Annotated in this window: 59 protein-coding genes and 2 pseudogenes (1 of these 61 only partly in view); 10 read left to right on the plus strand and 51 right to left on the minus strand. The window is 40.2% G+C overall.

Annotated elements, in window-relative coordinates; translation table 11 throughout:
- Positions 1-73: 73 nt before the first annotated feature.
- The 8 genes and pseudogenes from M1K46_RS15675 to M1K46_RS15710 all read right to left on the minus strand — a co-directional run bounded on the left by M1K46_RS15675 (position 74) and on the right by M1K46_RS15710 (position 7,726).
- Complete coding sequence (locus tag M1K46_RS15675; protein ID WP_053355599.1) at positions 74-1,468, minus strand: nucleoside recognition domain-containing protein; 1,395 nt, start codon at positions 1,466-1,468, stop codon at positions 74-76.
- Positions 1,453-2,160 (minus strand): FeoB small GTPase domain-containing protein, encoded by a 708-nt coding sequence (locus tag M1K46_RS15680; RefSeq protein WP_062236771.1) that lies wholly within the window; start codon positions 2,158-2,160, stop codon positions 1,453-1,455. The genes M1K46_RS15675 and M1K46_RS15680 overlap by 16 nt, the downstream gene beginning before the upstream one ends.
- A complete protein-coding gene (locus M1K46_RS15685) occupies positions 2,153-2,404 on the minus strand; it encodes a FeoA family protein (RefSeq protein WP_053355601.1) in 252 nt (83 codons plus the stop codon). The genes M1K46_RS15680 and M1K46_RS15685 overlap by 8 nt, the downstream gene beginning before the upstream one ends.
- A gap of 440 nt (positions 2,405-2,844) precedes the next feature.
- On the minus strand, positions 2,845-3,420 hold the full coding sequence (locus M1K46_RS15690) for a 5' nucleotidase, NT5C type (RefSeq protein ID WP_256226707.1): 576 nt from the start codon (positions 3,418-3,420) through the stop codon (positions 2,845-2,847).
- A gap of 10 nt (positions 3,421-3,430) precedes the next feature.
- A complete protein-coding gene (gene ribD, locus M1K46_RS15695) occupies positions 3,431-4,531 on the minus strand; it encodes a bifunctional diaminohydroxyphosphoribosylaminopyrimidine deaminase/5-amino-6-(5-phosphoribosylamino)uracil reductase RibD (protein ID WP_256226708.1) in 1,101 nt (366 codons plus the stop codon).
- Positions 4,524-5,282 (minus strand): GTP cyclohydrolase II, encoded by a 759-nt coding sequence (locus tag M1K46_RS15700; protein ID WP_053355604.1) that lies wholly within the window; start codon positions 5,280-5,282, stop codon positions 4,524-4,526. The genes ribD and M1K46_RS15700 overlap by 8 nt, the downstream gene beginning before the upstream one ends.
- Before the next feature lie 203 nt (positions 5,283-5,485).
- Positions 5,486-6,204 (minus strand): annotated as a pseudogene (locus M1K46_RS15705) (sulfite exporter TauE/SafE family protein).
- A 103-nt stretch (positions 6,205-6,307) separates the two neighbouring features.
- Positions 6,308-7,726, minus strand: a complete 1,419-nt coding sequence (locus M1K46_RS15710; protein WP_256226709.1) for a SpoVR family protein — start codon at positions 7,724-7,726, stop codon at positions 6,308-6,310.
- 145 nt (positions 7,727-7,871) lie between these two features.
- Between M1K46_RS15710 and M1K46_RS15715 the strand changes: the two genes are divergently transcribed.
- Positions 7,872-8,579: a DUF421 domain-containing protein gene (locus M1K46_RS15715; protein ID WP_053355606.1), complete on the plus strand. Its 708-nt coding sequence runs from the start codon at positions 7,872-7,874 to the stop codon at positions 8,577-8,579.
- Between the two features lie 46 nt (positions 8,580-8,625).
- Here M1K46_RS15715 and M1K46_RS15720 read toward each other — a convergent pair whose 3' ends face one another.
- The gene (locus tag M1K46_RS15720; RefSeq protein WP_256226711.1) at positions 8,626-8,949 is read right to left on the minus strand and encodes a YnfA family protein; all 324 of its coding nucleotides are present in this window, start codon (positions 8,947-8,949) and stop codon (positions 8,626-8,628) included.
- Positions 8,950-9,125: 176 nt separating this feature from the next.
- Between M1K46_RS15720 and M1K46_RS15725 the strand changes: the two genes are divergently transcribed.
- Entirely contained in the window at positions 9,126-9,257 is a 132-nt protein-coding gene (locus M1K46_RS15725; protein WP_256226712.1) for a hypothetical protein, read from the plus strand.
- Positions 9,258-9,296: 39 nt separating this feature from the next.
- Here the strand turns inward: M1K46_RS15725 and M1K46_RS15730 are convergent, their stop codons facing one another.
- The 6 genes from M1K46_RS15730 to M1K46_RS15755 all read right to left on the minus strand — a co-directional run bounded on the left by M1K46_RS15730 (position 9,297) and on the right by M1K46_RS15755 (position 14,825).
- Entirely contained in the window at positions 9,297-10,367 is a 1,071-nt protein-coding gene (locus M1K46_RS15730; RefSeq protein WP_256226713.1) for a hypothetical protein, read from the minus strand.
- A 471-nt stretch (positions 10,368-10,838) separates the two neighbouring features.
- Complete coding sequence (corA, locus tag M1K46_RS15735; RefSeq protein ID WP_091007008.1) at positions 10,839-11,795, minus strand: magnesium/cobalt transporter CorA; 957 nt, start codon at positions 11,793-11,795, stop codon at positions 10,839-10,841.
- A gap of 30 nt (positions 11,796-11,825) precedes the next feature.
- Positions 11,826-12,953 (minus strand): MGDG synthase family glycosyltransferase, encoded by a 1,128-nt coding sequence (locus M1K46_RS15740; RefSeq protein ID WP_256226714.1) that lies wholly within the window; start codon positions 12,951-12,953, stop codon positions 11,826-11,828.
- 24 nt (positions 12,954-12,977) lie between these two features.
- Positions 12,978-13,556: a DedA family protein gene (locus M1K46_RS15745; protein WP_053355612.1), complete on the minus strand. Its 579-nt coding sequence runs from the start codon at positions 13,554-13,556 to the stop codon at positions 12,978-12,980.
- Position 13,557: 1 nt separating this feature from the next.
- Positions 13,558-14,277, minus strand: a complete 720-nt coding sequence (locus tag M1K46_RS15750) for a polysaccharide deacetylase family protein (protein ID WP_256226716.1) — start codon at positions 14,275-14,277, stop codon at positions 13,558-13,560.
- Positions 14,274-14,825, minus strand: coding sequence for a Chromate resistance protein ChrB (locus M1K46_RS15755; protein ID WP_256226718.1), 552 nt, complete (start codon positions 14,823-14,825; stop codon positions 14,274-14,276). The genes M1K46_RS15750 and M1K46_RS15755 overlap by 4 nt, the downstream gene beginning before the upstream one ends.
- Before the next feature lie 129 nt (positions 14,826-14,954).
- Here M1K46_RS15755 and M1K46_RS15760 point away from each other — a divergent pair, with 129 nt between their 5' ends.
- On the plus strand, positions 14,955-15,347 hold the full coding sequence (locus M1K46_RS15760) for a YkvA family protein (protein WP_254781561.1): 393 nt from the start codon (positions 14,955-14,957) through the stop codon (positions 15,345-15,347).
- A gap of 283 nt (positions 15,348-15,630) precedes the next feature.
- Here M1K46_RS15760 and M1K46_RS15765 read toward each other — a convergent pair whose 3' ends face one another.
- From M1K46_RS15765 to M1K46_RS15780, 4 genes are all read right to left on the minus strand, one after another.
- Entirely contained in the window at positions 15,631-16,998 is a 1,368-nt protein-coding gene (locus tag M1K46_RS15765) for a TrkH family potassium uptake protein (protein ID WP_256226719.1), read from the minus strand.
- Positions 16,999-17,069: 71 nt separating this feature from the next.
- Positions 17,070-17,954: a YitT family protein gene (locus M1K46_RS15770; RefSeq protein ID WP_305585545.1), complete on the minus strand. Its 885-nt coding sequence runs from the start codon at positions 17,952-17,954 to the stop codon at positions 17,070-17,072.
- Between the two features lie 129 nt (positions 17,955-18,083).
- On the minus strand, positions 18,084-19,349 hold the full coding sequence (locus tag M1K46_RS15775; RefSeq protein WP_091007014.1) for a cation:dicarboxylate symporter family transporter: 1,266 nt from the start codon (positions 19,347-19,349) through the stop codon (positions 18,084-18,086).
- Positions 19,350-19,548: 199 nt separating this feature from the next.
- Positions 19,549-19,785 carry a DUF2642 domain-containing protein gene (locus M1K46_RS15780; protein WP_091007016.1) on the minus strand — a complete coding sequence of 79 codons (237 nt, stop codon included), beginning with the start codon at positions 19,783-19,785 and terminating at the stop codon, positions 19,549-19,551.
- A 186-nt stretch (positions 19,786-19,971) separates the two neighbouring features.
- Here M1K46_RS15780 and M1K46_RS15785 point away from each other — a divergent pair, with 186 nt between their 5' ends.
- Together M1K46_RS15785 and M1K46_RS15790 are read left to right on the plus strand one after the other, a co-directional pair.
- Positions 19,972-20,295 carry a hypothetical protein gene (locus M1K46_RS15785; RefSeq protein WP_062236814.1) on the plus strand — a complete coding sequence of 108 codons (324 nt, stop codon included), beginning with the start codon at positions 19,972-19,974 and terminating at the stop codon, positions 20,293-20,295.
- Between the two features lie 78 nt (positions 20,296-20,373).
- Entirely contained in the window at positions 20,374-20,967 is a 594-nt protein-coding gene (locus tag M1K46_RS15790; RefSeq protein ID WP_053355619.1) for a YitT family protein, read from the plus strand.
- Between the two features lie 49 nt (positions 20,968-21,016).
- On the opposite strand, the gene M1K46_RS15795 is transcribed toward M1K46_RS15790, so the two are convergent.
- From M1K46_RS15795 to queG, 20 genes and pseudogenes are all read right to left on the minus strand, one after another.
- Complete coding sequence (locus M1K46_RS15795) at positions 21,017-22,360, minus strand: hemolysin family protein (RefSeq protein WP_053355620.1); 1,344 nt, start codon at positions 22,358-22,360, stop codon at positions 21,017-21,019.
- A gap of 83 nt (positions 22,361-22,443) precedes the next feature.
- Entirely contained in the window at positions 22,444-22,662 is a 219-nt protein-coding gene (locus tag M1K46_RS15800) for a hypothetical protein (RefSeq protein WP_053355621.1), read from the minus strand.
- A 6-nt stretch (positions 22,663-22,668) separates the two neighbouring features.
- Positions 22,669-22,851, minus strand: a pseudogene (locus M1K46_RS25860) (MerR family transcriptional regulator); the annotation flags it as partial.
- Positions 22,852-22,938: 87 nt separating this feature from the next.
- On the minus strand, positions 22,939-23,322 hold the full coding sequence (locus tag M1K46_RS15805) for a YidH family protein (RefSeq protein ID WP_062236822.1): 384 nt from the start codon (positions 23,320-23,322) through the stop codon (positions 22,939-22,941).
- A 72-nt stretch (positions 23,323-23,394) separates the two neighbouring features.
- Complete coding sequence (locus M1K46_RS15810; RefSeq protein ID WP_256226721.1) at positions 23,395-25,140, minus strand: phospho-sugar mutase; 1,746 nt, start codon at positions 25,138-25,140, stop codon at positions 23,395-23,397.
- 247 nt (positions 25,141-25,387) lie between these two features.
- Entirely contained in the window at positions 25,388-26,941 is a 1,554-nt protein-coding gene (locus M1K46_RS15815) for a bifunctional GNAT family N-acetyltransferase/carbon-nitrogen hydrolase family protein (protein WP_062236828.1), read from the minus strand.
- A 28-nt stretch (positions 26,942-26,969) separates the two neighbouring features.
- Positions 26,970-27,362 (minus strand): VOC family protein, encoded by a 393-nt coding sequence (locus tag M1K46_RS15820; RefSeq protein ID WP_256226783.1) that lies wholly within the window; start codon positions 27,360-27,362, stop codon positions 26,970-26,972.
- Positions 27,363-27,364: 2 nt separating this feature from the next.
- A complete protein-coding gene (locus tag M1K46_RS15825; protein WP_256226722.1) occupies positions 27,365-28,015 on the minus strand; it encodes an HAD family hydrolase in 651 nt (216 codons plus the stop codon).
- A 205-nt stretch (positions 28,016-28,220) separates the two neighbouring features.
- Entirely contained in the window at positions 28,221-29,087 is an 867-nt protein-coding gene (locus tag M1K46_RS15830; protein ID WP_256226723.1) for a ComEC/Rec2 family competence protein, read from the minus strand.
- Between the two features lie 102 nt (positions 29,088-29,189).
- Positions 29,190-30,356, minus strand: coding sequence for a sporulation protein YhbH (gene yhbH, locus M1K46_RS15835; protein WP_053355627.1), 1,167 nt, complete (start codon positions 30,354-30,356; stop codon positions 29,190-29,192).
- A gap of 412 nt (positions 30,357-30,768) precedes the next feature.
- Entirely contained in the window at positions 30,769-30,948 is a 180-nt protein-coding gene (locus M1K46_RS15840; protein ID WP_053355628.1) for a FeoB-associated Cys-rich membrane protein, read from the minus strand.
- A 26-nt stretch (positions 30,949-30,974) separates the two neighbouring features.
- A complete protein-coding gene (gene feoB, locus M1K46_RS15845) occupies positions 30,975-32,981 on the minus strand; it encodes a ferrous iron transport protein B (protein WP_256226724.1) in 2,007 nt (668 codons plus the stop codon).
- A complete protein-coding gene (locus M1K46_RS15850; RefSeq protein WP_053355630.1) occupies positions 32,978-33,205 on the minus strand; it encodes a FeoA family protein in 228 nt (75 codons plus the stop codon). Before M1K46_RS15850 ends, feoB begins: the two co-directional genes overlap by 4 nt.
- Before the next feature lie 131 nt (positions 33,206-33,336).
- Positions 33,337-33,522: a hypothetical protein gene (locus tag M1K46_RS15855; protein WP_053355631.1), complete on the minus strand. Its 186-nt coding sequence runs from the start codon at positions 33,520-33,522 to the stop codon at positions 33,337-33,339.
- Between the two features lie 50 nt (positions 33,523-33,572).
- A complete protein-coding gene (lepB, locus tag M1K46_RS15860; RefSeq protein WP_053355632.1) occupies positions 33,573-34,130 on the minus strand; it encodes a signal peptidase I in 558 nt (185 codons plus the stop codon).
- A 193-nt stretch (positions 34,131-34,323) separates the two neighbouring features.
- Complete coding sequence (locus tag M1K46_RS15865; protein ID WP_256226731.1) at positions 34,324-36,219, minus strand: PrkA family serine protein kinase; 1,896 nt, start codon at positions 36,217-36,219, stop codon at positions 34,324-34,326.
- Between the two features lie 425 nt (positions 36,220-36,644).
- Positions 36,645-37,118 carry a tRNA (uridine(34)/cytosine(34)/5-carboxymethylaminomethyluridine(34)-2'-O)-methyltransferase TrmL gene (gene trmL, locus M1K46_RS15870; RefSeq protein ID WP_053355634.1) on the minus strand — a complete coding sequence of 158 codons (474 nt, stop codon included), beginning with the start codon at positions 37,116-37,118 and terminating at the stop codon, positions 36,645-36,647.
- A 74-nt stretch (positions 37,119-37,192) separates the two neighbouring features.
- The gene (locus M1K46_RS15875; RefSeq protein WP_053355635.1) at positions 37,193-38,080 is read right to left on the minus strand and encodes an amidase domain-containing protein; all 888 of its coding nucleotides are present in this window, start codon (positions 38,078-38,080) and stop codon (positions 37,193-37,195) included.
- 80 nt (positions 38,081-38,160) lie between these two features.
- A complete protein-coding gene (locus M1K46_RS15880) occupies positions 38,161-38,700 on the minus strand; it encodes a methylated-DNA--[protein]-cysteine S-methyltransferase (RefSeq protein WP_256226733.1) in 540 nt (179 codons plus the stop codon).
- Between the two features lie 63 nt (positions 38,701-38,763).
- Complete coding sequence (gene queG, locus M1K46_RS15885) at positions 38,764-39,909, minus strand: tRNA epoxyqueuosine(34) reductase QueG (RefSeq protein WP_256226735.1); 1,146 nt, start codon at positions 39,907-39,909, stop codon at positions 38,764-38,766.
- An 84-nt stretch (positions 39,910-39,993) separates the two neighbouring features.
- On the opposite strand from queG, the gene M1K46_RS15890 reads away from it, so the two are divergent.
- Positions 39,994-40,656: a B3/B4 domain-containing protein gene (locus tag M1K46_RS15890; protein ID WP_309144591.1), complete on the plus strand. Its 663-nt coding sequence runs from the start codon at positions 39,994-39,996 to the stop codon at positions 40,654-40,656.
- Between the two features lie 111 nt (positions 40,657-40,767).
- Here M1K46_RS15890 and M1K46_RS15895 read toward each other — a convergent pair whose 3' ends face one another.
- Both M1K46_RS15895 and M1K46_RS15900 read right to left on the minus strand, forming a co-directional pair.
- Positions 40,768-43,563, minus strand: coding sequence for a YhgE/Pip domain-containing protein (locus M1K46_RS15895; RefSeq protein ID WP_256226737.1), 2,796 nt, complete (start codon positions 43,561-43,563; stop codon positions 40,768-40,770).
- A 380-nt stretch (positions 43,564-43,943) separates the two neighbouring features.
- On the minus strand, positions 43,944-44,342 hold the full coding sequence (locus M1K46_RS15900) for a hypothetical protein (protein ID WP_256226738.1): 399 nt from the start codon (positions 44,340-44,342) through the stop codon (positions 43,944-43,946).
- Positions 44,343-44,457: 115 nt separating this feature from the next.
- On the opposite strand from M1K46_RS15900, the gene M1K46_RS15905 reads away from it, so the two are divergent.
- Both M1K46_RS15905 and M1K46_RS15910 read left to right on the plus strand, forming a co-directional pair.
- Positions 44,458-45,303 carry an abortive infection system antitoxin AbiGi family protein gene (locus M1K46_RS15905; RefSeq protein ID WP_256226739.1) on the plus strand — a complete coding sequence of 282 codons (846 nt, stop codon included), beginning with the start codon at positions 44,458-44,460 and terminating at the stop codon, positions 45,301-45,303.
- 5 nt (positions 45,304-45,308) lie between these two features.
- The gene (locus M1K46_RS15910) at positions 45,309-46,520 is read left to right on the plus strand and encodes an abortive infection system toxin AbiGii family protein (protein ID WP_256226740.1); all 1,212 of its coding nucleotides are present in this window, start codon (positions 45,309-45,311) and stop codon (positions 46,518-46,520) included.
- Between the two features lie 54 nt (positions 46,521-46,574).
- On the opposite strand, the gene M1K46_RS15915 is transcribed toward M1K46_RS15910, so the two are convergent.
- From M1K46_RS15915 to M1K46_RS15935, 5 genes are all read right to left on the minus strand, one after another.
- A complete protein-coding gene (locus M1K46_RS15915) occupies positions 46,575-46,934 on the minus strand; it encodes a P27 family phage terminase small subunit (RefSeq protein ID WP_256226744.1) in 360 nt (119 codons plus the stop codon).
- Between the two features lie 165 nt (positions 46,935-47,099).
- Positions 47,100-47,321: a hypothetical protein gene (locus M1K46_RS15920; protein ID WP_256226745.1), complete on the minus strand. Its 222-nt coding sequence runs from the start codon at positions 47,319-47,321 to the stop codon at positions 47,100-47,102.
- A gap of 88 nt (positions 47,322-47,409) precedes the next feature.
- Positions 47,410-47,760, minus strand: coding sequence for a phage major tail protein, TP901-1 family (locus tag M1K46_RS15925; RefSeq protein WP_256226752.1), 351 nt, complete (start codon positions 47,758-47,760; stop codon positions 47,410-47,412).
- A gap of 98 nt (positions 47,761-47,858) precedes the next feature.
- On the minus strand, positions 47,859-49,442 hold the full coding sequence (locus M1K46_RS15930) for a phage major capsid protein (RefSeq protein ID WP_425590818.1): 1,584 nt from the start codon (positions 49,440-49,442) through the stop codon (positions 47,859-47,861).
- A 1,231-nt stretch (positions 49,443-50,673) separates the two neighbouring features.
- The gene (locus tag M1K46_RS15935; protein ID WP_256226755.1) at positions 50,674-52,050 is read right to left on the minus strand and encodes a DEAD/DEAH box helicase family protein; all 1,377 of its coding nucleotides are present in this window, start codon (positions 52,048-52,050) and stop codon (positions 50,674-50,676) included.
- A gap of 357 nt (positions 52,051-52,407) precedes the next feature.
- Here M1K46_RS15935 and M1K46_RS15940 point away from each other — a divergent pair, with 357 nt between their 5' ends.
- Both M1K46_RS15940 and M1K46_RS15945 read left to right on the plus strand, forming a co-directional pair.
- A complete protein-coding gene (locus M1K46_RS15940; protein WP_256226756.1) occupies positions 52,408-53,721 on the plus strand; it encodes a metallophosphoesterase family protein in 1,314 nt (437 codons plus the stop codon).
- A gap of 18 nt (positions 53,722-53,739) precedes the next feature.
- Positions 53,740-54,159 carry a hypothetical protein gene (locus M1K46_RS15945; RefSeq protein ID WP_256226758.1) on the plus strand — a complete coding sequence of 140 codons (420 nt, stop codon included), beginning with the start codon at positions 53,740-53,742 and terminating at the stop codon, positions 54,157-54,159.
- A gap of 387 nt (positions 54,160-54,546) precedes the next feature.
- Here M1K46_RS15945 and M1K46_RS15950 read toward each other — a convergent pair whose 3' ends face one another.
- The 5 genes from M1K46_RS15950 to M1K46_RS15970 form a co-directional block, all read right to left on the minus strand.
- A complete protein-coding gene (locus M1K46_RS15950; RefSeq protein ID WP_256226759.1) occupies positions 54,547-55,311 on the minus strand; it encodes a phospholipase D-like domain-containing protein in 765 nt (254 codons plus the stop codon).
- 72 nt (positions 55,312-55,383) lie between these two features.
- The gene (locus M1K46_RS15955; RefSeq protein ID WP_256226760.1) at positions 55,384-55,734 is read right to left on the minus strand and encodes a hypothetical protein; all 351 of its coding nucleotides are present in this window, start codon (positions 55,732-55,734) and stop codon (positions 55,384-55,386) included.
- A gap of 441 nt (positions 55,735-56,175) precedes the next feature.
- On the minus strand, positions 56,176-56,544 hold the full coding sequence (locus tag M1K46_RS15960; protein WP_256226763.1) for a MerR family transcriptional regulator: 369 nt from the start codon (positions 56,542-56,544) through the stop codon (positions 56,176-56,178).
- 31 nt (positions 56,545-56,575) lie between these two features.
- Entirely contained in the window at positions 56,576-57,439 is an 864-nt protein-coding gene (locus tag M1K46_RS15965) for a hypothetical protein (protein WP_256226764.1), read from the minus strand.
- A 157-nt stretch (positions 57,440-57,596) separates the two neighbouring features.
- Positions 57,597-57,671: the end of a tyrosine-type recombinase/integrase gene (locus M1K46_RS15970; RefSeq protein WP_256226765.1), read on the minus strand. Its footprint extends 852 nt past the window's final position; only the last 75 of its 927 coding nucleotides appear in the window; its start codon lies off the right edge, out of view; its stop codon occupies positions 57,597-57,599.

The raw sequence follows: 57,671 nt of genomic DNA on the forward strand, positions 1-57,671 counted from the left end.
ATACAGAAGCTTTTCATGGTTTATACTTATGCCTATCTTTAGCCTTTTATGAGGGGTTCAAAGACCTCTATTGCTATCCTATCCATCTAGCCGTTTGAGCAATTGCAAACGTAACGAGAATAGCGATCGCTGTAGGAATAATAAATGACAGGAAGGTCCATTTGGCACTCTTTGTTTCTTTATAAATGTTAACCAGTGTCGTACCGCACGGGAAATGAAGCAGGGAAAACAGCATCATATTCAACGCTGTCAGCCACGTCCACCCATGGCTAACAAAAATCTGTTTTAAATCACCGAGATTATCAACTTCTGTCATGGCTCCTGTAGAGAGATAGCCCATAATCAAAATCGGCAAGACAATCTCATTTGCAGGTAGCCCTACAAGAAACGCCATTAGGATGTAGCCATCAAGTCCGAGCATTTGCCCGAACGGATCTAAAAAATTGACAACATGCATTAAAATACTCTGATCCCCAGCATTCACGTTGGCCAGGACCCACGTCAAAATTCCAGCCGGTGCCGCCACTTTCACCGCTCTCATCAATACGGATAAAGAGCGCTGAAGTGAAGAACGGATCACTGTTTCCCAGAACTTAGGCCTACGGTAAGGCGGAAGCTCCAATGTATAGTGAGTTGGAACCCCTTTTAGAGCGGTTTTGGAAAGAACCCAGGAAACCAGAAAGGTCACTAGAATTCCAAAAAGAACGATTCCAACAATGACCGCTGTCGTCACAAGCGACTTTGCGCCGCCTGTATAGCCGGCCGCCATAAACAGCGAGGCCAGGACAATCAGCGTTCCCCATCTTCCATTACACGGAACAAAGTTGTTGGTTAAGATCGCGAGCATCCGCTCTCTTGGCGACTCGATAATCCTTGAAGACAGCATGGCGGCCGCATTACAGCCGAATCCCATCGCCATCGTTAAGGACTGCTTTCCGTGCGCCCCGACTTTTTTAAACACTCGGTCCATGTTAAATGCTACTCTTGGGAGATATCCGTAGTTCTCCAAGAGTGCAAACGTCGGGAAGAAGATCGCCATCGGAGGAAGCATCACGCTGATCACCCAGGTCGTTCCCCGGTACAGTCCTAAAACCAGCAGTCCGTGCAGCCAGTCTGGAGCATTCATGAACTGAAAAAGTGAGGTGATGTAATTCTCCAGCCATCCAAAAAAACTGGCAATCATGTCAGATGGAATATTGGCTCCGGCAATCGTCAGATAGAACACGATACCCAGCATAACGATCATGATGGGAAAACCCCAGATCGGCGACGTGAAGATAGCATCAAGCTTCTCCGTATGCTTATCACGTTTTGTCTTTCCATAGGAAACACTATCTTCACATAACTGCTTGCTCTCCTGATACAGATTTTGTACGATCTTGTCGCGAAGGTTAGGTGACGACATCTCTTTTGCTCTTTGGTACAACTGGTTTAAATCACCTGAATGGCCAGCTAGCTCTGATTGCATACTGTTTCCTCCTTCGCTTTTAATCTTTCATTCAGCTCGTTCAGCAGGGATTCATCTCCGTCCAGCAAACGCAATGCTACCCATCGGGATGAAATACGGTCATCCACAACTTCTTTTACGAAGGGCTCCAAAGAAGCAATCCCGGCTTCAATTTCACCATCATATTTGACTTGTGCAGGTTCACACGTGATCTTTCCGGATACAATCCGATCAATCGTATCAAGCAATAAAGGAAATCCAGCCCTGTTTCTTGCGGATAGTTTAATAACAGGAACCCCGAGGCGCCTCGCCATTAAACGTTCATTGATCGTGATGCCTCTCTTATCTGCCTCATCGATCAGATTAATGCAGATGACCACATTCTTTGTCATCTCCAGGATTTGAAGAGCGAGGTTCAGGTTCCGTTCAAGAGAGGTAGCATCAACGACAACAAGTGTAATGTGAGGTTTTTCAAAAATGATATAATTTCTGGCCACTTCTTCATCAGCTGAATTTGAAAAAATGGAATAAGTGCCCGGCAGATCGATAAACCTGTACTGCTTATCTTTATGCCTGAAGGTACCTTCAGCAAGCGAAACCGTCTTGCCTGCCCAATTGCCGGTATGCTGCTTCAGTCCTGTTAAAGCGTTAAATAAGGTGCTTTTACCAGTGTTCGGATTGCCGGCTAAGGCTACACGAAATGTATCAGTCATGCTGTATCAGCTCCCCCTGTATTCTTGTGCTTTCTTCTTTCCTTAAAGCAATCGTCGTCTGGCTCACCCGAAAAGCAATGGGATCTCCCAAGGGGCTTTTTCTTATAACCTCCACAACGGCACCCGGCACAAAACCAAGATCCAGCAGCCTTCTTCTCATCACACCTTCGATCTCCATGGAGGTGATTCGAATGAAGTCGCCTTTTTTGCCATCAAACAAATTTCCACATTTAGTCCCATCCATTTATTTTTCCTCCACTCTTATTTGTTTCCCAAGCGCAACATTTGCTTATATCATATGTATATACACTGTCTTTGTCAATGTTTCTAAAAAAATAAAAAAAGGGTGTCCCAAAAGACGTATAAAACGACGACTTTTTTAGGACAGCCAAGTAAAAATTCGCAAATAAGTTATTCTTTTTCCTTTTTGGGCCTGAATGTGTGGGTTTCAGGGAGTTTAATGCGCTTCGGAGTGTGTTTGGTTGGAGTTTATAGGGCACTGCATACCAAACTCTCCTTCAATCCCGTTACTGGCCAGAACATGGAATTTACTGGCCGAACTTACTGATTTACTGGCCAAACTCTAAAAATACTGTCCAAAACTCAACTTTTACTAGCCAATGCTTGATTACGGTAAACTAGCCACACTGCAACATGCCCTTAAATCAAAAAAGAACAGCAGATTTATCTGCTGTTCTTCTCCATTAGAATCTCTTTCAATTCTCCCCAGTCTGTGACGCGTTCGGCTTTGTAATGCCTGTTATACGACTGGTCCTTCACAAAGATCTTCAGTGTATCGCTGGACAGTGTCTCCAGGACTCTTGGTTTATCATCGAAATAATAATCCAAACCTAACTCTTCGATGATTTTTACCTTTTCATGGTCCTTCATCCCGCAGAAAAACTTTTCTTCCTCTACTGGAAAGCCTTGCTGAATCATCCATTCCATTGTACGCTCGCCATGTTCTCCGGGACGGGCAGTAATGTAATAGATTTCATGGCCCTGCTGATGAAGCTCCTGCAGCGTTTCTACTGCCTTTGGATATGGAGGACAGGATGTAAAATATATTTCTTCGAGCGAGCTGTTCCACATCTCTTTGCCCTCCCGATCACTGAGACCGAACGGATGATGAATCTCCACCGTTTTCAATTCCTCAAAAACATCCAGTGCAATCTTTTGATTTAATTTCTTATTGTAAATGGAAAACGCGTAGCCTCTTAAATTAATCAATGTATCATCTATATCAAAACCGAATTTCATGTGACTCTCCTTACTTCCCCTGATACACCGGGTAACCGGTGAATTTAAAATCTTTGCCTGTTTTTTCGACGCTCAAATCCCGCAGTTCAACCGCATCACTCATCTTTTCGATGCCCGTTCCTTCAAGAAAAGTAGGAGCAAGGCTTCCGCCCACCAGTTTGGGTGCCATATAAACCACCATTTTATCAACGAGCTGATGTTGAAGGAAAGACGCAATAACGGCTCCTCCCCCTTCGATCATAAGTGATGAAATGAGCTTTTCTCCGAGCAGGTCAACGACTTCTACAGGGTTCACCTGATCGCCGGGGCTTTTTGTTACAAAAACAGAGACCCCAGCATTTTCAAGCTCTTTTCTTTTCTCTGCACTGGCGCGCTCGGTCGTAAAGATCCACGATTCTGCTTTGCCGTCCTGAACAACCTTTGATTCAAGCGGGATTCTTAACGTTGAATCGAGGATTACCCTGATCGGATTGCGGCCGTTTGGAATCCTTGTTGATAACTCAGGATCATCCTTGATCACCGTATTGACACCGACAAGAATGGCCATGTTTTCGTTACGGATGTGATGAACGTCTGTCCGTGCTTCTTCCGACGTAATCCACTTGCTGTCTGAAGTGTAGGTGGATATTTTGCCATCAAGTGTAACCGCTGATTTAGTCGTTACGAACGGCCTCTTCTGGACGATAAATTTGTTGAATACTTCATTCATGGTTTGCGATTCACGCTCAAGAACACCAGTTATGACCTCTATACCCGCTTCTTTTAAAATGGCGACGCCTCTGCCTGAAACGAGCGGATTGGGGTCGAGACTTGCGATCACTACCGTTTTAAGACCGGCTTTCACAATGGCTTTGGCACATGGCCCTGTCCTTCCGTGATGAGAGCAAGGTTCAAGGGTAACATAAATCGTTCCTCCTATTGTCTTCTCACCCGCCATACGGATCGCATGAATTTCAGCGTGTGGTTCACCCGGCTTTAAGTGTGACCCAATTCCAACGATTCGGTTATCATTAACAATGACCGCTCCGACCATGGGATTGGGATCCGTTTGGCCCTTCATCGCTCGTGCGTTATCAAGTGCCAGTCTCATATAAAATTCATGATTAGCCATTTGGGCAGCCTTCTTCCTCTTTTAAGTGTCCGGAGCGGGCTATCTTTGTATTCAGGTAAGTCTCATTAAACTCTGAAACATCTCCCCATAATGGTGTTCGACCTGACAGATGCATGCCTGAGTTTTTTAAGGCCTCCAGCTTTTTAGGGTTATTTGTAATTAACGTGACGGGTTTTTTACGCAGCGCTTTTAATACATGTATAGCGTCCTCATAGTTCCTTGAATCATCGACGAATCCTAAGTTCAGGTTGGCTTCTACTGTATCGTAGCCGTTTTCCTGAAGAACGTAAGCCATCGCTTTTGAGAATAAACCGATGCCCCTTCCTTCGTGATTGGCAAGGTAAAAGAGAGCGCCAGTTCCATGTTCCTTAATCATCTGCATGGATTGCTTTAATTGAAATCCGCAGTCGCAGCGTTTGCTTCCGAAAATATCTCCTGTATGGCAGATGGAATGCATGCGAATTAAGGCATCTTCATTGTATTCAAAGTCTCCGTACACCAATACGCTTGACTGCTGGTATTCGGCCAGGTTGTCAGAAGACAATTTTTCAATAATTTTTTCGTAATCATCCGTAATTTCATCTCTTTGAAGCCAGCAATACCATTGAAAAACGACTGTTTCCCCGTAGAGGTTCACAGGCAGTCGAATCGGTCCGACCAAATAGATGCCGCCCCCTTCAGGTGTTTTGATCAGCTGAATTTTATCTTCAAGTATGGAAAGAACTTTAGATTCAAGTTTCGATTGTTCCATTATGTTTAATCCCCTTTTATATGAAACAGATGTTTGCTTTAAATTTTATCATTCTGTTCTCTTATTTTGCAAAGCTGACTGACTGACTATCCCAATTAAAGGAATGTTCCTATGTATTATATACTACCAACAAATAAAAAGTAAGTAGGTATTAAAAAGTATTAAACAAAAAAACCGCCCTTTTAATAAAAGACGGTTTTCTATCATGTCATTAAAATAGCGATCCATATTTTTAATGCTGTTGCGATGATCAGCACTGCAAGAATATACTGCAAGACTTTTGAATTCATTTTCTTTCCTGCCTTAACTCCAAACGGAGCAGCAATTAAACTAACAATCAGCATGATGACAGCCGGATGGTACAGAATCTGCCCGGTCGCCATTTTTCCGATGACTGATCCGATGGATGATAGAAATGTAATTCCCAGGCTTGTTGCAATTGTCATCCGGATCGGAATCTTTAAAACCACCAGCATAATGGGGACAAGGATAAATGCTCCTCCTGCACCTACAATACCTGCAAATACCCCGGTAACAAAAGCTAATATTCCTGCAAGTTTTTTGTTGAAAAGTACTTCTGCTCCTGAGGCCTTCTCTTTTTCTTTTTTCGGGAGCATCATCATGATGGCTGCTGTAACGGCCATCAATCCATAAATGATATTAATGCCGTTCTCAGGCAAAAGGTGAGAACCATATCCCCAATAAAACTGCCTGCAAGGGAACTCGTTCCCATGATCATTAACAGCTTTCCATTAATATATCCACCCTTTCGATAGGCTAGAATCCCAGCAAGTGTTGAAAAGAACACTTGTACAGCGACAATGCCTGAAACATGATGTGCCGTAAATCCGGCAAATCCCAACAAGGAAGGAATGTACAATAGGATGGGATAATTTATAATCGCTCCGCCTATGCCCAGCATACCTGAAATAAAAGAGCCGATGAATCTCTATTTTTTAATTACATAACTTAAAAAACTTATACCATCCAAAAATGGACTGCCATCTCCCTGGCAGCCCATTTTTTTATAGATATTTCCGATGCACACTCTTCCCGTCATAAGTAAACAAAACAGGCTTCTCTTCAATTTTCGTCTCGATATGCACGGGTCTGCCCCACAGCTGGTTCACATAAGGCAGTACTTTCTCCAAATATTTCACATCCAGCTCGATTCCTTCGAACCAGTGCTTCAAGTACAGCTCGCCATTTTTCAGGTAATCCCCATCGTTTACCGTAATATAAGGAAAGCCGCCGTTGACGCGCATGCCGACTAGCTGGTCGCGCACGCCTTCCCAATCTTTATCCACGACCTTGTAGTCCCTCCCCTGCTTTTGGAAAAGGTACATGTCTTCACGCTGACAAAGATCCTTCGTCAAGTAGTTGCGGATGAAGGACATATCGGATTCCAGTTCACGGACTTCAAACATCTTCTCACGGCCAGATCCTGGTTTTGCTCCCTGCTTGAGCAATTCTTCATCCGGATCATTATACCGTTCTTCGATGTCCTTAAAAATCTGCAGCCCCATATAGTAAGGGTTGATGGAGGTTCTTGACGGCTGAACAACCCCCGCGTTCAATTTGGCAAACTCAATGGTCTCATGAGTGGTCAGATCCATCTCCTGGAGGATTTTAGCGTGCCAGTAGCTGGCCCAGCCCTCGTTCATGATTTTCGTCTCCAGCTGCGGCCAGAAATAAAGCATTTCTTCTCTCATCATGGAAAGAATATCACGCTGCCAGTCTTCAAGCTCTCTGCTGTATTCTTCAATAAACAGCAGGATATCTTTTTCTGGCTGAGGAGGAAAAAGCTTCTTTTTTACATTGGATGTCTTTTCATGACTGGTTTTCGGTTTATCAATGTTCCAGAGATCATCGTAAGGCGTTTCTCTTTTTACAATTTCCTCTTCTTCTACATCTTCAAGGTTATAATTCAGCCGATTTCGCATAATGGACGGATCAATGTGTTCTTGTATGGCGAGTACAGCATCCAGGAATTCCTCGACCTCCCGTTTTCCATGAACCATTTCATAGTGAGAGACTCTTTCTGCTGTGGCCGTCATGCTTTCTACCATATCCCTTCTCGTGTTGGAGAAGCGGACATTGTTTTTAAAGAAATCACAATGAGCAAGAACATGGGCGATAATCAGCTTGTTCTGGATCAAAGAGTTCGTATCCAGTAAGAACGCATAGCATGGGTCAGAGTTGATCACGAGCTCATAGATTTTGCTTAATCCCAAATCATATTGCAGCTTCATTTTGTGGAATTGTTTCCCGAAACTCCAATGAGAGAACCTTGTCGGCATACCATACGCGCCGAATGTATAAATAATATCCGCAGGGCAGATTTCATAGCGCATTGGATAGAAATCAAGGCCAAAACCAGAAGCAATTTCAGTAATTTCCGAAATTGCCATTCCAAGTTCTTTATTTTGCTGATCCCAGGTCAAGATTGTTCCCTCCTCTATCATCTCTTTCTTCAATTTATGATGGAAAAATTGATTTCATGAGGAAAGGACAAAAACTTATGTGGCCAAGTATGAATATTTGTCTTTTCTGTCCATAATATTTGTACGCTTAAAAGAGGAGACACTTATGGAATTTTTTTATCGAGCATTCATGATATTTCTGTTTGGCTATTTGTTTTTAAGATTTACGGGAAAAAAGGCTGTATCTCAAATGCACAGTTTTGACATGCTTTTTATCTTGATTATTGGCAATGTGATCAGTCAGCCGCTTCAAAAGGACAGTGTTTGGAAAGCTCTTTTGTATACGTTTATGATTGTGGTGTTTTATAAAATTTTCATGTGGATTTCTATGAATAATAAATTACGGTGGATTCTTTATGAGAGCCCGACTGTCCTAATCCGCAACGGGGACATTGACCGGAAAGGCCTGAGAAAAGTACGTCTCCCGGTTGATGAACTTCTTGCACAATTAAGAGTACTGGGCTACACGGATACCCGGAATATTGCACTGGCCGCGATGGAAGACAACGGCCAGATCAGCGTCATCCCAAAAGCCAATTACAGGCCTGTACAGCCCGGGGATTTAAAAGTAAAAGTGAAAAAGGAATTTATCCCTATTCCTGTCATCATGGATGGCCAGATCATCGACCATAATCTAAAATACCTTAAACTGGAGAGAGACTGGCTGTTAAAGAGAGTAAAGCAAAAAGGAGCGGAAATACAAGATATTATTTTAGCGACCATTACAGATTCAGGAACGCTTCATATCGATACAAACAATCCGCACAACGAGGATAAAGGTCCCTATTCCTACAAACCCGGAGAGGATAATTAAAAAAAAAGCAGCCTAACTTTAGGCTGCTTTTTTTATGTAAACGAAATTAACTTCTTGGTGCCCAAAGAAAAATCGAGACTCCAGCGATGCAAACCAGTGCTCCGATCCAATCGTAGATGTCTGGCACTTTCCTATCCACAAGCCATCCCCAGAGAACAGATAAAACGATAAACACACCGCCATAGGCAGCATACACTCTTCCAAAACTCGGGAAATTCTGAAGCGTAGGAATAATGCCATATAGTACAAGAATTAGACTCCCGGCAATCGCATATCCAATCGGCCTGTTCTCTTTGATTGTAAGCCAGACCAGGTATCCGCCTCCGATTTCAGCCAGTCCCGCGAGTATAAACAAAATTGCAGCCTTCATGCTTGTCTCCTTCCATATCACTCGTTTCTCAATTATCCATGAATCAACCGTTCAGCACCAGCATGACATAAAGTCTGCCCTCATTTCGAATATAGTAATGGATTTTAATAGAATGAATGTTTAAAAAGCAAATTAGCGTGGGATATTACATTATGACTAAAGGAGGTTTCACTCAAATGTCCTTTTTATGCAGTGTACTTGGAGTTTTGGGAATCGCCTTATGCAATGAGATTAAGCATTCCTATATAAAAAAAGCAAAAGCGAAACCGGCAAAACGCCGGCTTCAGACAAAAAAAACAATCGTATAAAACAAGCAGCCCACCCTGTCATTCAGGGTGGGCTTTCACCTATCTACTTTCATGTTGATTCTCTACTAGTCCTCTCAGGACTTCAAAGAAAATCTGGCCGTCATCCACACTCAGATGGACAGTATCCACTTGTTTTGTAAACCCGAATGCCATTCTAACGGTCTCAGGCTTGATCAGCTTAATCTCAAAAGCCGGCTTTTCCTTGGAGAACTCCTGCAATACAGCATCAAATGTCCGCTTTTCCTCAACTTTGGTTAATGGTTCAGGTCCAGTGTACCGCTCTATACTTCGAATGTTAGAAACAGCTATTGTTAATGATTTTGCAAGGCCAGGCTGTAAGACCAATTCCTTTTCGTTAAGAACAAAAGGACAGGACCTGATCGCCTGGATATCTCCAAGAAAAAACAGGATCGTATACACATTGAGAAGCAAAAAGGCCCAGGCTGCCAGTCCACTCCATTGCATAAGCAAATAATGAAAACCAATGGACTCAATCAACAAAGCATGAATAAGCATAAAACGAAAAGCGATTGCGGCTGTTTTTTTATGATAAGTAAAGATTTGGCCGCGTAATCGCCTTTCTTTCTTCTTCCATGAGAAAAAAGCATAATAAAGGACCGTCATCTCAGTGAGGATACACTCCATCGCCCTCGTCATGGTCATACGTAGAGATAAAGTCTGCCTCATTCTGTTATTAAAATAAGCTGAGATTGGTTCTCCCCCACGTACCGCTGATATAGCTTTCATCAGTGTGATTGCCGTATAAAAAAGGATGTAGAGCTCATAAATGATTAAAATACCTTCAATACTGAATAACAAAAAAGGGAAGCCATTCGTTTGAGGAAGTTTTTGGGCTGGAACAATCATTTTTGCCAGCCAGCAGGCGGCGATCACAACAAGGGGGACATATTTTAGAGAGTATCGTTTACGGATAATGAACACGTAAGAAAGCAAAGGAATCACGATCAGAAAATCAAAGAGAGTGGCAAGCCCGATGTTTTTTGGCAAAGGAGCCATAAACTCAAGCCGATATAAAGAAAAATGGCAGAGGATAATGAGGATGCTTAACGAGAAAAACAAAAAAAGGTTTTTGTTTTTAGAGAGAATCATTTATATCACCTCTTCTATTTCCATTATATAACATAAAAAGAAGAGGAGCTGGATTGTCACGATATTGCCATCATTTATTTGTATGCTTTTGTGCAGTGCGAAGCCCATTTTTAGAGCCTATCGCATAACCCAGCGTACCAAATATGAGAATGGCAGTACACACAAAAGGCACAGCCCACTGAAAACCTCGAAGATACAGGTTCAGTTGAAAGATGTGCTTTCCGTACTGAGACCCGATCGTAAAGTAAACGACTACCCAAAGAAAACCCGCAGGATAGGTACCACAAACGGCATAAGCAGCCTTAACCCCGGCACGAAAAAACTGAAGATGAGAATTTTATCTCCCCACCGATGGAGCATAGACGAACCCTTTTGAATACCTTTTTTTAACCTGCCGTTCCGGGACAATACACGAAGAACAGCCGTTCCTCCGTATTTTCCCAATGCATAACTTAGTGTCAATCGATTGATCTATTCCTGATCAAACCATCCCTTTTTTCTAAACCAAAAATACATGCTTAAGCCTAAAGCAGTCATGCATCCAAGGATGATAAAGTACCCATTATGCCAGTTAAGCTCGGGCATATACCGAAAGTTCATGCCGTAAATTCCCGCAATAAACGTCAACGGCATGAAAATGGTTGTGATGACCGTCAGTGTTTTCATAATGTTATTCATTTTATAGGAATTAAGTGATATATAATTATCACGGATATCCGAGGTCATTTCCCGATTGGAATCAATCATCTCGCTTAATTTTATGAGGTGGTCATAAATATCATGAAAGTAGGCCTTTTTATGCTCAGAGATCATAAACCGTTTAGATTCCAAGATGCGGTACATGAGATCGCGCATAGGAAAAATAGATCTCCGCACTTTCAGCAAATCACCTCGTACATCAAATGTCTGCTGAATTAAAGAGTGTTTGTTCCCTCTCTCATAGTTGTTCTCAATATCAAGCAGATGATCCTCGATATTTTGAACGATTGGAAAGTACGTATCAACGATCTTATCCATAATTTTATGTCCAACTTCAATCGGGCCGATGGCAGAATAATCACGAACCGACTGAAAATAGTTCCAGGTGGAATCCAGCTCTTTCAATTCATCGAAATGAAAAGAAACGATAAAATTTTCTCCAATAAAAAGGTCCACTTCTTTTGCTGAAAGAGAATGGGAATCCAAAGCATGCATAACAAAAAAACTATAGCCTTGATAATACTCCAGTTTAGGGCGCTGAAGGAACTGGAGACAGTCCTCGATCGCCAGGGGATGGAAGTGAAAAAGAGTACTGAGAAGCTTGATTTCCTCTTCACTAGGATGAGTGAAATCTACCCAGTACCATGCAATTTGATCATCTGATAATGATTCAACGGACGGTTGCAGCAAAACTTCGTGATCTTTTGTGACAGACATTATTCTAAGCATTTCGGTTTTTCCCCCGGTTACTTCAGTCTATTAAACGGGCTGCATCTGCAGCATCGTGTTCTCATTAAGCAAATTTAAAACCACTTCATATGCGCTTTTTTCTTTATGGTTCTCAAAATAGCTCATTTTGCGCAGGATGCCCTTTACTTCAGGCTCATTTTCTAATACAGAAGCGATCTGTTCTTCGAATGGATTTTCCTCGTTGAGCTGAATGATTAAGTTTTCACTGATCAGCTTTTTCAGGTTGATCTGTTCCTGGCCCGGCAATGCGGAATGAACAAAAATAGGCAGTCGTTTCTTCAAAGCCTCACTGATGGTAATACCGCCCGGCTTTGTCACAATGGCATCAACCTGTTCGTACAGATGGTTCATCTCTGTCCGGGTGGAAATATACCCCTTCGGCCTGATGTTAGGATGATTCCAGGAAGACAGTTCTTTATATAGTCTCTGATTTTTTCCGCAGAGAACCGTATACCGGTAATTGGAGTCCTCCTTTATCTGTTTAAGAAATCCTTTGATCTTGCCAAGCCCGATGCTACCGCCTGAAATCAGGATGTGCTTCTTCAGTACCGGACGCCAAGAGAAATAAGCTCTAATATCTTCATTAACAGGTATTCCTGTAATAATGATCTGATCCCTTTCAATCTGGTGTCTGGCGACAAGTTCTTTTTTCATTGAAGAATCGCTGACCAAATGATAATCGATCCCTTTTTTTCCCCAGATGTCATTAATAAAGAAATCAGTATACACGTTAACGACCGGAACCTGGATCAGTCCCCTTTTCTTCAGGCGGTTAATAATTGCTGAAGGGAAACAGTGTGTGCATACGATCACGTTCGGTTTCTCTTCCCGAAGCATGCGCAGCATCTTGTGTTCAAAAAGGAGCAATTGATGGGGCATAGCACCCCTTTTCTTAGCCGGAGTGTACATCACGTGATGATAGATCCAATCATACGTTTTAGGCATGGTATGAATCCATTTTAAATAGGTCGTTGAAATCACTTTCTCTAGCGGTTTATTCCAGTAGCTCAAAAAGTCAATTTTCTTGCAGATAATATGCTCATCGCTGCTCTGCTGTATGGATGACATTAAAGCATCAGCAACTTGATGGTGACCAGAAGGCATTTGGAACAAAGGCAAAAATAATATTTTTTTCATAAAAAACCCTCCCCTACAAACCTTCTAAATCCTGTTTGCAAATTTCTTTCTAAATACTGTTATCAAAAATAAGAGCAAAGCCGCTGCAGCAATCCATGGCAGGTACTTCAATTTAATCTGATCACCAAAAAAATAGCCAATGCTGACAAAGGTAGTTGTCCATAATGCACTCCCAATGAGCGAAAGCAGGACGTAACGATAAAAGGAGTATCGGCTGATTCCCGCAATATAAGGAGCAAGCTGGCGTAGTCCAGGCAGATAGAAACCAAATAAAACAGTCGTCTGCGCATGCCGATGAAACCGTCCCTCGACCACTTTCCATCGATCTGGTGTTATTTTTATATATTTTCCGTATCGTTCAATAAAAGGCAGACCGAGCTTTCTGCCGATCCAGTAGGAAACGAGCATCCCTGCAAACGTACCGAAAAAAGCATAAAGAAGACTGGTCCCAAATGCAAAATGGCCTTTTGCGACGAGCACTCCAATCAGAAACATAAACGATTCTTCAGGGGCAGGAATACCTACGATTCCACAAAACAAAACGATAAGAATAATCCAATGCCCATAACTTTGCAAATAAGATATGACGCTGTCTAGACTCATATTAACCTCGTTCATTGTTTTTCTTAAGTTCTTCAAGTGACACAAACCGGTACCCTTTTTGCTGCGCAAACTCTAGAAATTCACGCAGAGCTTCAAGCATAACCGCCGGTGCCTCATCATCCGCTCCCGGATTGTCTCCGCTATCATGAAGCAGATAGATCCGTCCCCCACCAAGATCTTTTTTCAGCCGTTCTGCCAATTTTTCTTTTCCCTGTGATGCCTTCCAGTCTTCATTAATCGATGACCACATAATGGTCTTGTACGCCCTTGAAGCAGAGAGTGAAAAAAGATTAAAACGGCCCCAGGGCGGGCGATAATACATCGGGGTATTCCCTGTAATTTTTTTTATCGATTGAGCACAGCCTGATATTTCTTCATGCAGGCGATGCGGAAGTAAAAACCAGCTGTTTGAATGAGTCTGGTGGTGAATTCCAACAGCATGTCCTTCTTTACTCATCCGCTCTACCAGATGAGGATACCTTTGTGCCCGTTCTCCTACGACAAAAAAAGCAGCTGATGCATGGTATGACCGCAGAAGATCAAGCAGCTTCTCAGTGTAGACGGGGTGCGGGCCATCATCAAAAGTCAGTACAATCCTGAAATCCTTATCTCCGGACTTCATAATACGTAACGAGAAGGTCCTGATCAAAACAGTTGGCAAGATGCCATAACACAGGAAAAGCAACAATAAGAGAGAAACAATTAATACGATCATCATCATTCCGCGTGATAAGCTCCCTCAAGCTCATAGACTGCTTCTGAAAAAGAATACAGCTTTTCTTCACATCTCTTCAGGCATTCTTTAGAATGGAAGGAAAGCTCATGTTTGAAATAATCTCTCTTCATGATCTTTCTGTGCCACCTTTTCAAGCGCATGAGTTCCATTTCATTTTCTTCGATGTCGCCAAATTGATCCTGGCCTGTTTTGATTTCGTCTTTGATACTTTGCAAGAAGCGGCTGCAGCTTTCAAGCAGTTCCTCATACTCCATAGCTCTCTGCGCATTAAACAATTGTATGAGTTCTTGCTGTGAGTAATGAGAGAACTTTACGATCTCAACCATAAAAGACTCTCCGCGGTGCTCACCAATCAACGTTCTTAATTTAGCCAGCTTATTTTCAATATCGGGTGTTTTGGGCACCAGACATACTGATTGCTGGATATACAGCACACCAAGTGCTTTTAAATTCCGCCAGATCCTTACTCTCAGAGTAGAAGGCTCTGCAGGAACTTTATATGAAAACAAATACCATGTCCTGTTTTCTTCCATAGGGTTCACACCTTATATTATTTAGATATCATGTTGCCATAATAACATAAATAACAATTGTTGCAACAAAAATCGCAACAGTTGTTTCATTTATGGAGAGCTTTTGATATTCCCATCTTTCAAAAGAAGGTGAAAGAATTGAAATCATTCATTATTAAATGGAAACAAATAGCCAAATCATTCAAACAGAATATCGCTGTATTGTATTTTGCCTATCGGAATCCAAAGACTCCTTTGCCGGCACGCATAGTGCTGCTTATTGTCATTGCTTATGCTTTCAGTCCCATAGATCTAATCCCTGACTTTATTCCTGTAGTCGGTTACCTGGATGATTTAATTCTTCTTCCAATTGGAATATGGTTTGCAATCCGGCTGCTTCCAGCTGAGGTCCTTATGGATAGCCGAGAAAAAGCAGCCAACCATAATAATACCGGCAAACCTTCCTATTGGATTTCCGGAGTGTTAGTCATCATAATTTGGATTGCTCTGGCATGTTGGCTCTTCTACAAAGTTATTCATTAACTAAAAAAATAGGCTGTTTTCGTAACCTTTGTTGCTCTTAGGAGTAGTTGATTTCCGTTTCAGGAGGCTCGCTTTCCGCGGGGCGTGCGGTGAGCCTCCTCGGCGCATGGCGCCTGTGGGTCTCACCTGTCCCGCTGCTCCCGCAGGAGTCTCGCACCTTCCACTCCAATCAACTTATCAATGAAGGTTCTTTACTTGTTCCTAAAGCAAAAATCTTTTAGAAAAGAGCCAAAAAATAAAAAGAGGAGGACTATTATTAGTCTTCCTCTTTTCAATATGATTTTTACTGACCGATGATTATTTTTTCTTTTGGGTAATGAAAATGCTCCACAACCGTCTTTCCGCGGATAATGAATAGGAAGGAAAGAACGCCGATCCTTCCGATAAACATGAGCACCATAAGGATTATCTTTCCTCCCGTACTCAAGTCAGGTGTAATTCCTAAACTTAGACCTGTCGTCCCAAATGCCGAACATACTTCAAACACAATTTTTTCGATAGGCAGCGGGTCGGTTACTGCCAAAAACAGTGAGGCCGAACTGCAAATCAGAAATGCCACAATCAAAACGATAAAAGACTTCTGAACGTCTTCAGTCATCACTTCTCGGCCAAAAACTTTTATTGAATTCCGGCCTTTTGCATAGAACCATATAGCAAGAAAAGCTACGGCAACGGTAGTTGTCCTGACCCCGCCCCCTACACTGCTTGGCGAAGCGCCGATAAACATCATTGCGCTCAGAAATAGATTCGTGGGTGTTGAAAAATGATTCATATCCATTGTCGAGAGCCCGCCGCTCCTCGTTGTCACCGACTGGAACAGAGAATAGAATAACGTTTCATGCCATGTCTTATCGGCAAGAAAATGTCCTGCTTCAAACACATAGATTCCCACCGTCCCCATTACGACAAGGATAAAAAAAGTGACCGTCGTAATTTTAGTAAACAGCGTAAAGTTATATCGTTCCTTGTATTTCCTTTCGGCTATAAAATTCTTTACTTCGATCAGCACTGGAAAGCCTATAGCGCCAGCTGTAATTAAAATCATGGTCAACAGCTGAATGAAATAATCATCCTTAAATGGAATTAAGGACTGGCCCGTAAGATCAAAGCCCGCATTGGTCGTTGCGGTAACTGATGAAAAGAAACCATGGTATAACGCTTCTTTCCAGGACGGATAGTACTTTAAAAACAGAACAGTAAAAAGAACCATACCAATGAACTCAATAATCATAATTAAGCCAAGGATTTGTCTCATGAGGTTTACAAGTCCGGACAGTGTGGACTGGTTTTGATCGGTCATGATTAATTGCCGCTCTCTCATCCCGATTTTCTTTCCAAGCAATATCCACACCGCTGTTCCCATCGTCATCACACCGACACCGCCGATTTGGACGATCATCGCCAAGGCAATGACACCGCCAGAGTTGAAGGTCTCATGTATGGTTACAACCGAAAGGCCGGTGACACTCACCGCACTGACTGCCGTAAACAGAGCATCAACAAACGTCACCGAGACGCCAGGATTGTGAAATGCCGGCAAACTTAATACACCTGTCGCAATGATGACAGAAATAAGATAAAAAAGAACGATGATCTGAACTGAGGTTAAAAAGAATCCTCTTTTGGTTTTATCCTGTTTTACTCCAAGCACTATTTTCACAACCCTGTCTAATCATATATCTTGTTTAAATGATACCCTATTCCAAACCTTGGACAACAGTATCAGTGAATATTTTTCTTTTTAAATCTGCCGCCCTTTACATCATGAATATTTCCCACCGCTAAGAAGGCCGTCGGATCAATATCATTGACGATATTTTTCAGTTTCGCTTCTTCCAGCCTGGTGATTACGGTAAAAATAACTTTTTTATCGTCTCTGGAGTATGCACCTTCCCCATTCAGATAAGTTACACCACGGCCAAGTCTGGCAAGAAGGGCTTCGCCTATCCTCATATGTTCATCACTGATGATCCATACAGATTTAGACTGATCAAATCCATCAATGGTAACATCTATGACCTTAAAAGCGATATAGTAGGCGATCAAGGAATACATAGCGCGGTCCCATCCAAATACAAACCCTGCGCTTGCAAGAATGAAGATGTTAAAGAACATCACCACTTCACCAACAGAAAAAGGTGTTTTAGTATTGAATAAAATGGCTAAAATTTCTGTTCCATCAAGAGATCCTCCATAACGGATGACCATACCGACGCCCACCCCTAAAATAACACCGCCGAATACTGCGGCCAATAAAGGATCATCGGTTAAAACGGGTACAGGATGAAGAAAGGATGTTCCAATAGACATGATAATGACACCGAATAATGTAGAAATGGCGAAGGTTTTTCCGATTTGCTTGTAACCGAGGAAAAAGAATGGAATGTTTAACACGACAAGAAACAAGCCAAGATTCAGCTTTGTTAAATGAGACAAAATAATGGAGATACCGACGATTCCCCCATCAATGATCTGATTGGGAACGAGAAAAATTTCAAGGCCTGTAGCTACGAGCAATGCCCCCAGGGCTATAAAAATTACCCTTTTAAAAAGATTGGTCTTTGTAATTTTCTTATGAGCCGTTTGTTGTTGTTGTAGTGATTCCAACAGCACTCCCCCTCTAGTAATAAGTTTCTCTTATGGTATATTTCAATTATAGCAGTTTTTTATTGATACTTTAAGCAATAAGCCTTATTAAATGAAAAAAGAAGCTCCTGCTTTTGCAGGAGCTTCTTTTTATGATGCTTGTTTAACTTCGTTGATATACGCTTCAGCTTTTTGATTATCAAATTGGCCTTCCCACTTGGACATGATGATCGCAGCGAGAGAGTTACCAACTACGTTAACAGCGGTTCTTGCCATATCAAGGATACGGTCGATACCAGCAATAAACGCTAAACCTTCTACCGGGATGCCAACTGTTCCCAATGTAGCAAGGAGGACGACGAACGATACTCCAGGAACACCTGCGATTCCTTTAGATGTTACCATCAGCACGAGAAGCAGTGTGATCTGAGAGGAGATCGGCATGTCGATCCCGTACATTTGAGCGATAAACAATGCCGCGATAGCCTGATAAAGAGTTGAACCATCTAAGTTAAAGGAATACCCTGTTGGGATAACAAAGCTCGCGATGGCTTTCGGGCAGCCCATCTTCTCCATCTTCTCCATTAATTTCGGAAGAACCGTTTCTGAGCTGGATGTTGAATACGCAAGGATCAGTTCATCTTTTAATATTCTGAAAATATTAAATATATTAACACCCGCAATTTTTGCAACGAGCCCGAGTACCACTATAACAAAGAACGCCATAGTCAAGTACACAAGAATAACAAGCTTGCTTAATGGGATCAAGGATGTAACACCAAACTTGGATACCGTAACACCAATCAGTGCAAAAACCCCGAATGGAGCAAACTTCATGATCTGGTTGGTCACGTAAAACATCGCTTCTGCTGTACCTTGGAAAAACCTCAGAACCGGCTGACCTTTTTCACCAATTGCTGCCACACCAAGTCCGAACATTACCGAGAAGAAAATAATAGCAAGCATATCACCGTGCACGAGAGATTCAAACAAGTTTTGAGGAACGATATTAACGAATGTCTCCGCAAATCCATGTTCACCAGCGGTTTTAGCTGTTTCTACATAACTCCCGATATCTGTTTTGCTCAAATGTTTCATATCTACGCCTGCACCAGGCTTAAAGATATTTGCTACCAACAACCCAACAGCGATGGCAATCGTTGTAATGATCTCAAAATAAAGAATAGTTTTTCCGCCGAGTTTACCCAGCTTTTTCATATCACCTACACCGGCAACGCCGACAATTAGGCTGGAAACTACAATCGGAATGACAATCATCTTAATGAGCCTGATGAAGATATCTCCAATTGGCTGCAAATACTTTTCAATTCCAGGATTGCCGTAAAAAATAGCTCCGACCGCGATACCCAGAATCAAACCGATAAGAATCTGCCATGCTAGTCCAATTCTTTTCATAATGTATATCACCTCTTGTTGTTTGTAATCGTTAACACAATAATCTAATTGTATATTCTTTATAAAATGTTTGTCAAAGTTAATAATTGCTAACTAGATATATTTCTTTGATAAACTAAGCAACAACGCGGTTTTAAACGTCAGAAAAAAATAAAAAACATCCCTGAAAAAAGGATGTTTTTTAACTGTCGAAACCCAGTTAGATCGGGAAAATCGCTACAATCTCGCATATACGGATAACAACGCGGAATGTACAATTGTTTCTTCTTACACGCAGTACGATGACATCCCGGCCAACTGCAACCAATCTTCCGCGGAATGTCTGGTTTACGGTATCTACTTGTACACGTTCGTTAATTAGCGCAATTGCTTCTCTTCTAAACGTATCTCTCCGGCGGCGGCCAAAGCCGTCTCCGCCATCAAAACCAAAACCCATGACTTACTCTCCTTTCATCACCGATTTTATTACCAACCGATGGTACTAATAGTAGATGCAGGAGAAGGTACTTTGGTGTGGACAAACATCACGGGCAACCGCTGATATTTATCGATTAAACAGTTGTTTAAATTTTTCTTGCTGCGGGAAAAATGAATAGATAAACCTGTAGAAGGGATGAGTTCAATGAGACAAGCTGAGTCATTCGATGACATACTTGAATTCTCCAAAACGCATACGTCACAAGGTACAATGTATCTCAGCCAAAAGGAAACATCACCAGGAGGAATTTTGTTCAGTGATGAAGATTCAGGGAAACAGCCATTGGAACTTGAGATCAAACTTCTTTTAATTACGAAAGATGACTCTATTTATTTTTTTAAACGATATATGGAAGAAGAAGAAGAGGAATTTGAACAAACGATGAATCAATTGGAAGAACTAAAAAATCAATTTAGTATAAATATGGTAAACTCCAGTGAGTTTGATTCCATTTTATCCAAAAAATAATACTTAGGCAGTTTTTGTGCAGTAATTGATCCCTGTCCCGCTTCATAAAGTAGTAAAAAGAGGGACAGGAGGCAAATGATGCTTGCAAAGATGACAGCCGTTTTCATCGGCAGTTTTTTAATGGGAATCGGTATTAATGTGTTTATCCTGCCCTTTCATTTATTAGATGGCGGCATGATTGGTATCGGCCTGCTGTTGAAGTATGTGTGGGGGTTTAAGGTAGGAATGACCATTATTCTTCTGAGCATACCGATTTATTTTCTGGTCTGGAAATTTGACCGCAGCTCTTTTATCAACAGTATTCACGGAATGCTCATTTCTTCTTTTGTTATTGATTTGCTCCTGCCTCTCAAGGGATTTATACATCTTCCAGTTATGGAAAGCGCCATCACCGGCGGCTTACTGATTGGCACGGGTATCGGCATTATGCTCAGATACGAAACAAGTACAGGCGGGACGGATCTTCTCGCACTTTTTATTTCTAAACGTTCTTCTCTTAACGTAGGAGTCATCATCTTCATTATTGATGCAGCCGTTATTTTGTCAGGGTTGTATTTTATGGGCGAGGGCATGTTTTTCTACTCTCTCATCACCATCTTATCTGTGGCATTTGCTACAAGTACACTTACACTTATCCATTCCATTTCCATATTTTTAAATCCTAAACCATAAAAAAGTGCCCGCCATCTTATTTAGACAGCGGGCACTTCATATGAATGTGTTACTCTAAATCGGTAACTAATTCAGGGGCTTTTACTGATCCCTCTATATCCTTCGAGATTTCTATTTTACTAACCTCAATGCGTTTGATCTGGTGGCCGTCAATTTCCACTACTTTGAAGATCAAGCCTTCATACTCAATCTCATCCCCTTCAACAATATCGGAGTTTTGAGAAAGCATCCAGCCTCCGATCGTATCGAGATCGGAATCATCAATATCAAGGCCATACAGATCATTCACTTCAGAAATCAGAACTTTCCCATCAAGCACGGTAACTCTAGGGGTCACTTTTAAAATCATCGGGGTTTCATCTGTATCGAATTCGTCCCTGATTTCCCCGACGATCTCTTCAAGTATATCTTCAACTGTAAGCAGACCGGCAGTTCCCCCATATTCATCCATGAGGACGGCCATGTGGACCTGCTGTTTCTGAAGCTTCACTAAGGTTTCCTGAATAGGTATGGTTTCAATCACGGTTAAAATAGGACGCAAGTAGCTCTCCAATGATTTTTCCACACCCGACATCAGGTCATAGAATATTTCTTTTACGTTTACCATGCCAACCACATGGTCTTTATCCTCATCAACGACTGGATAACGTGTATATTTTTCACTCGTAATGATGGAAAGATTTTCTTCAATTGACTTATTAATATATAAACAAACGATTTCCGTACGCGGTACCATAATCTCTTTAGCAATACGGTCATCAAATTCAAAGACTTTATTCACATAGCTATACTCTGACTGATTAATTTCTCCGCTCTTGTAACTCTCTGAAAGAATCAGCCGAAGCTCTTCTTCAGAGTGGGCCATTTCATGCTCCGAAACGGCAGACAGCCCAAACATTTTTGTTAAAAGCCGCGCACTTCCGTTTAGCACCCAGATGACTGGATACAGGACTCTGTAGAACAAGATCAGCGGCCCTGACAGCATCAGGCTGATCTCCTCTGCTTTTTGAATGGCAAAGGTTTTAGGTGCAAGCTCACCAAGTACAACATGGAGAAAAGTAATAATGGCAAAAGCAAGAATCAAAGTGACCGTTTTAGTAAGCGCAGGACTCAAGCTCAGCTGTTCAAAAACCGGCTGAAGCAAGTGATGGAGAGTACCCTCCCCAAGCCAACCAAGCCCTAAAGCGGTGATTGTAATTCCCAGTTGGCAGGCTGATAGATAACCGTCCAGGTTTAACAGCACTTTACGCACTGCAATGGCTTTTTTGTTCCCCTCTTCTACAAGCTGGTCGATTCTTGTGCGGCGGATCTTTACGATCGCAAATTCAGCGGCCACAAAAAAAGCGGTTAGTACAATCAGTAATGCTACTACGAATAACTTAAATATGTCCAAATAGACTCTTTATTCTCTCGTATAATTGGAGAGATAAAGATGTCACCTCCTGATTTATTTTACTGGATACTTTCGGCGTTCCCTTAAATAAGCGGCGTTTCTCCAATAATCAATAAAAGGCTGTGAAGTAAAGTTGCACGTTCGGCAGGCATATGTTTAACAGCAAGTTTTAATTGCTCCTTGTTTAGCTGTTGAAGAAGAGGCTTTAAATCCTGAACATCTTTTTCAAGTGTGTTGAGCTGCATATCGACTTTTTGCATCGTTTCTGCATACTGTCCCGCATTTTCATTGAATGATGCCATTTTTTCTTTAATCTTCTCTAAAGGCAGATGCTGTTTCTTATAATAATTGATCCACGTAAGCTGCTGTAGGGCTTCTTCACTGTAAAACCGATAATTGGATTGGGAACGTTCAGCCTTTAACAGGCCTAGTTTTGTATAATAATCAATGGTTCTTTTTGAAACGCCTGCTAATTCTGCTAGTTCGCTGATACGATACTTCCCAAATCAATCACCCCAATGCATAGATAATAAGTAATTTTACAGAATTAGAACCATACAGTCAAACGTTTCAGTTACTTATAGAATATTCCGCATGAGAAAATAACTTACCATCAGAATACTCATGACAATAACGAGGGAAATTGAAACCACAAAAACCATTCGAATCGGTGACTGGAACGTTTGATCATTGATTCGTTTTCGTTTATTGAAATAATCGACAGTCGCAAAGATAATGGTAGCCATTCCTAGCAAAAAAGCGATAAACCCAACAGCTGCCACCACCTGATCCTCAATCCGAAAAACTTTGATCTGCATTGTAAAGTGAAGATTTAAGAATACAAACCCTATGCCAGCCATAGCAATGGCCGTCCGAATCCAAGCGAGATATGTCCGCTCATTGGCCAGATGCTGCTGGATGTACCTAGAATCAATCGTTGCTTTCCTGTCTTGTTTATCCATATGAAATCTCCCTGTTATTGTTCCTGATCTGAAAAAAGCAGTTCCGGATCCCGGGACTGCTTTTTACTATTTTTACTGGGCTGCTGCAATAAGCTGATGGACGTGATTCATAACGTCAGTCTTCAGCTCACGCAGCAAGGCTTCACTGCTGCTGAAGGAGTCTGATTTGACGGCAAAGTAAAACTTGATCTTCGGTTCTGTCCCTGAAGGCCGCAAACAGAACCATGAACCGTCACGCAATACATATTTTAAGACGTTGGATGCTGGCAGGTGAATGCTGCTTTCCTCTTTAGATGCCAGCTTGGTTCTCGTCCCTGTGCTGTAATCCTCAACAAACAATATCTCTTTACCCGCCATTTCCACTGGGGGACTGGCTCTGAACGAGTCTAATATATGGTGGATCTGTTCGGCTCCTGCTTTGCCTTTTAGCGTTAATGATTCAAGGCCTTCTAAGTGATATCCATAAGTATCAAATACATCCAAGAGGCCCTCATACATGGTTTTCCCTTGTTTCTTATAGAAAGCTGCAACTTCAGCAGCAAGGAGGCAGGCCTGTACGGCGTCCTTGTCGCGCACAAAATCCCCTATTAAATATCCGTAGCTTTCTTCATATCCAAACAGAAAAGTATGCTCTCCTGTCTTCTCATATTCCTTAATCTTCTCACCGATGAATTTAAATCCGGTGAGTGTATCGATGGTTTTCAGGCCAAACGAGCTCGTGATTTCTCTTCCCAGCTCTGACGTTACGATGGTTTTAAGCACAACCCCTTTAGGGCAGAGCGAGCCTTGAGCCTGTTTTTGTAAAAGAAGGTAATGAAGCATGAGTGCACCTGTCTGATTGCCTGTAAGAACAACATACTCACCTTCCAGGTTTTTCACCGCTACACCAACACGATCTGCGTCAGGGTCGGTAGCAAGCAGGATGTCTGCATCTTTTTCTATTCCATATTCAATAGCAAGTTCAAATGCTGCATGCTCCTCAGGGTTAGGTGATTTTACAGTAGAAAAATCCGGATCTGGCTGTTCCTGCTCTTTTACAACAGTAACATTTTTAAAGCCGATGGCATCAAGTCCGTTCCTTACGGGGTGATTGGCAGTCCCATGAAGAGGTGTAAATACAATGCTCAAATCCTGCATCTCATGGACGAGATCCGGATTTACGGTAATTCTTTTTAATTGCTCAAGATAAGCCTCATCAATTTCTTCTCCGACCATTTGGATGAGCCCTTCCGCTTTTAACTGCTCTTCAGGCACAACAGAGATAGCCAGTTCATTTTCGATTTCTTCAACTTTTTCTGTTAAGAGATCCGCTTCATTCGGTGGAAGCTGCCCTCCATCTGCTCCATATACTTTGTATCCGTTATACTCAGGAGGATTGTGGCTGGCTGTAATGACGATTCCGCTGAACGCCTTTAAATAGCGGACCGCAAAAGAAAGCACAGGTGTTGGTCTCAAGCTTTCAAATACATAGGTTAGAATTCCTTTTGATGCTAATGTACTTGCAGCCTCCATCGCAAATTCAGGTGATTTATGCCTTGAGTCATAGGCGATGACCACACCCCTCGCCTTTGCTTTCTCCCCTTGTGATTCAATAAAACTTGCAAGGCCTGCTGACGCCTTGCGGATTGTATATGTATTCATACGGTTCGTACCAGGGCCGATTTCGCCTCTCATACCTCCGGTGCCAAATTCGAGGTTCTTATAAAAGGAATCCTCAAGGCCGGTTTCCGTTTCTTTTAATTTCTCGAGCTGAAGCTGAAGCTCTTCGCCAAGATTCGGTTCATTCAGCCATTTTTCATATGCAGTCTTCCAGTTCATTACGGAATCTCCTCCTTTTAGGTGCGGGTCTACTCCCTCTATAATTCTTTACCGAGCATGTTTTCCCTTCTCATTCGGGAAATTCTCAATAGCATTTTTATTATAACGCAGTGCTAAAGCCACGAAAACTGCTTTCGACACGCCGTTATCTTTTGCCTTATGATCTGATGTCCTGCGACAATATTTCCCGGTAAATAAAAATTTATAAGCAAAAACGACAGGGAATTTCCTGCCGCTTTATTTTTTTTCAACCTTTACTTTTACTCTTTTGAACCACTTCATAAAGATCCAGTCTGCGGTTACGGAGCTGAGTGACGTTTCCTGTCTTGCGCTGTCTGCGCAAGATCTCAAGGTCAACGTCCCCGACCACCACTGTTTCGATGTTCGGATGGCACTCACCAACAATTCCGTCCCGAGGGAAAGCGAAATCAGAAGGCGTAAAGATTCCAGACTGCGCATACTGGATATCCATATTCTCAACTTGGGAAAGGTTGCCGACCGTTCCTGCTATGACAGTGTAGATCTCATTTTCAACTGCTCTTGCCTGTGAGCAGTATCTTACCCGGACATACCCCTGTCTGTCTTCTGTACAGAACGGCGTGAAGATAATGTTAGCTCCCATGTCTGTAACAATTCGTGACAATTCAGGGAACTCGATATCATAACAGATCAGAATGGAGATCTTACCGCAATCTGTATCAAATACTTGTACCTTGTCCCCAGGTGTAATCCCCCACCATTTTCTTTCATTCGGCGTAATGTGGATCTTATACTGCTTCTCGATTGTCCCGTCTCTGCGGAATAAGTACGCCACATTATAGATGTTTCCATCCTCTTCAACGAAGTGGGAGCCGCCGATAATATTAACGTTATAACGGACAGCGAGATTAGTAAAGAGCTCAATGTAATCCTCTGTAAACTCTGTTAAACGCCTGATGGCTTGGCTAGGGCTTTTTTCTTCACAAAATGATAAAAGCTGAGTTGTCAGGAGTTCAGGAAAGACCGCAAAGTCAGAGCCCTGATCGGCTGCAACATCTGTATAATATTCTACTTGTGTAGCAAAATCTTCAAACGATCCGATGGTTTTCATCATGTATTGAATAGCCGTGATACGGATCGGTTCACTCGTTTTAAAATGCCTTCTCGTATTATGCGGATGATAATCAACGTTATTCCATTCCATTAAAGTCGCATACTCTTTAGACTGTTTATCATCCGGAAGATAATGGCGGTTGATCCTCATGACAGTAAAACCATTCATCAGCTGGAACGTCAGTACCGGATCGTAGATATTGTGGTGAATCACTTCTTTTACATAATCTCTCGGCGTCATTTCACTCGAATGTTTGTAATAGTTAGGAATGCGTCCACCAAGGATAATACTTTTCAGGTTCCACTCTTCAGCCAGTTCTTTTCTCGCTTCATAAAGACGCTTTCCGATCTTCATCCTTCGGTATTCCGGATGGACCATAACTTCTATGCCGTATAGGTTATAGCCATTGGGGTTATGGTTGGTAATGTACCCCTCATCAGTGATCTCGTCCCAAGTATGCTGGTCATCATATTCATCAAAGTTAACGATCAGACTTGAACAGCTGCCAATGATTTTTCCCTCGTATGTAACTACAAACTGACCTTCAGGAAAAATGTCCAGATGGCTTTCAAGCTGCTCGCGCTTCCACGGCTCCATGTGATCTGGGAAACAAGTTTTCTGCAATTCAAGTATTTCATCTATATCATTGTATTGTATATTCCTAAGCTCAATCTTCTTTTCAAATTTGGAAACATCAACTTCGCTCAATGGATTCACTCCTATCCTTTTTCATGCATCAGATCCAATTGCTCATTCTCTCAGCCAAAGAGCCTGTGTTGAGCTCCAGCTGTATGCCATCAGGATCCAAAAAATTAACGCAGCGTCCTCCGCCTCGTTCTAAAGGGCCTCTGATAATTTTTACTTCGTTAGCTATAAGGATTTCAACTGCTTGATCAAAATCTGCTTCAAGTACAGTGAAAGCCGCATGGTCTATACCTGCTGATACCCTATCCGCTTTCTTAGCTTCTCCCCGTTCCAGTAAACAAATCCACACTGGCCCCCACTCGAGATATGCGTCAGTCCGCCCTCTGTGAACAAGCTCAGCTTTTAATATATTTTGATAAAAAATCAGCGATTGGCTTAAATTTTCAACAGCAAAAGTTAGGTGATTGACCCCCTGGATTTTGATCATCAGAATCTGTTCATCAGTTCCTTCAACTGTACTTCTGCCAATGATTCCATCTGGTGATCTACATCTCCAAATACAAGTCCCTTTGTTACTTCATTTGGAATGACCACGCAATAAAGCCCTGCTGCCTTTGCTGCTCTCGCTCCATTTGCCGAATCCTCAAACGCGATCGCTTCATTGGGTTTAACCCCAAGGCATTTTACGGCTTCCAAATACAGTGCCGGATTTGGTTTTACATGTTCCACATCATCCGCTGTTTTAAGGCAGTCAAAATAGGAAAGCAAATTTAATTTTTCCAGGTGCCCCGTTACCCACTGACGTGAGGAACTGGTTGCCAATGCTATTTTCAGACCGAGTTCTTTAGCAGCTTCAAGATAGTCTTCCACTCCCGGCAAGGGTTTTTCACCCTCGAGCATGGATAGTACCCGCTCATGATGCTTGGCACGCAAGCCCTTTCTATCGACCTTCTTGTTGATTTGTTCTTCAAGGTATTCAAAGGGATCCAGAAAATCTTTTGTTCCGATGCATTGCTGCCATAACTCTAAGGGCATATTGCAAGAATGCTCAGTAAAAATTTCTTGAATGGCATTATATACACTCGTCTCCGAATCTAAGATAAGCCCATCAAAGTCAAAGACTACAGCTTTTATCATTTGCTTCCCATCCTCCCTTTTCATATCTTTATTTTCTTATCCCTGCCCCAAAAGTGCAAGGGAGAAGCCTTTTTTAGAAAAACGCAAGTGCCCAGCTAAAATCCGACAAGCGCTGGAGCTAGACATTACTCCTATGCAAACTATATTTTATCCTACCTTAACCTACAAAATCACAAAAAAACAAGACAGCCCAAAGCAGGCTGCCTTATTTAAATCCGTTCGTTCGAAACGTAATTTTATTTCCGTTGCTGATAGCCGTTATGACTCCGAGCTGATCGGTTCTGTAGATGGTCATATTCAGTCTTTCCAGACGGAACAGCACTTCTTTTGATGGATAATGATAGGGATTATTGTTTCCTACCGAGATCATAGCTGTCTTCGCATGGACTGCTTTTAAAAACGCCATCGTTGTTCCCGTATTTGCTCCATGATGACCTATTTTAATGACATTTGCTTTTAAATCCTTTTTGGATGACAGCAGTTCCTTTTCCGATTCCATTCCAGCGTCAGCCATCAGCAAAAAGCGGTTTTTCCCGTGTGTAATTCTTAAGACCGCAGAGTAATCATTAATGTATTTATAATAAGCAGAACCAGGTGCAAGCATATCAACCTTCACCGAAAAACCAAAACGGAATTTGGTTCCTGCCTTGGCACGTTCTACCGGGATGTTCTTTTCGTTAATAATTTTGAAAAGATCGTGATAATAAGCGGTATCATACGGAAGATTGGGCATATAAATCTTTTTCACATTAAAATTGCGGATCACATCGTCCATCGATCCGATATGGTCATGGTGAGGATGCGTGGCCACCAAAACGTCTATGTCTACAACTCCCTGGCTTTGCAAGTACCGGATGATCTCAGGTCCATCATTTTCATCGCCGGCATCAACAAGCATACTTCTCCCATTCGGCATCTGAATCAGGATGCAATCCGCCTGCCCGACATCTAAAAAATGCACCTTAAGCGGTTCAAACCACGTGGCACTTGCGATCTTAGGGGAGATGCACAACACAGCAGCAGATAGAATAACCGCTAACACTATCTGCTTCATGATTCGAATAACATTCAACGACTCCGTCCCCTCCCATTTGGTTATGAATTAGTTATATGTAACTTTCCTGCATAATAAAAGAAAACCCATTATCCAATACATGGATAATGGGTTAGCAGCTTATTTTGCTGCTTCTCTTTTTCTGAAAAAGCTTTTCATGGAATGATATACATCTGCTTTTTCTTTAAGAATATAATAATTGAATTTAGGATCTGTGATGTTTTTATACACACTCATCAAAGTGGAATGGCGGTTATAGGCATTGACCTCGCCATATCCAAACATATTACTGTGCTCCATAATTTCCTGCACAAGCTTAACGCAACGAGCATTGTCGCTTGTCAGATTATCGCCGTCTGAAAAATGAAAAGGATAAATATTAAACCGTGATGGTGAATACTTTGTTTCAATTAATTCCAGGGCTTTACGATAAGCTGACGAACAAATCGTTCCCCCGCTCTCCCCTTTTGAAAAGAAATCTTCTTCTGTTACAACTTTCGCTTCTGTATGATGAGCAATAAATTCAATTTCCACTGTTTCGTATTTGGAACGCAAAAAACGGGTCATCCAAAAGAAAAAACTTCTTGCCATGTATTTTTCCCAAATCCCCATTGATCCTGATGTATCCATCATAGCAAGGACTACAGCTTTTGATTCCGGTTTTACGACTTCATTCCAGGTTTTAAAACGCAGGTCGTCGTTATAAATGGGTGCTATTGCCGGTTTTCCTTTTAAGGCATTGCGCTTAAAAGCAGTTAGAATGGTGCGTTTCTTATCTACGTTCCCCATTAATCCAGTCTTGCGAATATCGTTGAACTCAACCTTTTCCAGAACGATATTGTCCTGTTCTTTTTGTTTTAAATCCGGCAATTCCAGCTCTTTAAACAAAAATTCCTGAAGCTCTGCAAGTGATACTTCCGCTTCCGAATAATCGGCTCCCGGCTTGTCGCCTGCCTGGCCTTTGCCCTTTCCAGCTCCAGCCTGGTTTCCGTTCCCATCTCTCGCCACCACGTCTCCTACCTGGCTGTCACCGTCACCCTGCCCTACATGCTTATTCTTCTCATAATTGTATCGGATTTTGTATTCATCCAGGGAACGGATTGGTATTTTAATAACATCACGCCCATTGGATAGAATAATGTTTTCTTCACTGATTAGATCTGGCAGGTTGTTTTTAATGGCCTCCTGGACCTTTTCCATGTGTCTCTGATGATCCTGATAGCCTTTGCGGTGGAGGGACCAGTTCTCTTGAGAAACGGCAAAATTGTTTTTAGCTTCCTCGCTCATTATTTCCCCTCCTTCTTTTTTAATTGGCTCATTATTTTATTTGAATGAAATCGGATCAATTGATAAAAGAACCACCCGCTTTTGAATTGAAAAAGGGTTGGTTACTTTATCCTATGCAGTACAAGATGAGAATTGCTAAGTAATTGACACATTTTTCAATCTATTGAGATAAGCGTAGGTTTGCTCAACAAGAAGCAGGACCCTTAAGTCTTTTTCTTTGGGTACGGGGGGCTGTATCGCAAGTGAAAAAGTCTGAATTTCCAGTTAGTTACAATTAAGCGCTAGTTTGGCTCAATTATTTCGAATTAGAATCAATTAATCATCCGATTGGCTCAATTTAGATTTTCGCTCAATTCCATCGTCAAACGGCACAAAAAAAGCACCCCATGAAGAACATGGAATGCTTTGAAAGTTATTTATTGTAGTTTGAAAAGGCAACTTTATCATCCATCATATCACTGCATGCGGACTGGCAGCCTTTCTTCAATGCACAGGTTGCGCATTTTCCTTGTTTGCTCTTTTTTACAAATCGGAAAATGGTGAAGCCTGCATATCCAAAAATAAGTAAGCCGAGCAAAATATTAAGCAGCATTCATTATCCCTACTTTCCGTTAAAACTTAAAAGCCGAGCAGCTTTCCGCCCTGGTAGATCACCAATGAAACCAGGTAAGCGATGAGAAGGGCGTAGATAATCGAAAACCATGTCCATTTAGTTGATCCGGTTTCCTTTTTGATTACGGCAACCGTTGCAAGACAAGGGACGTACAGCAGTAAAAATGCCATGAAGCTATAAGCCGCCAATGGAGTGAAGTGGTGCGCCATCACGCCCTGCAGTGTATGAAGATCAGGTGCCACATAAATAATATTCATCGTGGATACGACAACTTCTTTGGCGAGGAATCCTGTCAGTAAAGCAGCTCCCGCCTGCCAGCTGCCAAATCCAATCGGTTCAAACAGTGGAGCGAGCACTCCGCCGATCATGGCCAGGAAGCTCTTATTCATTTCAACGTCAAAACCGGACGGACCTGCATAACTCAGGAACCAGATCACGACCGATCCTCCAAAGATAAAGGTTCCGGCTTTCCTAACAAACCCCTTCCCTTTTTCCCATGTATTCCTCATGAGCGTACGCCATTGTGGAATGCGGTAAGGAGGAAGCTCGATCACGAACATCGAACTCTCTTCCTTAAGTATGGTTGAAGAGAAAAGCTTGGCCAGAGTCAGTGCAATCAGAATTCCCAATAGGTAAAGAGAGAGCACTATAAGCGCCTGATTTTGTGTAAAGAACGCTCCCACAAACAGGCTGTAAACAGACAGCCGTGCGGAACAGGACATCAACGGCGTTAATATAATGGTTAAGAGGCGTTCCTTTGGCTGCTCAATCGTTCTCGCTGCCATAATTCCAGGAACGTTGCATCCAAAACCGATAATCATGGGGATAAACGCTTTCCCGTTCAACCCGATGCTCTCTAACGTCTTATCCATAACCATGGCAATCCTCGCCATGTATCCTGAATCTTCAATGAAAGAGATCAGGAAGAAAAGGATCATGATCTGGGGTACAAATACAAGAACTCCTCCCACTCCAGCCACGATGCCATCCAGAATCACTGCCTGGATAAATGAAGAAGCACCGGCTGCTTGCAGGATGGATTTCAATGTATCTGTTAAAGGACCCGTCAGGAATCCATCGAGCATATCAGAAATTGGACTCCCAAGCCAATCAAATGTGAGTTTGAAAATGAAGTACATGAAAAAAATAAAAATAGGAATACCTAAAAATTTGTTCGTTACGATGTTATCAATGCGATCGGATAATGTATATTTTACGTCTTTCCCTTTTATTAAGGAGACGTCCACAATATCCTGGATGTAGGCGGCTCGGACAGCTCGTATAAAATACAGCAATGATTTAGCTTTTTCTTCGCTTTGAATACGTTGTTCTGTCTCTGCGAGCAGCGTCTGGAGCTCTTCCTCTGCAATGTACGATTGAAGCAATGTGCGCACCACATCATTTCCTTCAAAGAACTGAAGAGCAAGCCATCGCTTAGGCGGCAAGCCGTCAATGTCAGGAATTTTAGCCGCTAATTGATCCATTGCTTTTTCAAGTATACTGCCATAGGAAATATATAAAGGCTGATTCTCTTGCTGCTCATTGGTCAACAGCCCCGCCAGCTCTTTGCAGCCAGAACCTGTTCTGGCGACGATTGGAAGAACAGGGCTATTCAGCTTTTCAGACAGCTTTTTTTCATCAATTGAGATCCCGCGGCCTTTAGCAACGTCCACCATGTTAAGGCCAATGACTACGGGCTTGCCATATTCGAGAAGCTGAATCGTTAAGTATAAGTTACGTTCAAGCTGTGAAGCATCAACGATATTTAAAACCATGGAAAATTGTTCTTCAATCAGGAAACGGGTTGCAACCCCTTCATCTTTTGAAAGCGGGTTAAGTGAATAGATTCCGGGCAGATCAATCAAGTGCCCTTTTTTATTGTTCAGCATTCCGACTTTCTTTTCTACGGTTACACCTGACCAGTTTCCTACATATTCGTAAGAATTCGTTAGGATGTTAAACAAAGATGTCTTTCCGGTATTCGGGTTACCGGCTAGTGCGATTTCAATCATGAATGGCAGACCTGAATCATTTTTGCTTCACTTCTGCGAATCCCAACCCATTGTCCGCCTGCTTCAACAGCAAAAGGCCCTCCAAACGGAAGAATTCTTTTGATGATGATTTCCGTTCCTTCCATGATTCCCAAATCAAGCAGTCTTCTGCGTACCAATGTATTCACAAGCTCTGTATTTATGATTTTTGCTTTTCCGCCAGCTCTAATATCCGTTAAAACCATATTTTAGCACCCCTGAGAGAATGATAATTATTATCAATGTATATTCTCATTATATGAGATTCATTCTCAATAGTAAACAGGCAATTTTCATTCTAATCAAAAAACCTGCTTCGGTTACCCGAAACAGGTTTTTACTGGTTATTCTTCTTTTTATTGTTATGTTCATACTGCGCAGGGTCAGGCGTTTTTCCGCGTTTCTCTACATCCTCATTCGTGGACATTTTCTCCATTACCTTTCCATGTTCCTTCATTTCTTTAAAGTTTGGAGTCATGGAGCTGTTTTTTGGTTTTTCTGTATAATCCTGTTCTCTGGACATATACCATCACCTCTTACGTGCACTATTCCCTTATTCCAATCTCAATAAACTTACTTGATAACTTCAAGCTCTTTTACAGGCCAATAGCGCAGGTTTACTTCACCCACTATTTTTTTCATATCGATCAGCCCGATATGGCGGCTGTCAATGCTGTGCAGCCGATTATCTCCCATAACAAAGACTTTTCCTTTTGGAATGACCTTTTGGCCGGTTACTTCTTCCAATGTAAAATCACCTGTCAGATTCCCGCTTGTAATATGCTTCTTGTAATCATCTAAATAGGGCTCATCAATTTGTTTGCCATTGATATAAAGGTGATCATTTTGATAGGCAATCCGCTCACCCGGCATGCCAATCACCCGTTTAATATAGTCCTCTTTCGCATTCGCATGAAACACAATCAAATCAAACCGTTTAGGCTCACCAAGATTGTAGCCTAATTTATTTACAATCAGCCTGTTTCCATTTTGAATGGTCGGCATCATGGATTCTCCATAAACTACGTACTGTTCAAATAAAAATTTCTTTATCAGCAACGCTAGTATAAGTGCTATTCCAATGGCTTTGATCCAATCCCATAATTGGCTGCTATCCTCCCTGGAACTCATCCTTTCACTTCCTTTTTGTTAGCGTTTAGTATCAATTTACCACTATAGTTTATCATAATACAAGGTATTCTCTTTCTAAGTCCCCTTTATTCTTTTATAATCCACATATTCTTTTGCCTTGGGCCATACTTCTGGGCAAGACTTTATAAAAAAAAACGCATCCTATGAAATCATAGGGATGCGTTTTTAATAACTAGCGGTTTAAAAGGCTTCCTACATACCTTAGGAGTTCGTTCGCTGATGTCGTATTGTACCCATGGTCTTCGACGAGGCGGGCTATGACTTCATTTACCTTTTTGAGCTGTGTTTCATCAGGTGTCTTTGAAGAAGTCGTAATTTTAACAACATCTTTCAAATCTGCAAACAGCTTCTTCTGGATTGCTTCCCTTAAGCGTTCGTGGGAATTATAATCAAATTTCTTTCCTTTTCTCGCATAAGCGGAAATTCGGATTAAAATTTCTTCCCGGAATGCTTTCTTCGCATTTTCAGAGATTCCAATCTGTTCTTCAATAGACCGCATCAGCTTTTCGTCCGGGCTCATCTCTTCACCAGTCAGCGGGTCTCTCAGTTTATTTTTATTGCAATAAGCTTCCACATTGTCGAGGTAATTATCCATCAGTGTTTTTGCAGATTCTTCATAAGAATAAACAAAGGCTTTCTGAACTTCTTTCTTCGCAATCTCATCATATTCCTTTCGTGCCAGGGAGATAAAATTAATAAAGCGCTCTTTATCCTCTTTCGTAATCGAAGCATGGTGGTCCAGTCCATCCTTCATAGAGCGGAGAACATCGAGTGCGTTGATCGATGGAATGTCTTTGCGGATGATGGCAGAAGAGATCCTGTTAATGACGTAACGAGGATCGATTCCGCTCATTCCCTCATCCGAAAACTCCTTCTGCAGCTCTTCCAGATCGATATGGTTGAAGCCTTCCACGATCTCACCGTCATACAGCCTCATTTTCTTGATCAGGTCCATACCCTGCTTCTTTGAGTCCTTCAAACGGGTTAGTATTGAGAAAATCGCTGCAACTCTCAAGGCATGAGGAGCAATGTGGACATGGGACATATCACTGTCTTTGATCATCTTTCCATAGATGCGTTCTTCTTCAGAAACCCTTAGGTTGTACGGAACTCCCATAACGATAATCCTGGAGTGTAAAGCTTCATTTTTCTTATTGGCGATAAATGACCGGTATTCCGATTCATTCGTATGAGCGACAATCAATTCATCCGCAGAGATCAGCGCAAATCGTCCCGCTTTAAAGTTGCCTTCCTGAGTAAGAGATAATAAATGCCAGAGGAACTTTTCATCACACTTCAGCATTTCCTGAAACTCCATCATCCCCCGGTTCGCCTTATTCAGCTCTCCATCAAAGCGGTACGCACGGGGATCTGATTCTGATCCGAACTCTGCAATCGTTGAAAAATCAATACTTCCTGTTAAATCAGCAATATCCTGTGATTTCGGATCGGATGGGCTGAATGTTCCAATCCCTGTCCTTTTATCTTCGGAAAAAAAGATTCGTTCAACCATCACATCTTCAATGCAATTATCATACTCTTTTTCAAGCCTCATCGTGTTTAAAGGGGACAGGCTGCCTTCGATCCTGATGCCATAATCTTCAAAAAAATCCTCACGCAGATGATGAGGAATCAAATGCAATGGATCCTCATGCATCGGGCAGCCTTTGATGGCAAATACCGCTCCTCCATCTGTTTTCGAATATTTCTCCAGACCTCGTTTCAGCATGGTAACAATCGTGGATTTCCCTCCGGAAACAGGCCCCATCAGTAAAAGTATCCTTTTTCGAACATCCAACCGTTTAGCTGCAGGATGGAAATACTCCTCTACCAGCCTTTCGATTGAATCCTCTAGCCCAAAAATCTGGTTGGTGAAAAAGTTATACCTTTTGGCTCCATTCACTTCCTCTATTCCTGCATCTTTAATCATATTATAGACTCGGGAATGAGCGGACTGAGCGACATAAGGGCGTTCCTTTAAAATCTCAAGGTATTCTCCGAAGGTACCTTCCCAGGCAAGACGCCTCTCCTCTTCACGGTGCAATTGGATTTTACTTAAAATATCCATGTGTACCCCCTTGCGTAGTGTTTGCATCCTTCGTTTGTTAATCTACTTTATGCGAGGATGTCCCCAATCATTCAAGTTGTTTTTTGTTTTTCCGATAGAAAAACTTTGTTGTAGCAGTACCAAAAATGATAGTGGTTTTAGTATTGTTATGTGTCATGACGATGGATTAGTCTTGATATTTTCAAGCTTGTTTTTTACACCAGTTTTACGTTGTGCGGATACAGTGGTTTCGATATAATAAAGAAAGGATATGGAAAATTGCACCCAAAGGAGGAGATCGCATGAGTTTCATCCTTATACTAGGAGTTATGCTCGCGTTCTTAACCGCCATTTTCACTGCGGGATACAATGACAATCCCGGAGCAAAATAAGCTGTACATATAAAAAAACGCCCCAATATGGGACGTTTTTTTATTTTTTTTGCGCTAATCCAATGTTGGAAACTCCTGCTGTCTCAATGCTTCATAAATTAAAATCGCTGCGGTATTGGACAGGTTCAGTGAGCGAATATTCTCGTTCATCGGCAGTCTGAAACAGCGTTCCTCATTTGCCTTAAGCAGCTCTTGCGGCAATCCGGTCGTCTCACGGCCGAACACAAAAAAGTGATCGCGTGATGACTCGCTGTAATTCATATCGCAGTAGCGCTGTTTTCCGAATTTGGTAATATAGTAATACAATCCTTCTGGAAAACACTCGAACAGTTCCTCCAGAGAATCATAATAATGAACATCAACGTGTTCCCAGTAATCCAGTCCTGCCCTCTTCAACTGTTTATCATCCGTTGAAAATCCAAGCGGACGGATCAGATGCAGAGATGTTCCTGTTCCCGCACATGTACGGGCAATATTTCCGGTATTGGCCGGAATCAGGGGCTGATAAAGAACGACATGTAAACCCAAAACTCTCACCTCGAATGCTTATTCCTCCATTATTATAGCACTTTTATCGGAATATAGCCTTGAGGCACACGTTTTTACACAATATGAAAAAACTTATATTTGATTTGCGGGGTATAGGCGGTGGAATCCTCGTACTTCCAAAACCTCATCCGGCTGTCTGTTGAATGTGCATTGACCAGCGGCTCTCCAGAAGAATCCTTGGCTACCACAATCGTTGTATGCTGCCAATGCCCGTCACCATCAAAATCATAGCAGATGACGTCACCTGGCATAAGCTGGCTCGCTGAAGACACCTCCCTCGCCTGCAGCTGTGATTTGGAGCCGCTCAAATACCATCTCATGGCGTTAGCTACCGTCCAGCTGTAGCTCCAGTCATGATGTTTAAACCACCATCCCTTTGAACGGGTGCCATGATGGACCATAGGAATGCCCCCGCCAGCATGAAGACACTGTGAGATATAGTTTGTACAATCGACATCAAAGGATTTGAAGGAAGGGTTATACGTATTCCACCATCTTTCCGCGTATCTTACTGCCGCCAGCCGGTCATACGGCTGCTTTCGAAGGACGGGAGACTCAGTCTCTCTTTCGATCTTTACTTTTTCTTTATGCTGCCCTTCAGGATTTAACACTTTATCACTGATCAGCTGATCTTCTTTAAAGACCGCTCTCCTCTCCTGGGTCCATTCTTCTACATAAAAATCATAACCATGCCTGATCAGGTTACTGAAGTGAAGAATGTAATCCACCTGACGAAGATCATCAAAGTTGGAATGCCTAAGAACCTGTGCTTCTACATTATTGTTAACAAGGACGGCATTTCTCTCATGCAATGCCTGTTTTTTACGGGCAAAACTCTCCCTTTCTTCCAATGGCAAATAAACACTATCAGTCCACTTTTCGTTGACCATCCAATCGGTCAGCCGCTGAATATAGAACTTCAGATGCTCCAGCCAGTACATAGGCCACCCCCGTGTTGCAAAATTAACGTACTATCAGCATATGAAACAGAGCCAAAAAAAAAGAACCGTTTAAAAACGGTTCATGAGGTCTTTGGTATAATGTTTTGAAGTTCAATGTTTAAAAGAAGTTCTTTTTTATCCAATCCGCCGCCATAGCCTACAAGCGCACCATTGCTTCCAACTACCCGGTGGCATGGAATAACGATGGGGACTGGGTTTTTATTGTTTGCGCTGCCTACAGCTCTCACTGCTTTCGGGGCGCCTATTCCCTGTGCGATATCCTTATAGGAGCATGTAGCGCCATAAGGAATTCCCTTCAGTTGCTCCCAAACTTTAATTTGAAAGGGAGTGCCATACAGGTCTAATGGAATAGAAAACTCCTGCAGTGTACCGCTGAAGTAGCTCTCAAGCTGCTCAACGACCTTCTGCAGCTGTCCTGGTGAATGAATCAGTTCCCCCTTAAGGTAGTTCTTCGACATCCAGGATTGAAGGGATGGTAAATTTTCTTCAAGGCTCCCAAAGTCAATCCGGCAAACACCATTTTCGGTTGCAATAATAGTCAGGAGGCCAATCGGGCTTTTCATTTCCTCATATGAGAATAATGTTTTTATATTACACATAAAAATCCCTTCTTTTATTTTCTTAATGATTTCTATACTAACGGACATGTTCCTGTGACGCGATTAGTAAATTCCGTGATTTTCAAGCAAATTCAGCCCTTTATCGATTTCTGCAGCCACATTTCCGTCTTTTTCTCGTTCTTTTGCCGCATTAAGGTGATTTCTTGCGTTCACTGCTCCTATTTTCCCTAGAGCCCAGGCAGCTGTTCCCCTAATTACTGGTCTAGGGTCTTCATTCATCAGCTGGACGAGTTCATCTGCAGCTGATTCATCTTTAAAATGAGCAAGAGCAAGAATAGCATTTCGCTGGATCGGTTTTTTCCCTCTCCATGAGCCGGAGACATGGCCGAACTTTTCCTTGAACTCCCGGTTGCTCATATGAAGGATCGGCTTTAATAAAGGCTTCGCTATCTCAGGATCCGGTTCCATCTCCTGATGAAGATGGAAATCCTTCCCCTTATTTTTCGGACATACCGTCTGGCAGGTATCACAGCCATATAAACGGTTTCCTATTTTTTCACGGTATTGGTCAGGAAGAAAATCCTTCGTTTGTGTTAAGAAAGCAATACATTTATTGGAGTCCAGCTGTCCTCCCTGTACAAGGGCTCCAGTTGGGCATGCATCGATACAAATCGTGCAATCTCCGCATTGATCGGTAATCGGTGTATCGGGAGGCAGGTATACGGTAGTCAGCAATTCGCCCAGATACACATAAGAACCGAACTCCGGTGTGATGGTGGCACAATTCTTTGCGCTCCATCCAATCCCCGCACGCTCTGCAGCAGCACGATCGGACAATTCCCCGGTATCGACCATTGACATCACCTCTGCTTCCTGAACCTTTTCTGTAATAAAGGCCTCTAACAGCCGGAGCTTCTCACGCAAGATGTGGTGATAATCCACTCCCCAGGATGCCCTGCAGAAAATCCCTCTGCGTGCACCTTTTACACTGCGGGGAGCATCTTTCATTTTTGAGGGATAAGCTAGAGCGATGGATATAATGGTATGTGCACCTTCCATCAAAAGCTGAGGGTTCGTTCTCTTTTCAATGTCTTCTTCTTCAAACCCTGATTGATAACCGAGCTCCTGCTGCTGGATAAGCCTTTCCTTCAATTCAGTAAAAACATCTGAAGAAGCAAATCCAATTTTGTCGATACCAATTGATTTACTATATGCAATAAGTTCTTCTTTAAACTGGGCGCCTGTCATAACTGTACCTCCTTTCTTCATAAAAGGATTTCTTCATCTATGGTAAACTATCTATAAAATACATTGATAAGCCAAGGTGATCTGATGATAAAACTAGCAGAGGATATTAAAAAGCTTGTCCCTTCCTTTAAACTGGGAACAATACTATATCATGATATCGTGATTGGAGAATCACCGCAAATGCTAAAGGGCAGATTCCAATTATTTCTTGAATCGCTGAAATTGGATGCTGAGCAGCTCAGTGTATCTGACAACCCCGGGGTTCAGGAATGGAGAAAAACCTTTAAGATGCTTTCCATGGATCCCTCCAGATACAGACCTTCTGCAGAAGCCCTGCTTCGAAGAGTTTATAGCGGAAAGGACATAGGTTTGGTCAATTCAGCGGTAGACGTTAATAATTTCTTTTCTCTTCAATATGGTGTACCTATCGGGATTTATAATGCAGCAGCGTTAAGCGGTGAGGTTGAAGTAAGGCTTGGCAGTCCTGAGGATCAATACGAGGGATTAAACGGCCGTTTAATGAACATGGAGGGCAAACTGCTATCCTCTGATGCCAACGGCCCGTTTGGCAGTCCAATCGTTGACTCCAAGCGCACAATGACTTCCCCTGATGTGACAAGTGCGCTCCAGATCGTTTACTTGCGCCCTTCCATGTCAACAGAAGAAGCAGCCAAACTACTGGCTGCGATTGAAAAAATGTTTATCCAGATTCATGGCGGTTCTGCAGAATCTTTTATCGTTCAATAAAAAAAGCGCAGTACTTCATTTAAAACGAAGTACTGCGCTAAAACCTACAACTGCCTTGATTCAATATAGTCCCAAACTTCAAATAATATGACAACCTGTTATATTATTTTTTTATGCTCTCAGTCCTGCTGTGTCATCTTGTGACTTATAACTTCCGCTGCTTATAAGCATGACTGCAAACGCCAGAAGAGCAAATACTGCAAGATAGATAAACAGGACACTTGCATTAAATAAGGCGGTTCCTGGAGCATCCAGAGATAGAACAGACTTAAATCCTGCAATGCTGTACCTAAACGGCAGGAACTCACTTAAAGTCCGCATATTGGCAGGGAGCATGTCAATTGGAAGATTCGCTCCTGTAATGGAAAGCTGGAGCACAACAAATGCCAGTCCAAGAAACCGTCCAATCACTCCGAGTGCAGCAAAGAAGCTGACAATTGCAGAAAATACGATACTAACAAAAATAGCGAATAGAACAAATCCTGCCGGGTTCTCAACGTTTACTGCCAAGACCATAACAACAATGGAAAGCAGCAAAGCTTGAGCAATAGCCAGAACGGATAAATTCATAAACTTTGCACCGAACCAGGCAGCTGCTGATACGTCTTCCGGTCTTTTGAAATTCATGAACATGGACATGATCAAAATTCCGGCAAACAATGCAAGAGTTAATACATAAGGAGCTGTTGAATCACGATAATGCGGATATTTGAACACCTTATCGCTCTTTAATTTCACTGGTGAAGCAAACATGTTGAAATTCTTCTGATCAGGGGTTTTCAGGCTGCTTGTTTTAGCTGCTCCATCTTTCAATCCCGAAGCCAGTTCAGCTGAACCATCATTCAGTTTTTGGGCACCATCATTTAACCGGGTGACACCTGAAGTTAAATCTCCCCATCCTTTTTCCACTGTTGCATTTCCATCACTAACCTGCATCGTTCCTGAATGGATTTTATTTGCACCTGATGTGAGGTCTTTCCACCCTTTATCAACGTCTGCGTTTCCATCGCTGACCTGTCCAGACCCGGCATATAGTTTACTTGTACCGTCAGTCAGCTTATGCCATCCTTTATTGACATCGGCATTCCCATCTCTCACCTGGACTTGTCCATCATGGATTTGGGTTGTGGCACCTTTTAGGTCCTTCCATCCTTTATTCACTGAAGCATTTCCGTCTGATATTTGGCCTGCGCCTGCATCAAGCTTCGTAACACCATCCGTCATCGTCCCCCAGCCCTTATTGACGGTTGCGTTGCCGGCTGCAATCTGTGACGTGCCTGCATGAAGGTCACCGACTTTAGTTACCATGGTATTCCAGCCATCTTTAATTTGCTGAGTTCCATTTTTTAATGCTGGCACCTTCTCGTTGAGCAGTCCTACACCATTATCAATAGTTCTTTGGCCTTGAACCAGTTGCTTTATCCCATCTGCAACTGATAAATTACTTGGTACATCATGTTCAGTTAGTGTTGCAGCAATGCCATTTGCACCCTGTTGTAGTTTTTCTAACTTTATCTTATTTTCCGGTTTATTGGCGGCATCAGATAAAGCTTTACCTGTTCCTACGATTTTTTGCAATTTAGGATCATTTTGCAATTCAGGGTGTTCTTTTAAAAATGCCTGTAGATCAGAGGATAATTGCTGCAAGCCCCCTCCTAATGCTTGTGATTGAGCGGTAACATCACCAATGCCAGCTGCAACCTGCTGACTTATAGGCAATACCTTTTCTTTAAGAGCACCTTGTGTCTGTTCTAAACCTTTTAACAGGTCAGATGTTCCTTTTTTAAGGTCAGGTATCTTTTGATTTAGCAAATCTGCACCAGCTGCCAAATCCGCAACACCTTGCTGTTTTTCCTTGAGATTGTCTAGCAGCAATCCTGTCCCCTCATTCGCGGCTTGTGATCCTGCCGCTAAAGCAGCTATGTTTTTTGAGCCGCCTTTTAATGAAGTTAAAAGTTCATCTGTTCCATTTTTAAGAGTCTGTGAGCCGTCAGCAAGACGTTTGATATCCCCTTGCTTATCAGTCAAGGATTGGAGCATTTGTCCTGTGCCTTTTTCCAAATCACTCGTTCCGTCCGCTAGCTTTTTAATATCACCCTGCTTGCCTGTCAAGGATTGAAGCATTTGTCCAAGGCCATTGTTGACCTGCGCCGAGCCATTGGCTAATTTGGTAATATCATTCTGCTTTCCAGACAGGGATTGAAACATCTGCCCTGTTCCTTTTTCAAGTTCTTTCGCTCCTGCAGCAAGTCTGGATATATCGCCTGATTTATTTGTAAGCGATTCCAAAAGTGTGCCGGTTCCTTTCTGTAAATCAGATGTGCCTCCATTTAGCTTTGAAGAACCGTCTGCAGCCGTCTGAAACCCGTCAGACACATCTTTCAGGCTGACAAACATATTGTTCACGTATTTCTCCGTAATCCGGTCTGCCAGCTTTTCCCGGATCTGTGCTGTCGCGCTCTTTGTAACCTGTGCAGCCATAAAGTTTAAACCTTCATTCTGCACATACTTCAATTCCGGTTTTTGAGGATCGGTTGAGAGAACGGTCGTTACCTTCTTAGAGAAATCTTTGGGGATTTCAATGACCATGTAATACTTCAAACTCTTCAACCCGCTTTTCGCCTCATCGGAATCAACAAATTTCCAGCCGAGGTCTTTTCCTTTTTCCAGATCAGCGACTAAATCCTTTCCTGCATTAATCGCCTCACCATCTGTATCAGCTCCCTGATCTTTGTTAACGACCGCTACCGGCAGGTTTGACAGGTTGTCATATGGCCCCCACCTAGGAGACAAGAGTATCCCGCCGTACACAACAGGTACGAGCAAGGTGATAATGACTGAAATCAGCAGCCCCTTTTTCGCTGCCAAACCAGCCATCTCCGCCTTGAACAAACTAAAGACCTTCATCCGCTATTCCCCCATGCTTAAGATTAAAATAAAATACAGGCGAAGGGCTTATGACCAATCACCTATACTAGCACTAAGTATTCTAATAAATGACAAAAAAATCCTTTCTTTTTATGTCTGAAAATTAAAAATATTTTTTATGAACAAAAAAAGAGATCTGAAGTTAATTCAGATCTCTTAGCAGCCCTTTAGACAAAGGGAATATTCATTATGTATGGTACCGGTGGTCGGGGTCGAACCGACACTCCGTGAGGAACACGATTTTGAGTCCCTATCCAGAACCAAACTCTGGCTAACAGCATTATATATGAACTCGTACACTTTTAAGTAAAATCGCGGAATAAGATTCCATTTAATTATACCCTTGTTTTTAGGAAAATTCAAAATTTCTTCTTATTGAACTTACATAACCCCTGCTTTTTATATTTCTGGATAAGCCCTACTTCAAACTTCCTTGCGTCGTCTTCTTCATCAAACTCTCCGACAAATTTATACATCAATTGTCCATCCTGCATTAATTGCCTGTGTTCCGAGTTTCTTCTATTAGAATAGCGCCTACACCGATACCAAACTCCAGAACCCACATACACAACTTCCTCACCCAACCAATGCTCATAAACAACAAACTTTTCAGCTTTTCTGTAGGCAGCTGAATTGAGTTTGTTCCTTATTATATGTTGTATGATTTTTTGAAAAGTCGTTCCGTAGATATTAGCAATGTCTTGATTTGTCATTTTATCTGTCAAATGTCGAATTAGTTGTTCCCTTGTAGGTAACATTTAACCACCTCCGATACCTTTATATCTGAGGATTTTTAAATGTAAACTTTTCAACTCAAAGATGAAATAAAATGGTAAAATATTCATTGATAATAAATAGAAAAGGTGCGAATAAATGGCTGATAAATCGGATGTAACTTTAATTAATTTAAACGGCACTCCCGATATCATCACTGATTTAAGCTTTATTAGACCCAAGCAAAGTGCCAATGTATTAATTAAATTTATGACAAAGTTAGACTATATTAAAGATATATTATCAAAAAGAGCTATCATCCCAAGATATTACGAAGAAAAAGTAGATTATTTAAACCTTTCTAATATAGAAAAGGTCGCGTTTCCTATGAGTTGTTTTTGTGATATTCATTTAAATAAATTAAAGCCACATATGCGACATTACGGTGATTATGGTATTGGGCTTAGTAAGGAATGGGGAATTCAACAAGGCATTCAGCCTATACATTACATAAACAACTTTTCCTTTCTTACCCACGAATTCACTGAAATATTTAATAGGTCTTTAAACTCTTCTGAAGAACAAAGAGAAAGTTTAGAGATTTACAATGATTTTGTGCTTCATACTTTGTTGTACATGAAACCAATTGAGGGAGAAATGATTCTTTCAAACTCCGAGTATGAAAAGCGAAATTTTCATGATGAAAAAGAATGGAGGTTTATACCAGACTTTACTAATGTTAAAACAGACCTGCCTTTACTTATCGACCAAGAACAAATGAATCCCAAAAGTTATAACACATATTCTGACGGATTAAGACAAAGAGAAGAATTATGGTTGAAATTTAATTTTGAAGCAATAAAGCATATTATCGTAAAAGATCAATCCGATAGAAAAGAACTAATTGAATATATTTTGGAAGAGAAAATTTGCGAATCTGAATTTGAAAGGTATGTTTTATTTTCTAAAATTTTGGTGTTTGATGAATTAAGAGAGGATTGGTAAGAGGGATGTTTGCTAATTTTGAAAACGCGTTTTTCAAGAAAAAAGAAGCCAAAATGAAAATACCCAAAGAAGTCATAGCATCTTTAAGTGAAAAATTACCCAATGGCTTTGTTTATGCTGACTTTGGAAATGGCGCAGTAGGTATAACTCCTGAATCAGGAAAGGTCACATTCAGTGGACTTCAGCCAATTTTCCCAGAAGATTTCCCAAGTAATTTTAAACCAAAATCTTTAAAAGAATTAACCGAATATATGTATCGAACTCAAACTAGCATAAAACTAAAGGCTAATGATAATAAATTCACTATCAATGGCCAAAATTTCGACGTGGATGAAGTTATTAAATTTCCTTTTGAGAATAGTAAAGCTTCTGAATTTGAACTTTATATGTACCCTTCCCCTTTTCAACCTGCATTTGAAATTACACTTAAAGGGATAGGTGTGACAAAAAATCTATTTATTGAACGCCAACCATACGACAACATGAATATGAGCTTCTTTAAAAGTACTGGTAATAGATCCTTTGAAATATCATATTTATTGGACGAGACTGATGGCACTATAAAGTTCAATTTCAACTTAAATATAGCGGTTGCTAAGAGTGTTAATGAAGCTCTAGATGCATTAAGATTATATGTCTCATGTATAAAAGGAAGTCTTTTGATAAACGGAAACATACTATTACCAAAACCTTCATCTCCTGATTTTGAAGAAGAATCAATTGATGAAACCATTCTATTTTGGGAAAAAGTAAAAACTCTACAGGAAATCCTAAATGTTGTGTTTATTCCTCAACGGCAAACTGAAGAAGAGGATGTAATTTTAATTGAACAGCTGTATCGTTCATTTTATGAAAAAAAGCCCTTTAAAGAATATATCCCAATTAAATCTTTTACGGTGAATGGACTCGAAAGCGAGAAATTTGAAGATATATTAAATAAAGATGGTCTGTCTCTTCAATTTACAAACCCTATTAGTGCTGATGTATTTGGTGTTAAACTAGACTTGTATAGTCTCGTCGCTTATTTTGACCTTAAAGTTGTAGACATCAAACCCTTAGCGGATAACAATTCTAAACATCAAATAATAGTGCAGCCCATAGAAGGTAAAAAGATATACCAATCCGTACTGTATTTTTTAAATGCAATTGATGCTAATACTTACAGACAACAAACAAATATATCTGATTTACAAAATGCTGAAATTATAAAAATCTAAGTTATAAAATCAAATAACCCCAACCACATTACTATTCATTGTAGTGTGGTCTTTTTATACAATTCCTAGCACCTTTAGAAGGGGATCCTGACTTAAGTCTTCCGGCTTTGCTTGTTCCTCTTTGAATTTTTGAGAAGCATCTAATCCTAGCAGTTTGAAACTCTCAATAATTTTTGACTGAGCTTTCATTTGTGTGCTTACAGAAGGATGCTCTTTTTTGCCATGAGGACCCATTACCGTATAGCCATCTTTAAAAAGTTCTCTTTCACAAGCTTCTACTGTGGCTAGGTTAAATGCCAGGCGTTCAATTATAATCTGATTAGTTGGGTCGAGCTTACCGATCTTTTCTAATTCATCCGTGACATACTCAAAGTAACGAATTGCAGTTTGATCAAAATGTTCTGGTGCTTTCATATACCAGGTCTCCTTTACAATATTTTACATAAAAATAGTTTTTATAAAAAACTCAGGTGTTGTGAGTAGACCTTTCCCCGTTATATCTGTGTGTTTTAACGTTTTTTCTAAAAAGGAGAGGCGATACTCCTCAACTTCCCAGAAATTTAAAAATTGAAATTGAACTCAATACCATTTGCGCAAGTATCCATAAGATACTTCATCAATGCCTAACGAACGCAGCTTTAAGTTCACTCGTTCAAGTAGTTGGTAACGATCAACCTTCTTCTCAGTCTTTCTTATCAACATGATGTAGTACTTGGCAACAGCTTCAGCTACAACGAATCGATACGTCTGTTCGTCGAGGCTATCTTCAAGTGCTTTAAGATGTAACATTATTTCGCTCATTCATCTATCCATCCTCTCTGTTAGTTAGTTATGTGCTTATAAAATAAAAGAAGAAAGGATCATAAAGATCCTTCCTCAGTTGATTAGATTAAACTGCTGGTACTAATGCTAATGCACCATTACCCTCGAAGCTAAGACTGTAATCCACGAGGTCATCATATGATGGGAACTCCAGGTAGATATCTACATTCTCGCTATTAAGGAAGGCTGTCTCTAATAGAGCGTATGCTTCATCTGATTCAACAAATGCACCATCTGCGTCCACACTCCAAGATTTAAAACCTTGTAAGCTCTCCTTCCAATAACCGGCCGTGTCCTTACTGGTCGCGTCAATCGACTCCGCGCTGCGACTTAGTGAAGCATTTTTTTGACCTGCAAGCAGTTTTCCGGTTGCTACGTCCATAACGAAAAGTTTGACTTTCATTCCTGACATTTTCATAAGTTATTTCCTTCTTCCTTTTGATTGAAATTAAAAAAGGAAGCCAGGATTACCTGACCTCCAAATCTTTGTGAAACATTGAGCATGATTAGATAAAGTTAAGCAGTAACAGTCCCTTTTGCGATGGCGTCATAGTTGTGCACTCTACCGTCGCCTATGAATTCTGCAGCAAATGCAATTGAACCACGCACAAGTTGAATAGTGTCAGGAGTTACTTGTTTAACCTCTAGTTCCTTAGCAACCCCAACGGTGTAGCAGTCAGCAATGCTACCAAATAGAACTGGAACTTCTCCGACATTTCCTGCTGCTAATGCAGATGAAATTTCAATCTCATGGCCGAATAAAGTTGGAACATTTTTGTCTCCTACTTTAACAGTCTGGACAATGTATTCTCCATCTCCACCCGTTGCAGCAGCAACCTTTTCGTAAAATGCTCTACTCATGTACCAAGATGAATTTCCAACATAGTCTTCATTGACTGCAAGATAAACTTTCCTAAGTTCTGAAATAACAAAAGCAGAATTAGAAATGTTCTTTGAAGTAACATTTGTATCTGGAGCAATTCCTTTGAACTCATTTGCAGCTGCGCCAGCTAAGATCGATTTCTCAATTCTCTTGATGGTACGCCTTGCTAACAATTCTTTTGAGTAGCTAGACAAGTCTGTTCCTGAGTCAAAAACTAACTGTTTTGAAAGAGAAATTGCTTTTGCTACTCTACGTTTTTGAAGCTTAGCGAAGTTGCTTAGATTCAATGCAAGTTCTGATGCTGAAACATCTTCATCAACAAAATCTGCATCGCCTAAAGCTGTTTCGTAAGGAATTTGTAATTCTGCACCAGTGAATGCAATTTTACGAGCTTTTGAAAATACAGATGATGTGCTTTCAGCTTTCCTTACGATTTCATCAACTTGAACACCTCTGCCAACTGTTACTTGTGCAGTTTGTTGAAGCACACGAAGTTCTTCAATTTCTTTTTTCAATTCTTGTATCATTTTTTCTTCCTCCTGTAGTTGGGTCAATTTTCTTTGTTCCTTTTCAATCAATGAGCCAACATTGACACCAAGTTTCTTCATGTCTCGAAGATTCTCGATGGATCGCTGCTGCTTAGAAATTTCAATTAAGTAATCAACTTCTGATTCACGTTTTTCTTCTTTTAGTTCTGGTACGTTGACTTCTTCTACAACATTGATACCGCGAGCTGCAATACTTGACTGGCTGTACGCTGGATCGCGAACAACAGAAACTTCAAACAGTTCAAGCTCTTCAATCGTTCTTTCAAAAAGACCGTTACCAAGCGACTTCCATGAATCTCGAACAGTTCTAAATCCGAATGACATATTTCGATGAATTCCAGATTTGATCAGCTCATAGTAATCTTTACCGTAAGAAGTTGGAGCGATCGTCGCTTCCATGTAAAGGCCTTCTGCATCCTCTTTAAGATGAAGAGAATTATTTCTCGTTGATGATAAGATTTGTTTGCTGTCGTGCTCTGCGAGAAAGTCTATATCTCTTTGGGCATTACTAATTGCTTTTGAGAAAGCACCTTTAGCGATCTTCTCAACGAATCTTTTAGCAGTTCCGAGCACTTCACTCAGCTGCCCTGTCTTGTTCACGTAACCGGATACTGTCATAGTCCCGTCTTCTTTAGCACGAAGTTCGGCATCCTTGAAACGTAATTCCATGTCTTTCATAAGCTCATCACCTCCATAAAATTTGTTGTTGCTTCGGCAAGCAACTAAATGGCAAAAAAATAAAAAGACGCATCCCCTGCGGTGGATACGCCTAATTACTTTTTCAAAATCAATAGGAAAGATAGATATGGTTGTCTCAGACGAGTGAGACATCTATTAGATGCAGCGAGGACAGTGCTGCACAGAATGTTTAAAGTAAGAAGACGTATCTAAGATACGTCCAGAAAGAAGATCACGCAGATAAGTACGATATTGCAGCATGATACGAGAGTGATGGCTCTCGTACAAATTTTTATCCTTATTAAAAACTAAAGAAAGGAGGTTGCCCAAGAGTATGACGGGCTCTTGAGCACCAATGACAACTACTAAAGGCGAATCGGAGTACGCCTCAATTTAGTCTTTAATAAGAATAAAAAAAAGACTTCCTCGCATAGGGAAGAAGCCTTTATTTGTTAACAATCAGTCGCTCGAGTTTTTCAACTGTCATGGCGTACTTTGATTCTTAACTGCAGCAACTGTAGGATTTCGCGTATATACAAAATAGAAGAGACGCCGAGAAAGCAACTTCTTCTATTGCGTCCACAAAGGACGCTAAGTTTATATTCTTGTTTAACGTGGATTTAGCTTGTAACTTATAAGAATTCGGAGAGAAATTCTATTATGATCTTTTTACCTGGCTGTGATGGTTACTACCGTAGAGGACGTTTACGTGTAATGCTAAATCCACTTAAACAAAAATACAAAAAAGATTCGAGAGAACATCGCTGAACTCTCGAATTTCGTACTCAAGCTCGCAGATCCCACTCTGTTCTGAATACGTTTTGAAAGACTGAACCAATGATGAAAAAGAACATGATGCAAAGAAGAAAGAAAGGAGTATTAATGACAACTCACAATCGTGTATGTTGGCATCCGAAGATGCACGAAAATTCACCCTAAAGAGCCAGGGCTGGTACATAGCCGAGGCTCATTTTGGGGGAGTGCTAACAGGGAAGGAGTGGCCCTGTTAGACTCGGTCTTACCCAACTTAGAAACTCGTCTAGAAGACAGAGAGAAAGAGAAAAGCCATTGCTTGCTTAAGCAACGACTCTCTAATACATATATATACCAGAAAGCTTTACTGTACACGTTTTTTGGAAGTTTTTGTAATTTTTTTCCTAATAAAAAGCAAAAAAAATAAGCCAGCGAAGTGACTTAGTCAAGTCGATCTTTCGCTGAGCTTTTAATCGTTCTGTTCAATAATGTGGAATTTTATTTGTCTTCCATCAATCCTGGTCTTTCCGGGCTCAACTTTGAATCCATTTTCAACTAACATCTTGCTGATGCTGGTCCATTTCAGTCCTCGTCCATGTCCATTAATCAAATTTAATTCTTGAACAAATTCATCTTTCTTTTCTTTTGTTAATGGAATTCCGATATATTTTTCAATTTTTGTCGGACATAGTTCTACAACTGATCCATCTCGTTTGATTGTTTCAATCGAACCACTTTGATTCAAAGTTACTAAGTTTTCAATGTCATGCCTGATTCTTCCTCGTACTTGAGTAATGACCTCCGAGTTTCTGCTATGAACTACAACTGTCTGAGCATTGTTTTCTTTGTCGAAAATGTTATATCCTGTTTCATAGGCAGCATTAATGATTACTACATCAACATAGTCTGGAATTTCTTCGAACTCAACAATATGCTCACGAACTTTTCTGGACAAGTTGTCCATCTTCTTTTCATTGTTAATGCTCCATAAGCAAGCTACATTAAAACCATCTCGTTCTAATTTTTCTCGAACTTCTTCAGCTTTCTTGATAGTTTCAACATACATTAGAATCTTATTATCTTCAGATAGGTCGGATTTTCTAAGCTCTTTCAAAATGTTGTTTATGTTCGTATATACCTTTTGACTGTTGAACAAATACCCTCGTAGTTCATTCTCAGAAACGATCTTGTTGCAAGTATAATTGAAGCTTTCTTTAAGAAGTCTGATAATCCTGTAAGGAGTTGCTGTCATAAACAAAGTTTTGAAAGTTCCTTTATCAGTTGCCATAACAATTTTTTCTAATGCTTTGAACAAAACTGTTTCTTCTTTCTTGGCTCCAAGTTGTAGATCGTAACCAATGTATTTTGCTAAATTATGAACTTCATCACAGCAAAGAAATTTGATGTTGTTCAAAAAGCTGGTATCATTACTTTTATTTAAGATATGAGCAAATTTTTGATAAGTCATACAAATGGCTCGATTGTCTTTCTTAAGATCTTCGTTTAATTGAATTCCAAATCCATGTCCCAGAAGCTGATCTTCATTAAAAGACATTGTTGCTCTTACAGAAGAGTCATAAGGTTTCAAGTATTCATCATACTTACTTAGCAATGATTCTTCTAAAACCGAAGTATCAACTAAATACAAGATTCTTTCTTTATTCTTTGCCTTTTTAACTACTTCATCTATGAAGAAAGTTGTTTTTCCTGTTCCACATGGAGATTCAATCAAATTAATGATGCCATCAATTATTTTTGAATAAGTAACTAATTCAGATACATATCGAGCTTTAAATCCGTTTGCAAGTTTCATAGATTGCCAGTACATTTCATTGTGAGATTTCATTTCAATTCCTCCGATTGATTCATTTCTCTCTCTCTTTATTACTATATCTGAAGAAACAAAAACGTAAATCAACCGGAGAAACTTTTGGAATTTTGGTACTAAACTGTACTTGTGTATATATACTCATGTACAAAATGGTACCAATTGCGATCAAGCTTCGCTTGTCGCATGGCAAAGGCTTTGCCTTTAGCCAGTACATAAAATGAGAATTTTATTTCTTATTTAACTAACGGGGCAGTTTAAGTGAAGAAGGAAAAATTGGAAGCGATGTAGAAATACTATGAATAATACAGTTGTAAATAATAGATGATATAGATTTTATTCCGATCTAATTTTATTAATACTTGAGGTGCCACAATGCATTTGCGTTTTTTACATATTTCTGATGTTCATTTTCAAGTTGAAAATTATCAATCTAGAAGAATGAGGATGAGGTTGTTAACAAAAATAAATGAGTTAAATCAAGTAAACCCATTTAATTTTGTTATTTTGACAGGAGATCTCTCTCATCAAGGGCAAGGTTTTAACGAAAATCAAATGAGATTTTTCGAAGAAATTTTACGTATCCTTAATTTATCGAAAAAACAAATCTATATTATTCCTGGAAATCATGACATCAGAAGAAATGATGATAGAACTGATTTGATAAATGAAATCGTTGAATCAAACAATCCTTCGAACACATTAGATGAATATCTTGAAGATGAGGAAAATAGGTCTAAAATATTGAGTAGTTTCGATTCTTTTTCAACCTTCTATTTTGATTTTTTAACAAAAGAATATCCCTTAAATGATATTCACTTTTTACTTGAAACAGAAAATTATAATATTGTGCATTTAAATACATGTCTCATTGCAAATAGAGCTGGAGAAGAAGGGGCATTACTTATTGGGAAGAATAAATTATTGGATTGTTTATCTATTTTAGGAGTAGATAATAATAAATTATCTATTGCAATTGGGCACCATACATTAGAATGTATGGCTGATAGTGATAAAAATGCTATGCTAAGTTTATTTGATGATTTTAATATTGATTTGTACCTTTCTGGTCATGTACATAGAGCAGCATACAATATAGAAGCAAATCAATATAATAATCTTTTAAATATTGTTAGTGCTGGAGTTCACTCGGATGAATATGCATTAGGAGGTTTCGGAGACTTTTTAATCCAGGATGGAGTTGCAAAAGTTTCCCAATATATTTGGAACAGTGAACATGAATATTGGACTTTAAATAATACGTTGGGTAGAAAAATGGAAAATGGCGTTTTGGAGTATCGCATCCCAAAATTCTCAAATAATAACAATAGATCTGAAGATGTAATAAATTATAATAAAGATAAAATAAAAAAAGAATTAAGTGAACTATTTTCAGAAAATGAACGAATTTTTAAGCAATATGGACCATTTAGTATTACAGCCCAGCATACCCCAGTTTCAGAGTTTGCATATATGTGGAAAGAAAAGTGCATTACTGATATTATTCCAAATAATAAAAAAATTTTAGAAATACTAGAAAGTAATAAAGAATTAATATCAGATGACAAATTATTTATTCTTGGTTTATATAAGAATCATATAGAAGGGTTTGAAATGAATCATATATCTAAATATAAAAGTTCTGACGTTCCTACATTTCCCAAAGAAATACTAACAATTCTAGACTAAATAAGGAGGAAGTTATTTATGCCTGAGGAAGGAAGATACAAAAAAATACCTAGACCAGAAAGTATCCAATATTTTTTAGATGCTATTGGTGGACACAATAAAGTAAGAAAAATTGAACAAGTCGAAGAACAACTTTTTAAGATTACCAAAACGAACGGAAGAAAAGTGTTGGTTCACTTGACCAATATTTATGCCGTAAGTGAAGCGGAAGTTATAGAAATTATGTCAAGTCATAGTCATATTGATGCTATTGTTACCATTAGCAATTGGAATAGTTACTCGGTAAGTGGAAAGGAAGTTGCGAAAGCTAACAAAATTGGGTTATTTCTCATGGATGAGTTTATGGGGGCTTTAAATTTTGAAGGAAACCTATTCATTAATTACCTTACTGCGTACCAGCGTGAACAACTTAAAAAAGCAAAACGTTCTTTATTCTAATTTAGATTTTTATCTTTTTGGTTCTTTACTTTATTCCAATTCACCCAATGATATTGATCTAATAATAGTTTATAATAAAGACGAAATTTCTATACAAGACATACTTCTTTTGAGAAAGAATTTGCATTGTTCTTTTTTTCATGAATTTAAAATAACCTTAGATCTTACTTTGTTGACTAAACAGGAAGAAAAAAGTTTAAACTTTATCCAAACAGAAAAAGCAATACCTTTACTCTAAACCACAAAAAAGGGTTTTCATTAAATGAAAGTTTTTTTCTTTGTGAAACATTGTACTTAAAGTAACGGGTTCTTTAGTTAAAGAAGCCAAGAGGGATCCCGCGGGGTCCTTTTTGTGTTTAGTTAATAAAATATTGATTTCATTACTCTCTATATTAGTTGCTTATTTTTCACAAATAACTCAATAAATTCATCTGCAAACTTCTTTACAAAATCTCTATCAAGTGCAGTTGCCAGGGTTTCATCGTTATTTCTCGCATTATTACTCCAATTATAAGAACCATGCATCACATATTCTAAATCAATTATGCAAAACTTATCGTGCATTCGATTAAATAACCTATCACCCTTTAACGGCACTTTTACTACTTCGAAATTTTGCTCTAAGACTGATATTAGAGATTGATTTGATTTTTCAGAAGAAGTTATTATTCCAATACTTACCCCTGCTTGCTTTCTTAGTAATAACTCCTCAAAAATATCTTTATCTGTAAACCATGCAACCGCAGCCCAAATTAAATATTTTGCATTTCTAATACCTTCAATTATTTCCTCTTTAATATCATCAAAAAAAACATCATGTTTATTAATTGGCTCTATATCAAGTTCGACAGGTTTAGGTTTGATTTTTAAAGCCCAAAATTCATAGTCTTGATAAGTATCCGTCGGCTTTATATATACATCAGATGCCACATCTTCCAGTACCTCAATTAATTCATTCGCTGTCCTCATCAAAGGGATAGGTACTCTTAAATAAACAAATTCACGATATTGATTTGGTTTACTAGCATAAGTACTTGTTCTCTCATATGTAATGATAGAGTTCCTTAGTATAGTAAGTAGTTTGTCTTTATTCTCGTAATCATTCCATTTAATTGTCTCAACCATTGTTTTTAAAAATTGTTGTTCTTTCATTACTTGAACCTCCTTAATCGCGATAACCATAATATACCATAAAGTAATGAAAAGACTGGCATTCAGCCAGCCTTAAATCGTTTTTATCTTCTTAATCTCCAAGTACATTTCTAGGTCCTTCCTTATACCTAAAGGGAATTCATTCAAATCTTTACCAGTTAGTTCATGGTTCAAACTAGCTTGGATGGTATTAAGAAATCTATTATAAACAACTTTACTGTCAATAAGATTTTGAATACTCCTTTTTTCAGATTCAAGTGGTCCAACATGGGTGAAATCGTTAACTCCATGTTTTGTGAAGACGGTATATTCTTCAAGGTATATCTCATGCAGCCTATTTTCAAGTTGTTTTTTTGTCATTTGGGCAACTTTGTCCTTTGCACGTGGATCCATTTTAAACTGTTCCTTATGTAGTATTTCCATTTTGATTCCTCCGTAGTGTTTGTTTTTTAATACGGAGTCATTATAGGTTCTCAATCAAGAACGTAAAGCGAAATCGTAAAATTTTTTTATTTTTCATTTTGAAGACGATGTAATATCATTTCAATTTCGCCAATTTTCCTTGCTAGAAAATCCACATCTTTTTTTAAAATTCTTCTCATTTTTATCCGATGGTTTTTCTGAATCTACCCACTCTTTATTGTAGTATTTATCGTACATCATCCCGAGCAACTTCCATCTCTGTTCGTTTTCCATTTCACTTATCAATTGCCGCGCTCGTCTGACTAGGATTCATTTATAAAAACTCCTTTTAATCGTCGGATTCTAAATGGCTTCGAATGTAATTTAAATTTCGAAATAATATATTTTATTATCCCTCTTTGTTTTGTTTAACACGGGTCAATCTAGAGCCTCTGAGAGCTATCAAAATGAATCTTTACCTCTAGATAATGCCAAGCTATTCAAAAGGTTGTTTAATTTTAAATCTATATAGTTAAATCGATTAATCATGTTGCTCTCGATTTCTTTTATAGCAAATAATACTTCTTTCGTGTCTTTCAATTCAGAAGCAAGCTGCTTTACTGCGTTTGACAACGTTATACCTGGTTCATTTTTTAGCTTTATTAGTTTTTTAAACATTTCAATGTCAGAGCTTGAAAACATTAATTTTCCTTGATTACTTCTTATAAATCTAAAGTTATGTTGTTCAAAAAGTAAGTAATACTTCTTCACTGTCGATGGTTTGATATCTAGAGTCTTAGCAACTTCCTCAACGTTTTTATACTCAGACATAATAAACACAATCCCTTCTAAGAATTTGTATTTATAACCAATTTGGCGTTCTGCTTTCCCTGTATGTATTACTACTTTTTGTTACAATTTCCTTCATTGTTTCCTCATAAGATAAAAATTCCTCAGAATGCTTATAATCTGAATTACTTGCCATTGTTTCAAGTGATTTATATACGTACCCATTTATTTTGTCTTGCGGTATTTTTATGGATCGTCCACTTTCTACAGTATCAGAAGCGAACTTTTCAATTAGTGTATTCCATTGCTTTTTGGTCCACCTGTTTAGAGAAAACTGAGTATAAAAATCATTAGCACAATCAATCAATACCTTTTTGAATTCATTGGAATCAAGGTTCTTGTAATTACAATCATTTATCTTTTTATTTTTATCTTGTTCTTTTTTATTTTTCTTTTTAATACATGAGCCCTTTGGTAAAGGCTTGCTGTGCCCTTTTGTCAATCCTAGGGTTTCCCTTTGGTCAAGGCTAGGATCACTTTCTGATGTCTCTTCATCTGTTGATACATTCAGGTCTTCCCTTTTGTCATTCCTAGGATTTCCCTCTATAAACACATCAAGAATTTTGTCAGTAATACGGAAATACTTCTTCGAAGGAACACCCATTACCTTTGTTTCAATATAGCCTGCTATCTCCAATTCCTTTATAGCCTTGAGCTGTTGTTTGTATGTTAATGCTGTTTCTTCCTGTAATGTTTCACTCGTCAAAAAGAAATATTCTTTATCCTCCTTTACTGTTAACATGTTCTTGCTGCTAAAGCTTTCATAACTTGAACAGAGTTGTCCAAAAATGATTGCACCATTTACAGATACCGAACGAGCAAGATCTTTATTGAACATCACAAACCCATTGCCACTTAACATTGATATAAGGTTCATTTTCCTGTCTCCTTCTTGACACAAAAGAAAAAGACTTGCTATCATCAAAGATGTAGAAGTTAATTCTTCTGCGTGCTTTTTTGGAGATGGTAGAGCCGCCAAACTCAAATACCATCTCTTTATTTATATTTTATAACACGAACACCAGTTCGTAAAATTATAGTTTCAATCCTTTTAATGCTCCAAATTGATTGTGTTTACGTTCAATATCCTCTCCCCAAAGATTGACGTA

Origin of the sequence: Fictibacillus sp. WQ 8-8 (assembly GCF_024494405.1) — a bacterium.
Classification (GTDB): Bacteria; Bacillota; Bacilli; order Bacillales; family Fictibacillaceae; genus Fictibacillus_C; species Fictibacillus_C marinisediminis.

Coding starts and splice junctions, on each gene's coding strand:
- M1K46_RS15675 (WP_053355599.1), bottom strand. CDS start 1,468: ATGCAATCAGAGCTAGCTGGCCATTCAGGTGATTTAAACCAGTTGTAC.
- M1K46_RS15680 (WP_062236771.1), bottom strand. CDS start 2,160: ATGACTGATACATTTCGTGTAGCCTTAGCCGGCAATCCGAACACTGGT.
- M1K46_RS15685 (WP_053355601.1), bottom strand. CDS start 2,404: ATGGATGGGACTAAATGTGGAAATTTGTTTGATGGCAAAAAAGGCGAC.
- M1K46_RS15690 (WP_256226707.1), bottom strand. CDS start 3,420: ATGAAATTCGGTTTTGATATAGATGATACATTGATTAATTTAAGAGGC.
- ribD (WP_256226708.1), bottom strand. CDS start 4,531: ATGGCTAATCATGAATTTTATATGAGACTGGCACTTGATAACGCACGA.
- M1K46_RS15700 (WP_053355604.1), bottom strand. CDS start 5,282: ATGGAACAATCGAAACTTGAATCTAAAGTTCTTTCCATACTTGAAGAT.
- M1K46_RS15715 (WP_053355606.1), top strand. CDS start 7,872: ATGGAATTTTTTTATCGAGCATTCATGATATTTCTGTTTGGCTATTTG.
- M1K46_RS15720 (WP_256226711.1), bottom strand. CDS start 8,949: ATGAAGGCTGCAATTTTGTTTATACTCGCGGGACTGGCTGAAATCGGA.
- M1K46_RS15725 (WP_256226712.1), top strand. CDS start 9,126: ATGTCCTTTTTATGCAGTGTACTTGGAGTTTTGGGAATCGCCTTATGC.
- M1K46_RS15730 (WP_256226713.1), bottom strand. CDS start 10,367: ATGATTCTCTCTAAAAACAAAAACCTTTTTTTGTTTTTCTCGTTAAGC.
- corA (WP_091007008.1), bottom strand. CDS start 11,795: ATGCTTAGAATAATGTCTGTCACAAAAGATCACGAAGTTTTGCTGCAA.
- M1K46_RS15740 (WP_256226714.1), bottom strand. CDS start 12,953: ATGAAAAAAATATTATTTTTGCCTTTGTTCCAAATGCCTTCTGGTCAC.
- M1K46_RS15745 (WP_053355612.1), bottom strand. CDS start 13,556: ATGAGTCTAGACAGCGTCATATCTTATTTGCAAAGTTATGGGCATTGG.
- M1K46_RS15750 (WP_256226716.1), bottom strand. CDS start 14,277: ATGATGATGATCGTATTAATTGTTTCTCTCTTATTGTTGCTTTTCCTG.
- M1K46_RS15755 (WP_256226718.1), bottom strand. CDS start 14,825: ATGGAAGAAAACAGGACATGGTATTTGTTTTCATATAAAGTTCCTGCA.
- M1K46_RS15775 (WP_091007014.1), bottom strand. CDS start 19,349: ATGAAAAGAATTGGACTAGCATGGCAGATTCTTATCGGTTTGATTCTG.
- M1K46_RS15780 (WP_091007016.1), bottom strand. CDS start 19,785: ATGGGTTTTGGTTTTGATGGCGGAGACGGCTTTGGCCGCCGCCGGAGA.
- M1K46_RS15785 (WP_062236814.1), top strand. CDS start 19,972: ATGAGACAAGCTGAGTCATTCGATGACATACTTGAATTCTCCAAAACG.
- M1K46_RS15790 (WP_053355619.1), top strand. CDS start 20,374: ATGCTTGCAAAGATGACAGCCGTTTTCATCGGCAGTTTTTTAATGGGA.
- M1K46_RS15800 (WP_053355621.1), bottom strand. CDS start 22,662: ATGGCATCATTCAATGAAAATGCGGGACAGTATGCAGAAACGATGCAA.
- M1K46_RS15805 (WP_062236822.1), bottom strand. CDS start 23,322: ATGGATAAACAAGACAGGAAAGCAACGATTGATTCTAGGTACATCCAG.
- M1K46_RS15810 (WP_256226721.1), bottom strand. CDS start 25,140: ATGAACTGGAAGACTGCATATGAAAAATGGCTGAATGAACCGAATCTT.
- M1K46_RS15825 (WP_256226722.1), bottom strand. CDS start 28,015: ATGATAAAAGCTGTAGTCTTTGACTTTGATGGGCTTATCTTAGATTCG.
- yhbH (WP_053355627.1), bottom strand. CDS start 30,356: ATGAGCGAGGAAGCTAAAAACAATTTTGCCGTTTCTCAAGAGAACTGG.
- M1K46_RS15840 (WP_053355628.1), bottom strand. CDS start 30,948: ATGCTGCTTAATATTTTGCTCGGCTTACTTATTTTTGGATATGCAGGC.
- feoB (WP_256226724.1), bottom strand. CDS start 32,981: ATGATTGAAATCGCACTAGCCGGTAACCCGAATACCGGAAAGACATCT.
- M1K46_RS15850 (WP_053355630.1), bottom strand. CDS start 33,205: ATGGTTTTAACGGATATTAGAGCTGGCGGAAAAGCAAAAATCATAAAT.
- M1K46_RS15855 (WP_053355631.1), bottom strand. CDS start 33,522: ATGTCCAGAGAACAGGATTATACAGAAAAACCAAAAAACAGCTCCATG.
- lepB (WP_053355632.1), bottom strand. CDS start 34,130: ATGAGTTCCAGGGAGGATAGCAGCCAATTATGGGATTGGATCAAAGCC.
- M1K46_RS15865 (WP_256226731.1), bottom strand. CDS start 36,219: ATGGATATTTTAAGTAAAATCCAATTGCACCGTGAAGAGGAGAGGCGT.
- M1K46_RS15875 (WP_053355635.1), bottom strand. CDS start 38,080: ATGTACTGGCTGGAGCATCTGAAGTTCTATATTCAGCGGCTGACCGAT.
- M1K46_RS15880 (WP_256226733.1), bottom strand. CDS start 38,700: ATGTGTAATATAAAAACATTATTCTCATATGAGGAAATGAAAAGCCCG.
- queG (WP_256226735.1), bottom strand. CDS start 39,909: ATGACAGGCGCCCAGTTTAAAGAAGAACTTATTGCATATAGTAAATCA.
- M1K46_RS15890 (WP_309144591.1), top strand. CDS start 39,994: ATGATAAAACTAGCAGAGGATATTAAAAAGCTTGTCCCTTCCTTTAAA.
- M1K46_RS15895 (WP_256226737.1), bottom strand. CDS start 43,563: ATGAAGGTCTTTAGTTTGTTCAAGGCGGAGATGGCTGGTTTGGCAGCG.
- M1K46_RS15900 (WP_256226738.1), bottom strand. CDS start 44,342: ATGTTACCTACAAGGGAACAACTAATTCGACATTTGACAGATAAAATG.
- M1K46_RS15905 (WP_256226739.1), top strand. CDS start 44,458: ATGGCTGATAAATCGGATGTAACTTTAATTAATTTAAACGGCACTCCC.
- M1K46_RS15910 (WP_256226740.1), top strand. CDS start 45,309: ATGTTTGCTAATTTTGAAAACGCGTTTTTCAAGAAAAAAGAAGCCAAA.
- M1K46_RS15915 (WP_256226744.1), bottom strand. CDS start 46,934: ATGAAAGCACCAGAACATTTTGATCAAACTGCAATTCGTTACTTTGAG.
- M1K46_RS15920 (WP_256226745.1), bottom strand. CDS start 47,321: ATGAGCGAAATAATGTTACATCTTAAAGCACTTGAAGATAGCCTCGAC.
- M1K46_RS15925 (WP_256226752.1), bottom strand. CDS start 47,760: ATGAAAATGTCAGGAATGAAAGTCAAACTTTTCGTTATGGACGTAGCA.
- M1K46_RS15930 (WP_425590818.1), bottom strand. CDS start 49,442: ATGGAATTACGTTTCAAGGATGCCGAACTTCGTGCTAAAGAAGACGGG.
- M1K46_RS15935 (WP_256226755.1), bottom strand. CDS start 52,050: ATGAAATCTCACAATGAAATGTACTGGCAATCTATGAAACTTGCAAAC.
- M1K46_RS15940 (WP_256226756.1), top strand. CDS start 52,408: ATGCATTTGCGTTTTTTACATATTTCTGATGTTCATTTTCAAGTTGAA.
- M1K46_RS15945 (WP_256226758.1), top strand. CDS start 53,740: ATGCCTGAGGAAGGAAGATACAAAAAAATACCTAGACCAGAAAGTATC.
- M1K46_RS15950 (WP_256226759.1), bottom strand. CDS start 55,311: ATGAAAGAACAACAATTTTTAAAAACAATGGTTGAGACAATTAAATGG.
- M1K46_RS15955 (WP_256226760.1), bottom strand. CDS start 55,734: ATGGAAATACTACATAAGGAACAGTTTAAAATGGATCCACGTGCAAAG.
- M1K46_RS15960 (WP_256226763.1), bottom strand. CDS start 56,544: ATGTCTGAGTATAAAAACGTTGAGGAAGTTGCTAAGACTCTAGATATC.
- M1K46_RS15965 (WP_256226764.1), bottom strand. CDS start 57,439: ATGAACCTTATATCAATGTTAAGTGGCAATGGGTTTGTGATGTTCAAT.